The organism is Variovorax endophyticus, from assembly GCF_025376855.1.
Lineage (GTDB): Bacteria > Pseudomonadota > Gammaproteobacteria > Burkholderiales > Burkholderiaceae_C > Variovorax.
This window is the reverse complement of sequence record NZ_JAHUTH010000020.1, coordinates 107,532-155,289: the sequence shown is the minus strand read 5'-3', so window position 1 is coordinate 155,289 and position 47,758 is coordinate 107,532. Positions and strand designations below refer to the sequence as shown.

Genomic DNA, 47,758 nt, shown 5'->3' with positions numbered 1-47,758 from the left:
GGCTACCTGATGAACCAGGGCTCGGAGGTGCAGCGCAGCTACGGCTTCGAGCTGCGCACCAACGAGTGGGGTTCGATCCGCGCCGACAAAGGCCTGCTGTTGACCACCTACACGCAGGACTTCACGCAGAAGATCTCGCGCGACAACCCCGATGGCCACGAGCAGCTCGGCGCCACGCTGGCCCAGAGCCAGGCCCTGATGCAGGAGGCGGGCCAGGCGATGGCCGCCACGAAGTCGCTGGTCGGCGCGCTGGCGCGCGGCAAGAACCAGCAGCTCGTGGGCCTGGTGCAGGGCGTGCAGTCGGCCGGCGGCACCTCGCAGGCGGTGGCGGCGCTCGCGGCCGCGGGATCGCCCGAGGGCGGCGTGTCGGACGATGCGGACCCCTCGATGGACGAGGCGCAGCAGATGCTGGGCCTGTCGCGCAAGATCGACAAGCCGGTGGTGTCGATCGTGAGCCCCGAGGGCCAGACCATGATCAGCCCCAAGCCCATCGTCGTGAGCTCGGGCCGAAGCGTGTCGATCCGCGCGCAGTCGGCCATGACGCTGACCAGCGGCGCGCAGCTCACGCAGCTCGCCAAGACCGGCATGGTGACGCAGGTCAGCACCGGCGGCCAGGTCAACGTGGTGTCGGCCGGCGACATCGTCTCGCGCGCCAGCGAGGGCGCGATGAACCTGCTGTCGAAGAACGATGCCACGCTGGCCTCGACGAGCGAGAACGCGAACCTGTTCGGCAGGAAGTCGGTGATCGTGAATGCGGCCGAGCAGGACGTCTTCGTGCTCGGCAAGACCAGCATCTCGCTGCTCTGCGGCGAATCGTCGATCGTGCTGCTGGCCGACGGGACCATCCGGATCAAGGGCAAGACCGGCGTCTTCGAGTTCTCCGACACGCTGGATCAGACGGGCCGCAACAAGATCCTTCTCAACTGCTGAGGCGCGCCCGCCGGAAAGCCGAATGCACTATCACTTCCAACGCGGCACCGTCGAGGTCCCCGACCACTACAACGACCGCACGATGCACGTGCTGGTGCCCGCGGGCGCCGGCTTCACCTTCATCATCAGCCAGGACGAGCTCGAGCCCGGCGAGTCGCCCGAGGCCTTCGTGCAGCGCCAGCTCGGCAACCTCGCGCGCCAGGTCACGAAGTTCGAGGAGACCGCGCGCGAAGCGATCTTCCTGGGCCCGCCCGAGCAGGGCGTGCAGGGACTGCGCATCGAGTTCAGGTACCGCCAGCGCGGCAGCTTCTCCTACCAGTGCCAGGGCATCTTCCCGTTGTCCGACCGCAAGACGCTGCTGACCTTCACCGCCAGCGCCGCCGCGCCCTTCGACGCACCGCAGCTGCAGCTGTGGCGGCAGATGGTGGCGAGCGTGGCGCTGCGCCGGTAGGCCCCGCAGCGCGAGCCGCGCCATGCCCGAAGCCGCGCGCATCGACGACGCCATCGGCCATGTCTCCGTGTGGGCCCGGCTCGCGCGCGTGGGGTTGCGCGTGGCCGCGGGCATGGCCGAGGCGGTGCTCGTGGGCGCGGCGATCGTGGGCGTGGCCGCGCTCATGTCCACGCCGGTCGGCTGGTGCGGCGCGATCTTCGCGGGCGGGCTGATCGCCGGCTTCGTCGGCGGCGCGACCGGCTGGAGCGATTACAAGGAAAAGAAGATCAAGGAGCTGACCGAGGACATCGGCTCGCCCACGGTCACCGGCGCCATCAGCCGCATGGGCTCGCCCGACGTGCAGGTCAACGGCAAGGCGGCCGCGCGCGCGATCGCGGACTCGGGCGCCTGCTCGAGGCACTCGGGCCCGATCCCGATCGCCGAAGGATCGGACTCGGTGTGGATCAACACCTTCCCGGCCGCGCGCAAGGGCGACAAGCTGCAGTGCTCGGCCGCGATCGTCGAGGGCAGCGCCAACGTGTTCATCGGCGGCGCGAAGACCGCCTACATGGAGATCGCCGACGACAAGGAATGGTGGGAGACCGCGCTGGAGATCGGCATCGGCCTGGCCATGGGCCGCGGCAGCTTCGGCGCGCGCCTCGGCTGCCTGGGCATGGGCATGCTCGCCAACATGGCGGCCGACCGGCTGGGGCGCGGCTTCCGCTCGCTGATCGGCTATCCCGTGCATCCCGCGACGGGCGGCAAGATCCTGACCGGCGAGGCCGACACCGACTTCGTGCTGCCGGGGCCTCTGCCGATCGCCTGGAAGCGGCGCTACAGCAGCCACGACCGCCGCGCCGACGGGCCGTTCGGCACCGGCTGGAGCGTCGCGCCCCATGGGGTGAGCCTGCGCGTGCAGCCCGGCGCGGGGCCGCGCGCGCTGGTCTACACCGACGAGGCGGGCCGCGAGGTCGAGATGCCGGCCCTGCAGCCCGGCCACGGCCTCTTCAACGTGGCCGAGATGTTCTCGATCGGCTGCACGCCCGGCGGCCACTACGAAGTGACCACGCTCGAGGGCCTGCTCTACCAGTTCGGCGCGCCGGCGGCGCCCGAGGTCGCCGAGACGCTGCCGCTTCGGCGCCTGCGCGACCGCAACGGCAACTGGATCGCCTGCCGCCACGACGCGGCGCGGCGCCTCGCCGAGATGGCCGACAGCATCGGCCGGCTGCTGCGCTTCGACTACGCGGGCGACTCGCGGCGCGTGCAGGCCATCCACCTCGCCAAGGGCGCGGAGGACGAGATACCGGGCCTGCTGGTGCGCTACGGCTACGACGCCAACGCGCAGCTGGCGACGGTGATCTCGCGCGAGGACCGGCCGCTGCGGCGCTTCGCCTACACCGACGGCCTGATGACATGGCAGGAATCGGCCGGCGGCTTCTCCTGCGGCTACGAATGGGAACCGGCGGACGCGGCCACCGGGCCCGAGGGCGACCGCCGCGTGCTGCGCCACTGGACCGGGGACGGCGAGCACTGGGACATCGCCTATGCCGAGGCTTCGGGCCCGGACGCGGCGGGCACCACCGTCGCGACCGACCAGCTCGGCCGGCGCTCGAGCTGGTGCTGGGATGCCGGCTACAACCTCACGCGCTACGTCGATCCGCTGGGCCACGCATGGACCCTGCAATGGGACGCGGACCGGAAGCTGCGCAGCGTGCGCAACCCGGGCGGCGGCGAGCTGCGCTTCGCGTACAACGCCCATGGCATGCCGGTGGCCGAGACCGATCCGCTGGGCCGCAGCACGCGCACGCTCTGGGACGACCGCTGGTTCGAGCCGCGCAAGATCACGCTGCCCGACGGCCGCAGCTATCTCTTCGAGTACGACGACCGCGGCAACCACACGGTGCTCATCGATCCCGCGGGGCAGGAAACCCGCTACGCCTACGACCGCTTCGGCCTGCTCGAGGCGGTGACCGATGCCCTCGGCGGCACCAGCCGCCTGCGCTGGAACCGGCGCGCGCAGGTCGTGGCGCGCACCGACTGCTCGGGCAAGACCACCCGCTTCGCCTACGACGCCTGGGGCTTCCCGCAGTCGGTGACCGACGCCGCCGGGCAGTCCACGCGCTTCGTCCACGACGCGATGGGGCGGCTGCTCTCGATGTCGCAGCCCGACGGCTCGCACCATGCCTATCGCTACGACGCGGCCGGCCGCCTGGTCGGCGCCGTCGATCCGCTGAGCCGCGGCACGCAGCTGGTGCTGAACGCGCGCGGCCAGCCCACGCTGCAGCAGGACGCGCAGGGCCGGCGCATCGAGCTGCACTACGACGGCGGCCATCGGCTGCATGCGCTGGTCAACGAGAACGGCATGCACTTCCGTTTCGCGCACGACGAGGCCGACCGCGTGGTGGAGGAGCATCGCGCGGGCGGCACGCGCGTGTGCATCGAGTACGACGTCAATGGCTGGCCGTCGGCGGTCGTGCACTACCCGGGCATCGGCGACGAGGACCTCGCGCTCGACGGGGGCGCGGATGGCGGCACGCGCACGCAGCCGCTGCGCACCGAGTTCGTCCGCGATGCCGCGGGCCGGCTGGTGGAGAAGCGCACCGCGCGCCATCGCTACCGCTACCGCTACGACGCGCTCGACCAGCTGGTGGAGGCCTGCAAGCTCGCGCCCGCGGAGGCCGGCGGCGAGCCGCGCGCGCTGCATCGCGTCGCCTTCGAGTACGACCGCCTCGGCAACCTCGCGGCCGAGACCGCCATCGACGAGACCACCGGCGAGCGCCATGCGCTGCGCCACGAGCACGACGCGCTGGGCAACCGCACGCGCACGCTGCTGCCGGCGCTGGGCGACGGCGGCGTCCAGCGCGCGCTGAACTACCTGCACTACGGCTCGGGCCACCTGCACCAGGTCAACCTTTGGCAGCGGCACGGCGACGCGCCCGCGGAGCACGCCCTGGTCAGCGACATCGAGCGCGACGACCTGCACCGCGAGGTGGCGCGCACGCAGGGCCGGCTGGCCACGCGCTTCGCTTGGGATCCGCTGGGGCGCCGCGTGGCGTCGTGGTGCCGCGCGGCATCGCTGGGCGAGGCCTTCACGCCGCGCGACGCCGGCTGGCGCGAGGCGATGGACAGCGTGGGCACCGCGCGCGCCCGGGTCCTCGACGGGCTGATGAAGGAATACGGCTACGACCTCGCCGGCGAACTGCGCCATGCGCGCCATTCGCTGCAGGGCCGCACGGAACACGGCTACGACGCCACCGGCCGCATCGAGGCCACGCGGCGCGTGCCGCGCGCGGCATCGGGCGCGGCCGCGAACGAGGAACGCTTCGCCTACGACCCCGCCGGCAACCTGCTCGACAGCGCGATGGCCGGCGCCCGGGGCCCGGGCTACGTGCGCGACAACCTCGTGCGCGTGTTCGAGGACAAGCGCTACGACTACGACGGCCACGGCCGCCTCGTGCGCAAGCGCGCGGGCCGCCACACCGAGCAGCGCTTCGAGTGGGACGAGGAGCACCGCCTGCTCGCGGTGCGCACCACGCGCCGGCCCGGCACGCCGCAGGCCGTGACGCAACACACGCGCTTCGACTACGACGCTCTCGGCCGCCGCGTGGCGCGCCACGATGCCTTCGGCAGCACCCGCTTCGTGTGGGAAGGGCTGCGGCTGCTCGAGGAGCGGCGCGGCGGCCACGCGACCAGCTATGTCTACGAGCCCGGCTCCCACGTGCCGCTGGCGCGGCTCGACGCCGGGCAGGACACGGCCGGGCGCGAGGCCGGCGAGCTTCGCTACTTCCACACCGCGCCCTCGGGCCTGCCCGAGGAACTGAGCGACAGCGAGGGCCGGCTGTGCTGGCGCGCCAGCTACCGGACCTGGGGCGCGACGGTCTCGGAGCAATGGGAGACGGTGGCGCTGGACGGGCGGCCCGCCGTGTCCGGCGCGCCGGCGTCCCCGCCGCTCGAGCAGAACCTGCGGCTGCAGGGCCAGTACCTCGACCGCGACACCGGCCTGCACTACAACACCTTCCGCTTCTACGACCCCGACATCGGCCGCTTCATCGGTCCCGACCCGATCGGGCTGAGCGGCGGCATCAACCTCGGCAGCTACGCGCCCAACCCCTACGGCTGGATCGATCCGCCGGGCTGGGCCGGCGGCCTGTGGGGCGGGCCGGGGCAGCCAGCGAGCTTCGACACCTGGTTCGACAACGCCAGCGTGGCCGACGTGCGCGAGGCGATGGCCAACCCCGCCTCGCGCGACGCGATCCACACCGCGCTGCGCAACGGCGGCGGCGCGCACGAGTGGTTCCCGGTGTCGATGGCCGACAAGGCCAAGGAGCTGGGCTTCTCGGCACAGGAACTCAAGAAACTCACCACGCCCACGCGCGAGGTCTGGTTCCAGAACGTGCCCGATCCGCGCAACCCGGGCGAGACCCTCTCGGGCCCGCACTCCACCGGCGCCGCGCTACCCGAGGGCCAGTCGGGCCGCGCCAGTTCGCTCGCGCACAAGATCCTCTTCGCCAAGCTCGCCGGCGCCACCTCCAAGGCCGGCGCGCTGGCGCGCATCCGCAACTTCGCGAACAAGTACACCCGCGGAGGAAAATCCTCCATCGGCAAGTGCTAGCCCGCCACCGCATCGAGGCCACCCCATGATCGACAGCAGAACCCCCGGCATCGTCTCCGTCTGGATGGGCACCACCCGCCAGTCGCTCGAGGACTTCAACCAGTACACCGAAGGCATGGAGACCGCGGGCTCGGGTTGCCCCGCGCATGCGGACTTCGGCTGCGACTTCATCGACTCGGACGTGTTCGTCGCCTATCTCGCCGCGGGCGGCGCGGCGGTGCCGGTCGAGGACCTGGCCGAGGAGGTCGACGTCTCCACCAACGAGGCCGTGGCCGCGATCGCCGCGCGCTGCCACGAGCTCGGCATCGACAGCGCCAACGCGCTGTACTACTGGGTGAACTGCACCTTCACCGAGGAGCAGCCGGGGCGGCTCTACAACGGGCTGCGCTTCATCGGGGCCTTCGACGACCGGAAGAAGCGCAAGCGCTGAACGCCGGCCCCGGGGAAAGCCCCCTGCCCCCAGTCCGTCACGCTTGATACGATTTTTCCGCAAACGCCCATTCCACAGGCGTCGGAGACAAGATGGACCTGGACATCCCCAGCGGCGCCGCCGAGGCGCTGTACCGCACCATGGTGCGCATCCGCGCGTTCGAGAACGCGGCCGAGACGGCCAGCCAGGGCGGCGTGAGCGCCTATGGGCAGCAGGCCGGCGGCGCGGCCAAGGTGCGCGGGCCGCTGCACCTGTCGACCGGGCAGGAGGCGGTGCCGGCCGGCGTCTGCGCGCACCTGCGCGCGAGCGACTACCTCACCTCCACGCATCGCGGTCACGGCCACACGCTGGCCAAGGGCGCCGACCTCGCGCGCATGATGTGCGAGCTGTTCGGCAAGGCCACGGGCTTCAACGGTGGCAAGGGCGGCTCGATGCACATCGCCGATTTCTCGGTCGGCATGCTGGGCGCCAACGGCGTGGTGGCGGCGGGGCTGCCGATCGCGGTGGGCGCGGCGCATGCGCAGAAGGTGCTGGGCCAGGGCGATGCCCTCACGGTCTGCTTCTTCGGCGACGGCGCGATCAACCGCGGCCCCTTCCTCGAGGCGCTGAACTGGGCCCGCGTGTACGAGCTGCCGGTGCTGTTCGTCTGCGAGGACAACCGCTGGAGCGCGACCACCGCGAGCGGCCCGATGACCGCGGGCGACGGCGCCTCGGCGCGCGCCGAAGCGCTGGGCATCGCGGCCACGCAGGTCGACGGCAACGACGTGTTCGCGGTGCACGCGGCCGCGGCGCGGCTGGTGGCCGAGGTGCGCGGCGGCGGCGGACCGCGATTGCTGCATGCGCTGACCTACCGCGTGAAGGGCCACGTGTCGGTCGACCTCGCGGCCTACCGCGATCCGGCCGAGCTGGCGGCGGCGCTCGAGACCGATCCGCTGGCGCGCGCGCGTGGCCGGCTGCTGGAAGCCGGGCTCGAGGCGGCGGCGCTCGATGCGATCGAGAACGCGGCCACGGCCGAGGTCGAGGCCGCCCTCGCCACCGCCGACGCGGCGCCCTGGCCCGAGGCCGGCGCCGCCTTCACCGACGTGCAGACCACGGGAGCCGGGCAATGGCACTGAACGCAGCGAACACCGTGGAAGAACTCGGCTATGCCGAAGCCGCCGTGCGCGCCATCGCGCGCGAGATGGAAGCCGACGCGCGCGTGGTCGTGCTCGGCGAGGACGTGGGCCGCGGCGGCATCTTCGGCCAGTACAAGGGGCTGCAGCAGCGCTTCGGCGAGCGGCGCGTGATCGACACGCCGATCAGCGAGGCCGCGATCATGGGCGCGGGCGTGGGCATGGCGCTCGCGGGCCTGCGGCCGGTGGTCGAGATGCGCGTGGTCGACTTCGCGCTGTGCGGCATGGACGAACTGGTGAACCAGGCCGCCAAGAACCGCTTCATGTTCGGCGGCCAGGGCCGCGTGCCGCTGGTGGCGCGCATGCCGGGCGGCATCTGGGACGCCTCGGCGGCGCAGCATTCGCAGTCGCTCGAGGCCTGGTTCGCGCACCTGCCGGGCGTGGTGGTCGTGAGCCCGTCGACACCGCAGGACAACCATTCGCTGCTGCGCGCGGCGCTGCAGTGCGGCGACCCGGTGGTCTACATCGAGCACAAGACGCTGTGGGGCGCGCGCGGCCCGGTCGACGAGACGCTGGCGGTGCCGCTGGGCAAGGCGGCGCGCATGCGCCAGGGCGATGCGCTCACGCTCGTGAGCTGGAGCCGGCAGGCGCAGGTCTGCGCCGAGGCCTGCGAGCGGCTCGCGGCCGAGGGCATCGCGGTCGACCTGATCGACCTGCGCACGCTGTGGCCCTGGGACCGCGAGACGGTGTTCGAATCGTGCGCGCGCACCGGCCGGCTGCTGGTGGCGCACGAGGCGGTGCAGGCCGCGGGCTTCGGCGCCGAGATCGCGGCCAGCGCGGCCGAGGCCACGGGCTGCCGCATCGCGCGGCTCGGTGCGCCGCGCATTCCGGTCGGCTATGCGCCGGTGCTCGAGGCGCAGTCGCGCGTGGGCGTGGACGCCATCGTCGCGGCGGCGAAGAAGCTGGCGGGCTGACACGCGCCCCGCGCACCCATGGACCCGCTGTTCTTCAAGCTGGTGCGCGTGGTCAACCTCACGGCGCGGCCCTTCCACGAACGCGTGGGCCGCGAGCACCAGCTCACGCTCAACGAGTGGCGCACGATGGCGGTGCTGGGCGCGCAGCCCGGGCTCACCGCCTCGCAGGTGGCCGACCAGACCGGCCTCGACAAGATGGCGGTGAGCCGCGCGCTGGCCGGCCTCAAGCGCCACCGGCGCGTGCAGTGCCGCGAGGATCCGACCGACCAGCGCAGGAGCCGGCTGCACCTCACGGCCGCGGGCAAGGCGTTGCACCAGACGGTGGGCGAACTGGGCCGCGAACGCGAGGCCGCGCTGTTCGCGGGCGTGGGCGCCGACGAGCTCGCGCGGCTGGGCAGCACGCTCGACCGGCTGATCGCCTCGGTGAGCGGCGACGCGGAGACCCAGGCCCAGGCCCAAGCTCATGCGCCGGCCGTCGCGCGCAGCCGCTCGAGCACCGGCAGCAGCTCCGAGGGATCGGGCCGCTGCGTGTAGTCGGGGTTGACCTCGGCATAGGCGATGGTGCCGTCGCGCGCGATCACGTAGCGCGCGGGCATCGGCAGGGTCCAGCTCGGCTCGCCGTTGACCACCGCGAGGTCGTTCCTGAACACGTCGCGGTAGAGGTCCTGCAGGTAGCCCGGAAGCGCGAAGCGCAGGCCGAAGGCGGCGGCCACGGCATTGCCGGTGTCCGACAGGATCGGGAAGGCGAGCTTGTTGTCGCGCGCCGACTTGCGGCTGTTCGAGGGCGTCTGCGGCGACACCGCCACCAGTTGCGCGCCGAGCGCCTGCAGGCCCGGCAGCGCTTCCTGCAGCGCCTGCAGGTCCAGGTTGCAGTAGGGGCACCAGACGCCGCGGTAGAAGGTCAGCACCAGCGGGCCCTGGGCCAGCAGCTCCTGCGACGACCAGGCGCGGCCGTCGGCGTCGTGCAGCGTGAAGACCGGGGCGCGATCGCCGGCGCGCAGCGCGCGGTCGGCGGCGCCCGAGGCGATCAGCTCGTCGGTGGCGCGGTGCATGGGCTCGTGGATGAAGGCGGGCGCGTTCCACGGCGGGCCGCCGGCTTCGAAGTTGGCGCGGAAGGCGGCGAGTTTCTCGGGCAGTGACATGGCGATTTCTCCAGCAGGTTGAAGGCACCGGCGGTGCCGTGCCGTCACTGTCTTTGATTCGCCGTTCAGCCGGTAGCCGGCCGGCACGACTAAGATCCATTCGCCATGCAAATCAATCGCAAGCCATGAGCGACCGGCTGCTCGCCCTGCGCCTGTTCACGCGCGTCGCGCACGCGGGCAGCTTCTCGCGCGCGGGGCGCGAGTTCGGGCTCTCGCAGCCTTCGGCCTCGCGCGTGATCGCGACGCTCGAGAAGGAAGTGGGCGCGGCGCTGCTGACGCGCACCACGCGCGCCGTGACGCTGACCGAGGCCGGTGCCGACTACCTCGCGCGCATCGAACCGATCCTGGCCGCGCTCGAGGAGGCCGACCATGCGGCGCGCGGCACCGGCGAGCTGCGCGGCGTGCTGCGCGTGGCGCTGTCCTCGAGCTTCGCGGTGCGCGAGGCGATCCCCGCGCTGGCGCCCTTCATGGCGCGGCATCCGGCGCTGCGCGTCAAGCTGCTGATGCACGACCAGCTGCAGGACCTGGTGAGCGAGGGCGCGGACCTCGCGTTCCGCTTCGGCACGCTGCCCGATTCCAGCGCCACGGCGCGCAGCCTGGGGCTGTTCCAGACCCTGCTGGTGGCCGCGCCCGGCTACCTGCGCCATGCCGGCACGCCGGCGCTGCCGGCCGAGCTCGCGGCGCACGCGGTGGTGGCCGGGCCGAGCGGCGGCGCGTCCTGGTCCTTCGAGCGCGACGGGCGGAAGGTGTCGGTGCGCATCGCGGGCGCGCTGCTGAGCAGCACGATGAACGAGGGCTCGATCGCCGCGGCCGTGGCGGGCCTGGGCATCACCCACACCAGCGAGCTGGGCTGCGGCGCCGAGCTGGCCAGCGGCGCGCTGGTGCGGGTGCTCGCGGACTGGCGCATGGCGCCGGTGGAGCTGCATGCGGTGTTCCCGGCCGGGCGCGCCGCCAAGCCCTCGGCGCGCGCGCTGGCCGAGCACGTGAGCGCGACGCTGGCGGCGCGGGCGACGCCCGGCCGCTGAGCCGCGCGCTCAGGCCGCGAAGCCGCCGTCGATGTTGAGTCCGGCGCCGGTCACGAACGCGGCCTCGGGGCTCGCGAGGTAGGCCACCATGCCCGCGATCTCGTCGGCGTGACCGTGGCGATCGAGCGCCATGAAGCTGTGCATGGTCGCGGCCATCGGGCCGTTGGCCGGGTTCATGTCGGTGTCGACCGGGCCGGGCTGCACGTTGTTGACCGTGATGCCGCGCGGACCGAGGTCGCGCGCCAGGCCCTGCACCAGGCCCGTGAGCGCCGACTTGCTCATGGCGTAGATGCTGCCGCCCGCGAAGGGCATGCGCTCGGCGTTGGTGCTGCCGATGTTGACGATGCGCCCGCCGCTGCCCATGTGCGCCAGCGCGGCCTGGATGGCGACGAACACGGCGCGCACGTTGACGGCGATGGTGCGGTCGAAGTCGGCCAGCGTGAGCTGGTCGACCGGCCCCAGGTGCAGCACGCCGGCGCTGTTGACCAGGATGTCGATGCGGCCGCCGAAGTGGCGCGCCGCCTGGTCGATGCCGGCCTTGAGCGCCTCGGCATCGGCGCTGTCGATCTTCAGCGCGAGCGCGCGGCCGCCCTCGGCCTCGAGGCTGCGCGCGAGTTCCTCGGCGACGGCCTGCGAGCTGCTGTAGCTGAAGGCCACGGCGGCGCCATCGCGCGCCAGACGGCGCACGATGGCCGCGCCGATGCCGCGCGAGCCGCCGGTGACGAAGGCGACCTTGCCCGCGAGGACGGGGGCCGGGGAAGTGGTGGTGGAGGTCATGGTTTTTTCCTGGGTGAGTGGTGTTGGAAGGCCTCCAGTCTCCGCCTTCGATTGCGTTTGCGGTAGCCATCAATCGGTCCCATCAAATTCAACCCTTGGTTGAAAATAGGACGATGGAACCGCTCAACCATCTCGCCTCCTTCGTGCAGAGCGCCGAGGGCGGCAGCTTCTCGGCCGCCGCGCGCCGCCTCGGGCTCACGCCGGCCGCGGTCAGCAAGAACGTGGCGCGGCTGGAGGCGCGGCTCGGCGTGCGGCTGTTCCAGCGCAGCACGCGCCGGCTCACGCTGACCGAGGGCGGCGAACGCTTCCTGGCGCAGATCGGCGGCGCGCTCGCCACCTTGCAGGAGGCGGTGGCCGGCATCGACAAGGACGACGGCCAGCCCTCGGGCACGCTCAAGGTCAGCATGGGCCAGGCCTTCGGCCGCGCCCACGTGCTGCCGATGATGGGCGACTTCCTCGCGCGCTACCCGGCGATCGTGCCGGACTGGCATTTCGACAACCTGCAGGCCGACCTCGTCGGCGAGGGCTTCGACGCGGCCATCGGTGGCGGCTTCGAGCTGTCGGCCGGGCTGGTGGCGCGCGAGCTGGCGCGCATCCACGTGGTGGCGGTGGCAGCGCCGGCCTACATGGCGCAGCGGCGGATGCCGCGCCATCCCTCGGAGCTGGCGGCGCTCGACGCGCTGGTGCGCCGCTCCTCGCCCACGGGCCGGCTGCGCAGCTGGACCTTGCGGCATGCGCGCGGCGCGGCGAAGGAGGCGGAGGTCACGGTCGAGCTGCCGCGCCCGCGCGCGATCTTCAACGACCCCGAGGCGATCGCGCAGGCCGCGCTGATGGGGCTGGGCGTGGCGATGCTGCCGATGCCCTTCGTGGAACGGGGACTGCGCGACGGCAGCCTGCTGCGGCTGCTGCCCGAGTGGCACCACGACGCGGGCGCGGTCTGGCTCTACTACCCGAGCAAGAAGCTGCTGCCGCCGAAGACGCGGGCCTTCGTCGACTTCGTGCTCGAGCGCTTCCGTGAGGAGCGGTTCGCGCAGCGCATGCAGGTGAGCTGAGCGCCGCGCCGGACCGCCCCAAGCAAGCTCGCACCGCAGTGCGAAGCACGAGGGTGCTTCAATGAGCCACGCCGGGGTTTTCACCCGCGACGACCGCGGCGAGCGCCTGTACAAAGGCGCGCATGACTTCCATCCCCCTCCATTCCTCGTCCCGGCGCGCGCTGCTCGCCGCCTCGATCGCTGCCACCACCTTGCTCGCCGCGCCCGCGTGGGCACAGGGCACCTGGCCCACCAAGCCGGTGCGCATCGTCGTGCCCTTCGCCGCCGGCGGCACCACCGACATCCTCGCGCGCGCGGTCGCGCCCGAGCTCTCGAAGGCCTTCGGCCAGCAGTTCATCGTGGACAACCGCGCGGGCGCCGGCGGCAACGTGGGCGCGGAGATCGTGGCGCGCGCGCCGAACGACGGCTACACGCTGCTGATGGGCACGGTGGGCACGCACGGCATCAACCGCGCGCTCTATCCGAAGCTGCCCTTCGACCCGATCAAGGACTTCGTGCCGATCACCATGGTGGCCGCGGTGCCGAACGTGATGGAGATGAACGCCGAGAAGGCGAAGACGCTCGGCATCCACAACGTGCAGGACTTCATCAAGTACAGCAAGGCCAACCCCGGCAAGTTCAACATGGCCTCGAGCGGCAGCGGCACTTCGATCCATCTCGCGGGCGAGCTGTTCAAGAGCATGACCGGCACCTTCATGGCCCACATCCCCTACAAGGGCTCGGGCCCGGCCCTGCTCGACATGGTGGCCGGCAACGCCGACGTGATGTTCGACAACCTGCCCTCGTCGATGGCGCAGATCAAGGCCGGCAAGCTCACGGCGCTGGCCGTGACCAGCGCCCAGCGCTCGCCCGCGCTGCCCGACGTGCCGACGGTGGAAGAGGCCGGCGGCCCGACGCTCAAGGGCTTCGAGGCCAGTTCGTGGTTCGGGCTGCTGGCGCCCGCGGGCACCTCGCCCGAGATCGTCAACCGCATCCAGCAGGAAGTCGCCAAGTCGCTCGGCACGCCGGCGATCAAGGAGAAGATGCTGGCGCAGGGCGCGATCCCGAGCGGCAGCACGCCGGCCGACTTCACGAAGCTCATCGCGAGCGAGCACGTGAAGTGGGCGAAGGTGGTGAAGGATTCGGGCGCGAAGGTGGACTGAGAGCGTCCCGCCCGAGTAAAGATTCAGCGCCCGTCCGTCGCGGGCTGGCGCCGGCAACCGGCCGCCGCGCGGCCGGTTGTCCGACCCGGACTCAGGTGGTCCAGGTCACGTCCTTGTTTTCGGCCAGCGATTCCTTGAGCATGTGCAGCAGCGGCGTGGCGCGCTGGTGCAGCGCCACATGCTGTTTTTCGGCGTCGTGGGTGTGGTCCTCGACCGCGAATTCATCATGGTTGTGGGTGTTGCTCTTCTCGCGCGCGAGCGCGGCCTCGATGGCCGAGATCGCCCCGGGAATCTGCTCGACCGTGATGATTCCTTGCGCGGAAGGCGACTTGCCGACGATGTCGAACAACTGGCGCGCGTGCGTCTCGAGCATCACGAAATCCGACGAGGCCCTGGACTGGAAACGATAGAGCATGGGGGTGTCCCTTTCACTTGTAGAGATGATCACGCGTGAAAGGGTACACCGATTGCGCACCGCGCAAGGTGCCGTGATCGACCTTGCCGTCGGGCTTGGTCGAGACCATCTGGTACAGGCCGATCCAGCCCTGCTCGAAGCTCATGGCCGAGCCCGCGAGGTAGAGCCGGTAGGCGCGCAGGATGCGCTCGGCGTTGGCGTGCTGGCGCTCGCTGCCGCCGTTGCGCAGCACGGCGCGCGCCGTTTCGAGCTGCGCCTCGAGCGCGTCGGACCAGGCCCACAAGGTGCGCGCGTAGTGCGGCCGCAGGCTCTCGACGTCGACGATCTCCAGGCCGGCCGCCGCGGTCTCGCGCAGCACGTGCGTGACGTGCAGCAGCTCGCCGCCCGGGAAGATGTACTTCTCGATGAAGTCGCCCATGCCGTTGCCGAGCTGGCGGTAGTTGAGCTGGCCCGAGGTGATGCCGTGGTTCATCAGCAGGCCGCCGGGCGCCAGCAACGAATGGATCTTGGCGAAGTAGGTCGGCATGTTGGCCGCGCCCACGTGCTCGAACATGCCCACCGAGGAGATCTTGTCGAAGGGCCGTTCCGCCGACAGCTCGCGGTAGTCGCGCAGCTCGACGCGCACGCGGCCCGTGAGGCCCTTCTCCTCGATCAGGCGCTGCACGTGCGCATGCTGGTTGCGCGACAGCGTGATGCCGGTGGCGTCGACGCCGTAGTGCTCGGCGGCCCACAGCAGCAGGCCGCCCCAGCCCGAACCGACGTCGAGGTAGCGCTCGCCGGGCTTGAGCATCAGCTTGCGGCAGATGTGGTCGAGCTTGGCTTCCTGCGCCTGCGCCAGCGTGAGGTCGGGCGTCGCGTAGTAGGCGCAGGAGTAGACCCGGCGCGGGTCGAGCCACAGTGCGTAGAAGTCGTCGGAGACGTCGTAGTGGAACTCGATCTGGGCGGCGTCCTTGCGCAGCGAATGCGAGCCGCGGGACTTGGCCAGGTGCTGCAGGCGGCTCCACCATCCGGTGTCGGTCTCGGCCGGGTTGCCGGGCAGCAGGCCGACGGCGGCATCGATCAGGTCGCGCATGGCGCCCTCGATCTGCACCTTGCCCTCCACGTAGGCCTCGCCGATCGCGCCCACCTGTCGGGCCGCGAGCTTGGCCAGTGCCGACCACTCCGAAAAAGCCAGCGTGACACGCGAACCGGCTGCGGCAACCCGTCGCCCATCGGGCAGTTCCAGTGCCACGGGCACGGGTAGCGAAGCCAGCTGCGACTCGATCTTGGGTATCAAGCTTTGCATGGGCCGCATGGTATTGATTTTTCGAGCTTCTTGCATGCGGTTGCATCCGGCGGCCCGGATCGTGTCGCGGGGACACCGGCCGGCGCCAGCGCGGACGAGCCCGATGTGCTGCGGGTAAATCCGTTTGACAGCAGATTGTTTATGTCTAAACTATTCAACCATGAACAGCATCGCCCACGCCCCGTCCATGGACCTCCAACGCATCCTGTGCATCGGCGGCGGGCCCGCCGGCCTGTACTTCGCGCTGCTGATGAAGGCGCGCAACCCGGCCCTCCAGATCACGGTGGTGGAGCGCAACCGGCCCTTCGACACCTTCGGCTGGGGCGTGGTGCTCAGCGACCAGACGCTCGCGAACCTGCGCGCGGCCGACCCCGAATCCGCCGCGCTGATCGGCGACGACTTCCACCACTGGGACGACATCCAGGTCTTCTTCAAGGGCCGCCAGGTGCGCTCGGGCGGCCACGGCTTCTGCGGCATCGGCCGCAAGCGGCTGCTCAACATCCTGCAGGAGCGCTGCCTCGCGCTCGGCGTCGAGCTGGTGTTCGAGACCGACGTGACCGACGACCAGGCACTGGCCGCGAAGTACGAGGCCGACCTGGTGATCGCGAGCGACGGCCTCAACAGCCGCATCCGCCAGCGCTATGCCGACGTGTTCCAGCCCGACATCGACCTGCGCCAGTGCCGCTTCGTCTGGCTCGGCACGCACCAGACCTTCGACGCCTTCACCTTCGCCTTCGAACAGACCGAGCACGGCTGGTTCCAGGCCCACGCCTACCAGTTCGACAAGGACACCTCGACCTTCATCGTCGAGACGCCCGAGGCCGTGTGGCAGGCCCATGGCCTCGACCGGATGGAGCAGCCCGAGGCGATCGCCTTCTGCGAGAAGCTGTTCGCCAAGTACCTCGACGGCCACTCGCTGATCAGCAACGCCACGCACCTGCGCGGCTCGGCCAACTGGATCCGCTTCCCGCGCGTGGTGTGCGAGCACTGGACGCACCGCGTCGACGTCGGCGGCCGCTCGGTGCCCGTGGTGCTGATGGGCGATGCCGCGCACACGGCGCACTTCTCGATCGGCTCGGGCACCAAGCTCGCGCTCGAGGACGCGATCGACCTGGCCAACGAATTCGCCGCCGGCGGCAGCACCGACCAGGTGCTCGAGCAGTACGAGGCGCGCCGCAGCGTCGAGGTGCTCAAGATCCAGAACGCCGCGCGCAACTCCACCGAATGGTTCGAGAACGTGCCGCGCTACACCGGCATGGAGATCGAGCAGTTCGCCTATTCGCTGCTCACGCGCTCGCAGCGCATCAGCCACGAGAACCTGCGGCTGCGCGACACCAAGTGGCTCGGCGGCTACGAGCAGTGGCTGGCCGGCGGCAAGGCCGTCGCGCCCATGCTGATGCCGCTCAAGGTGCGCGGGCTCGAGCTCAAGAACCGCATCCTGGTCTCGCCGATGGCGACCTACAGCGCGGTCGACGGCGTGCCGCAGGACTTCCTGCTGGTGCACCTGGGCGCGCGCGCGCTCGGCGGCGCGGCGATGGTGTTCGTCGAGATGACCAGCCCCACGCCCGAAGGCCGCATCACGCCCGGCTGCACCGGCCTCTACAACGACGAGCAGCAGGCCGCGTTCAAGCGCATCGTCGACTTCGTGCACGCGCAGTCGAGCGCGAAGATCGCGATGCAGCTCGGCCACAGCGGCCCCAAGGGCTCGACGCAGGTGGGCTGGGAAGGCACCGACGAGCCGCTGCCCAGCGGCAACTGGCCGCTGCTGGCCGCCAGCGCGCTGCCCTACGGCGAACAGAACCAGCTGCCGGCCGCGATCACGCGCGCCGAGATGGACACGCTGCGCGATCAGTTCGTGGCCTCGACCCGCCGCGCGGCCGAGGCCGGCTTCGACTGGCTCGAGCTGCACTGCGCGCACGGCTACCTGCTGTCGGCCTTCATCAGCCCGCTGACCAACCTGCGCGAGGACGAGTACGGCGGCAGCCTCGAGAACCGCTGCCGCTATCCGCTCGAGGTGTTCCGCGCGATGCGCGCCGCCTGGCCGGCGGACAAGCCGATGAGCGTGCGCATCTCGGCCCACGACTGGGCGCCGGGCGGCAACACCGATGCCGACGCGGTGGCGATCGCGCGCTTCTTCAAGGACGCGGGCGCCGACTTCATCGACGTCTCCTCGGGCCAGACCACGCGCGCCGCCAAGCCGGTCTACGGCCGCATGTACCAGACGCCGTTCGCCGACCGCATCCGCAACGAGGTCGGCATCTCGACCATCGCCGTGGGCGCGATCACCGAGGCCGACCAGGCCAACAGCATCATCGCGGCCGGCCGGGCCGACCTCTGCGCGATCGCGCGGCCCCACTTGGCCGACCCGGCCTGGACGCTGCACGAGGCCGCCAAGCTGCAGAGCCGCGCCGTCGAGTGGCCGAAGCAGTACCTGAGCGGGCGCGACCAGATGTACCGCGAGATCGCGAAGCAGCAGCAGATGGCGGCCGCCGCCAATGCAGCGATGGCCGCGGCGCAAAGCGAAGAGACGCACTGAACGACGGCGGCACCCCATGGACCTCGAAGCCCGCGCCCACGCCGAACACCCCGAAGCGCTGCGGCTGTGGCTGCGCCTGCTGACCTGCACGCAGCTGATCGAGAAGGAAGTGCGCAACGGGCTGCGCGCGCAGTTCGCCACCACGCTGCCGCGCTTCGACCTGATGTCGCAGCTCGAGCGCTCGCCCGAGGGGCTGAAGATGAACGAGCTGTCGCGCCGGATGATGGTGACCGGCGGCAACGTGACGGGCATCACCGACCAGCTCGTGACCGAGGGCCTGGTCGAGCGCGTCGACGTCGAGGGCGACCGCCGCGCCTGGCGCGTGCGGCTCACGCCGCGCGGTCGCAAGCTGTTCCACGAGATGGCGCAGCAGCACGAGGACTGGATCGTCGAGGCCTTCGCGGGCCTCACGGGCAAGGAGATCGCGCAGCTCCACAAGCTGCTCGGCAAGGTCAAGCAACACTCACAGAGCCAGACACTGGCGGAGGCCGAATGAAGCACTACATCGGCGCGAGCAATCCCATGCACGCGCAATTCGAAGCCAAGGCGGCCTATGCCGCGAAGCACTTCGCCTGGCACTACGACAACGGCGTGGGCACCATCACGCTGAACCGTCCCGAGCGCAAGAACCCGCTGACCTTCGACTCGTACGCCGAGCTGCGCGATCTGTTCCGCGCGCTCAACTACGCGAGCGACGTGAAGGTGATCGTGGTCACGGGCGCGGGCGGCAACTTCTGCTCGGGCGGCGACGTGCACGAGATCATCGGTCCGCTGACCGGCATGCGCATGCCCGAGCTGCTCGAATTCACGCGCATGACGGGCGACCTGGTGAAGGCGATCCGCGCCTGCCCGCAGCCGATCGTCGGCGCGATCGACGGCGTGTGCGCCGGCGCCGGCGCGATGATCGCGCTGGCCTGCGACCTGCGCTACGGCTCGCCCGCCACGCGCACCGCCTTCCTGTTCACGCGCGTCGGCCTGGCCGGCGCGGACATGGGCGCTTGCGCGCTGCTGCCGCGCGTGATCGGCCAGGGCCGCGCTTCCGAGCTGCTGTTCACCGGCCGCGCGATGACCGCGCAGGAAGGCCATGCCTGGGGCTTCTTCAACGCGCTGCACGAGAGCGACGCACTGCTCGAGGCCGCGACCAAGATGGCGCGCGAGCTGGCCGAGGGCCCGAGCTTCGCGCACGGCATGACCAAGACCATGCTGGCGCAGGAATGGTCGATGACCATCGACCAGGCGATCGAGGCCGAGGCGCAGGCGCAGGCGATCTGCATGCAGACCGAGGACTTCCGCCGTGCCTACGAGGCCTTCGCGGCCAAGCGCAAGCCGGTGTTCGGCGGGGACTGAGGTCATGGCGAAGATCCCGGCGCCCCCTTCCACCGCGCACCTGGCGCTGCCTTTCTTCGACGAGGCGCACCGCGCCCTCGCGAGCGACCTGCTGCCCTGGTGCGCCGCGCAGGAGGTCGACGAGCGCGACGACCGCGCGGCCTGCCGCGAATGGGTGCGCCGCCTCGGCGACGGCGGCTGGCTGCGCTACGCGGTGCCCGGCAGCGCCGGCGGCGCACTCGAGCGCCTCGATTCGCGCGCACTGGTGCTGCTGCGCGAGACCCTCGGCTACCACTCGCCGCTGGCCGACTTCGCGTTCGCGATGCAGGGCCTGGGCAGCGGCGCGATCACGCTCGCGGGCACGCCCGAGCAGCAGTCGCGCTACCTCGGCGCGGTCGGCAAGGGCGAGAAGATCGCGGCCTTCGCGCTGAGCGAGCCCGAGGCCGGCTCCGACGTGGCCGCGATGGCCATGCGCGCCGAGCCCACGGCCGACGGCTGGCGCCTCCACGGCAGCAAGACCTGGATCAGCAACGGCGGCATCGCCGACTTCTACTGCGTGTTCGCCAAGACCGATCCCGCGGGCGGCACGCGCGGCATCACGGTGTTCATCGTCGATGCGACCACGCCCGGCCTCGACACCTCCGAGCACATCGACGTGATGGCGCCGCATCCGCTGGCCACCCTGCGCTTCGACGACTGCGTGGTGCCGCGCGACGCGCAGCTCGGCGAGCTCAACGGCGGCTTCAAGCTCGCGATGCGCACGCTCGACATCTTCCGCGCCTCCGTGGCCGGCGCCGCGCTCGGCATGGGCCGGCGCGCGCTGGCCGAGGCGATCTCGCATGCGAAGAACCGCCGCATGTTCGGCCAGACGCTGGCCGACTTCCAGCTCACTCAGGCCAGGCTCGGCGAGATGGCGGCGCTGATCGACGGCGCGGCGCTCCTGACCTACCGCGCGGCCTGGATGCGCGACGAGGCCGAGCAGCGCGGCGGCGCGCCGGTGGGCGACGTGTCGGCCGCGGCCGCGATGGCCAAGATGGCCGCGACCGAGAACGCCAGCCGCGTCATCGACATGGCGCTGCAGATGCATGGCGGCCTCGGCGTCAAGGTCGGCACCAAGATCGAGGCCCTCTACCGCGACATCCGTTCGCTGCGCATCTACGAGGGCGCGACGGAAGTGCAGCAACTGATCATCGGCAAATCCGTACTGCGGGGATGAACACCGTGACCGCTCCATCCGCCCAAGTCGACCGCTTCGTGCACGACCGGCTGCCGCCGGCGGCGCAGCTGCCGGTCTTCCGCTACGACCGGCCCGAACTGCAACTGCCCGACCAGCTCAACCTGGTCGAGGAACTGCTCGACAAGGCCCCCGCCAAGGGCTTCGGCGACCGGCCGCTGCTGCGCTCGCCGCAAGGCACGCTCAGCTATTCGCAGGCCGCCATCCAGGTCAACCGCATCGCGCAGGTGCTGACCGAGGACCTGGGCCTGGTGCCCGGCAACCGCGTGCTGCTGCGCGGCGGCAACTCGGTGGCGATGGCGCTGGCCTGGCTCGCGGTGGTGAAGGCCGGACTGATCGCCGTCGCGACCATGCCGCTGCTGCGCGCCAAGGAGCTCGGCGACATCATCGAAAAGTCGCAGCCGGTGGCCGCGCTGTGCGACGGCCGGCTGCTCGACGAGCTGGTGGCCGCGCAGCAGGCGCACCCGGTGCTCGCCGACATCATCGCCTTCAACCGGCCCGACGCGCCCGATTCGCTGTCCGCGCGCGCGGCCGCCAAGAGCGGCATCTTCGAGGCCTGCCCCACGGCGGCCGACGACATCGCGCTGCTGGCCTTCACCTCGGGCACCACGGGCAAGCCGAAGGCGCCCGTGACCACGCACCGCGACGTGCTCGCGATGTGCGAGACCTGGCCGCGCCACGTGCTGCGGGCGCGCCCCGAGGACGTGGTGGTGGGCTCGCCGCCGCTGGCCTTCACCTTCGGGCTCGGCGGGCTGCTGGTGTTCCCGATGTACGCGGGTGCCTCGATCTACTTCCCCGACGCGCCCTTCACGCCCGAAGGCCTGGTGAAGCTGATCAACGAGGTCGGCGCGACCATCTGCTACACCGCCCCGACCTTCTACCGCCAGATGGCGCCGTTCGTGAAGCAGCACGGCGCGCCCACGCTGCGCATCAGCGTGAGCGCGGGCGAAGCCCTGCCCGATGCCACGCGCCAGCTCTGGAAGGAGGCCACCGGCCTCGAGATGCTCGACGGCATCGGCGGCACCGAGGTGTTCCACATCTACATCTCGGCCGCGGGCGACGAGGTGCGCCGCGGCGCCGTCGGCAAGGCCGTGCCGGGCTTCATCGCCAAGGTGGTCGATGCCGAGGGCAACGAGGTGCCGCGCGGCACGGTCGGCAAGCTGGCGCTGCAGGGACCGGTGGGCTGCCGCTACCTCGACGACGCGCGGCAGGCCGACTACGTGAAGAACGGCTGGAACTATCCGGGCGATTCCTTCGTCCAGGACGACGACGGCTATTTCTTCTACCAGGCGCGCGCCGACGACATGATCATCACCGCCGGCTACAACGTCGGCGGCCCCGAGGTCGAGGATGCGCTGCTCAAGCATCCGGCCGTGGCCGAATGCGGCGTGATCGGCAAGCCCGATGCCGACCGCGGCATGATCGTCAAGGCCTTCTGCGTGCTGAAGCCCGGGCAGACCGGCGATGCCGGCCTCGTGAAGGCGCTGCAGGACCACGTGAAGGCCACGATCGCGCCGTTCAAGTACCCGCGCGAGATCGAGTTCGTGTCCATGCTGCCACGCACCGAAACGGGCAAGCTGCAACGCTTCAAACTGAGACAAACCGAAGACAACAGGTCCACCACATCATGATCAAACTCTTGCAGCCTCCAGGCTGGTTGCCCCCCAAGGGCTATGCGAATGGCGTCGCGGCGCGCGGCACCATGGTGTTCGTCGGCGGACAGATCGGCTGGAATGCCCAGCAGCAGTTCGAGTCGGACGACTTCATCGACCAATGCGGCCTGGCGCTGCGCAACATCGTCGAGGTGCTGCGCGAGGCCGGTGCCGGTCCCGAGCACATGGTGCGCATGACCTGGTACGTGGTCGACCGCGACGAGTACAGCAGTCGGCTCGCCGAGCTCGGCCCGGTGTACCGCGATGCGATGGGCCGCAACTTCCCGGCGATGACCTGCGTGCAGGTCGCGGCGCTGGTGGAGCCGCGCGCGAAGATCGAGATCGAGGTCACGGCGGTGGTACCGGACTGACGAAGGCACTTCGCCCCATCAACGACAAAGCCCTCTCGCGAGGGCTTTTCTTTTGGGCGTGCGCTTTGCGTTGTTGCAACGCGATTGCGAATCCGCAGCGGGAAAAGAAAAAGGGTCTTTCGTTTCCGAAAGACCCTTCTCAATGTGGTTGCGCGAGGGGGATTTGGACAGGAGAGACTCGTTCAGATCGTCAACACAGGTTCCCGACGCTGACCCTGCGCGAGGTCAACCCCAAAGGAGAGGGGCAAGCGTGGAATAGATCGTAGCCAGGCTAGCTGCGCCGCCCAGAATTTCTGCGAGCTTGGAACCGCGCAACACCTCTTTGCGCTCTTCAACAGGACGGTCCTTCACGCTGATCAAGAGAGCCAGCGCCTCGTGCAGCACCTCTGGTGGCGTATCTAGCGGCAGACCTTCCCGATCAAAGAACAATGTCACATCTCGGAAATCGAACATGGTGCCGACGTTGCCAAAGTCGGTGCCCACAGCTCGAACCGCCATTTCTCCGATATTCGCAGGCGCTGACACGACCGTGCTTACGCTGTTCATCTTGCAGTCTTCGATGTCAATCTTGATCATCCATGCTCCAACTTGTAAGAGAGTCATACCGTAGCACGGCGGCACGTCGCCAGGGTCAGATCCAGCACAAAACACCGTAATTTCGCATAACGAAAACGGCACGAGGATCAGGCGTGCTTCCCAGGGAGCGCATGCTTAAAAAAGACCCTCATGCGACTCGTAAAAATCGCTACCCGAAGCGCGCGGGCTCGGTGGGGGCTAGACCGCGCGCCAGCGGGCAGGGGCGGCCCGCTGGGCGGCCGGGCACCCTGGGGCCCACAGCAGCCCCGCCGATGGCCCTGGCGGGCCCGTGGAGGCGCCGGGATGCCAGAGGCAGGGCGCGGAGACCACCGGGACGAAAAAAAGGGCGCCACGGGCGCCCTTGGGGATGGAGGATGAGGCGTCAGGCCGGTTTGGTCGGCCTGGCCGGCACGTTGAACCGCACCAACTCTTCGCCAGCCCAGTCATTCAGCTCGCGAAAGCGCTGCATCAGCGGCACGATCTCGTTGTCGACGAACACCGCCAGAGCGTCAGGCGCGTTGCCGAAGCCGCCGGCATTGGTTGGCACGATGCCCAGCAGGCCAGGCGGCACGCGGTGCGCGGCCAGCACGTCGTCTTTGCTCACGTTCTTGATGGCGGCGAAATCGTCCTTGGCCGCGACCTCGGAGACCGGAATCAGCTTCAAGCCCTCGGCCTTGCCGCCTGGGGCGTGCAGGAACAGGTTGCGGAAGTTGCCCGGCCCCTTGGCCCCCTTCAGCGCCTCGCGCAGCGCATCCGCGTCGGCCGTGCTGACCTGGGCGTCCGACAGGTAGAGGATGAAGCCGGCGTGCGACCCGTTGGCGTAGTACTTCCGCCGGAACATCGTGGCCGCCTCGTTGAGCCAGGCCGACTGCAGCGCGCTGATGTACTCGGGCAAACCGTAGATCTCTTGATTGACGTCGTCCTCGCGGAGGTGGAACAGCGAGCCGGCCGGGAACTCGTGCTCCTGCAGCCAGCCGCGCACGAAGAAATACCGGCCCGGCTCCTGCCCGCGGCGCGTGTACTTGGCCAGCGCGTGCTGCAGCTCCAGCGGGCGCCCCGTGAATGCGCGCGGCTGCTCGACGTAGGCATTGCCGAAGACGAGGAAGTCCAGCGCCATGGCCCCAAACGTCGCGCTCGACAGCCGCGGATGGGGGACGAACATCGCCTTGAGCAGATTGCGCTTCAGGAAGATCGCGGAGCCATGGTGCGGCGACGCGCGGAACGCGCTCGCCAATCCATCCCACGGCAGCGGCGGCTCATACCATCGACCGTTGAACATGCTTTCGACGTAGTCCAGCAGCTGGATACGGCTGACGGGCTCCGGGTCGCCGAAGCTGAAGGCTTCGACGACACCGCCGCCACTGGCTTTCGGCAACACCTCGACGGCCGCAGTCGCGGTCGTTCTGAGGCTCAGATCGCGGCCGGTGCCGCCCTTTCGTTTGCTCATCCAAAAATCTCCATGCGTGAGCTGCCGCCGACCACGTCGCCGGCGAGTGATTCGTTGTCGAGCGCGTGCATCGTTGCCCACGCAAGATCCGCGTGCCCCGTGGCTTCGGAGCGGCCCGAGTCGTAGGTCATGTTTCGGCCGCTGGCGGTGAGCACGCGCTTAATGGCCATGAAGGCCCCGGCGATGTCGGTCCATCCGGCTTCGAACTCCAGTCGCCCCTTGTGGATGACCTGTTGCGCCTTCAGCACCAGGCGCTGCTTCACCTCGATGCTGTACTGGTAGCCCTTCACTTGGGGAAAGAACTTCTCGACGATCTGGAACACGCCAGCGCCCAGCCCGGTCTTGTCGATCCCGATATGCACGACGTTGTATTTCTGCGTGATGCGGCGGATGGCCTCGGCCTGGGCCTCGAAATCAGAGCCCTTGAACTGCTCGCGGTGCAGGATGCGGAACTTGCCGCCCGGCACGCGCGGAGGCGCGACCACCACCAGCGCAGCTGCGTCGCCCTTGTCCGACGGGTCGTATCCGACCCAAACAGGATGGTGCGCATAGGGCCGTTCCCAAAACGGCTTAACGTCGCTCCACGTCTCCCAGCTGTCGACCATGCAGGCCTGCATCTGCGCCAGCGTGAACAGCGACATACTGTCGTCGATGAACTGGCACATGAACAGGTTCGCGAACTCGTCGAGGCTGTATTCCTCGCGCAGCTCGGCGATGTCGAACAGGTCGAAGCCCATCGCGACGGCGTCTTCCACCGTGACGATGTCGCGCCATTTGCGATCGAGGCCCAGCGCTCCGCCGCGCAGCGCCTTGTGGCTCGTGTCAATGCGGACGTGGTCTTTCTTCGCGCGGCCCTTGTTCCGGTCGTCGCCGGTCCAGAACCCGAAGGCCTCGTGCGACATCGCCGAGGGCGTCGAGAAATAGGTCTTGCGCCAGTGCTTGTGCGAGGCCATCGCGCTAGCCAGCTTGTTGATCTGCCTGAAGCGCGGGACCCAAAAAAACTCGTCGAAGTAGAAGTCGCCGTGATAGCTCTGGGCCGTCATGGCGTTGGTGCCCAGGAAGATCAGCTCGGCGCCGTTCCACAGCTTGATGTTCTCCCCCTTCAGGTCGACGTCGACCTCCTTCGCGAAGTCGACGATGTAGCTGCGGAACTGATGGGCCTGCGCCTTCGACGCCGACAGGAAAAGCTTGTTGCGCCCCTCCTTCGCGGCCGAGAGCAGCGCCTCGCGCGAAAAGTAGTAGGTCGCCCCGATCTGCCGCGCCTTCAGGATGGCGCGCAGGCGCTGGTACTGTTGATCGAACCAGTTCTGATGGAAAGGGAAGTTCGACTCGCGCAGCTTGGTTTCCAGCAGCGCGATCTGGTCCTCGCTGAATTCGTTGCGCTTGGGCTTGCGCTTCGGCGCGGCATTGCGCGCCGCGATGTTCGGATTCAAGTCCCCTTCGCGCCCGGTCTGCTGGTACTTCTCGACGCGCGCCGTGCGCTCCAGCTGCCGCCCAAATAGGTCGATCAGCTTGATATCGCCGCCGGTCGGGTTCGGCTTCATGATGAGCTGTATCAGCCTCACCTCAAGGGCGCCGTTGACGCGATCGAGCGGCTGCGCGTCATCCCATTTCCCGGCGTCCTTCCATCCGTAGACTGTCGAGGCTGGCACGCCGAGGTGTTCGGCGATCTGCTTCACCTTCCAGCCGCTCCAGTAGAGGAATCGCGCCGCGGTGCGGGGTTGCGCCTGCGGCGTCAACGTGGCAATCTGGCTCGACTCTTCGCCGGGGACGCTGCCAGCAACGGCAGCAGGCGCCGCAACCTTGGCGGCGCTCGACGCACGACCACGCTTGTGCGACGCGGACTTAGCAGCGGCAGAAACGGTCCGGCGAGCGCGCCCGGGCGCGGCTGATTTCAGGGGCATGCCGCCGAGGTTGCCCGCGCGCGCGAAGCATCGCCACCACGTCCATCAGTCCTCGCCACTGCCACACGCGCGGCGGCTTGAGAGCGGACGGGCGCGCGGACACCATTGGCTGGCCACATCGCGAACCCTCGCGATCACCCTCAACCAGCAGCGAGCCAACCAATGTCCACTCCCGCAGCAAAGAAGCCGGTCTCCAAGTTCTTCCGCGTCGCCCTCGAAGGCGCGACCAGCGACGGGCGCGTCATCGATCGCGCGATGCTGGAACAGATCGCGGCCTCCTACAACCCGACCATCTACGGCGCTCGCGTGAACATGGAGCACATCCGCGGCTACAGCCCGAGCAGCGAATTCGGCGCCTATGGCGACGTGTTGGCCGTCAAGACCGAAGAGGTCGAGATCGGCGGTGCCAAGAAGCTCGCCCTGTATGCGCAGATCTCGCCCACCGACGAACTGATCGCCATCAACAAGAAGCGCCAGAAGATCTACAGCTCGCTCGAGGTGCGGCCGAAGTTCGCCGACACCGACAAGGCCTATCTGATCGGCCTGGCCGTCACCGACAACCCCGCCAGCCTCGGCACCGAAATGCTGCAGTTCGCTGCCAGCAACCCGAACGCGAACCCGTTCGCTGCGCGCAAGGAACAGCCCGACGACCTCTTCACCGTGGCGGAGGGGTTCTCCCTCGAAATCGAGGACGCGCCCGACAACGGCGTGGTCGACAAGTTCCGCAACGCAATCGCCGGCGCGTTGGCCAAGTTCGGCGTCAAGTCCAGCACCGACGACGCGCGCTTCGCCGCCGTCGCCGAAGGCTTCGAGCAGCTGGGCGAAGCCTTCGAGGCGCACGTCAGCGCCACCACCGCCAAGCTGTCCGCCAAGGACCAGACGATCAGCGATCTCAAGTCCAAGGTCGAGCAGCTCGAGACCAAATTCGCGGCACTCGACAACACGCCGAACGGCACCAAGCGCCCGCTCGCGAACGGCGGCAACGGCCTGGCAAAGACCGACTGCTGATCGTCGACGCCCACCCCACGCAATCCCTTCCGCAACACACCACAGGCAGCACACACCATGCGCAAAGAACTCCGCCTCGCCATCGACGCCTATTTCGCCCAGCTGGCCAGCCTCAACGACGTCGCCAGCGTCACCCAGCGTTTCAACGTCGTGCCGCGCGTGCAGCAGACCCTGGAACAGAAGATGCAGGAATCGAGTTCGTTCCTGAGTCGCATCAACGTCATCGGCGTGACCGAGCAGATGGGCGCCAAGGTCGGCGTCGGCGTCACCGGCCCGGTGGCCAGCCGCACCGACACGACCGGCAACGGCACGCGCAAGCCGCGCAACGTCGCGAACCTCGACGACAACCAATATCGCTGCGTTCAAACGAACTTCGACACGGCCCTGCGCTACGCGCAGCTCGATGCATGGGCCGGCTTCCCGGAATTCCAGACCATGGTGCGTGACGCGATCATGCGGCGCCAGGCCCTGGACCGCATCTGCATCGGCTTCAACGGCGTCAGCATCGCCGCGACCACCGACCTCGCCGCGAACCCGCTGCTGCAGGACGTCAACAAGGGATGGCTGCAGCAGATGCGCGAGCACGCGGCTGCCAACGTGGTCACGCAGGGCAGCAAGCAGGCCAACAAGGTCATCGTCGGCCCGGACAAGGCCACGAGCGACTACGCGAACCTCGATGCCGTCGTGTTCGACGCGATCACCCTGCTGGACGCCTGGCATCAGGAGTCGCCCGACCTCGTGGCCGTGCTCGGCCGCGGCCTCATGCACGACAAGTATTTCCCGCTGGTCAACAAGGATCAGGCGCCGTCCGAAATGCTCTCGGCGGACATCGTCATCAGCCAGAAGCGCGTGGGTGGCCTGCAGGCCGTCGCGGCTCCGTTCTTCCCGGCCGGCAAGGTGATGGTCACCACGCTGAAGAACCTGTCGCTGTACTGGCAGCGCGATGCGCGCCGCCGCAACATCAAGGACGTCCCCGAGCGCGACCAGATCGAGAACTACGAGAGCAGCAACGATGCCTATGTCGTCGAAGACTACGGCCTTGCCGCGCTCGTGGAAAACATCGAGTTGGTCGACTAAGGCCGGGCCAATAGGCAGACATACGTCTGACAAAGGCCGTCGCGCGGGCCACACCCCGGCCCGCGCTCTTCTATCACCAGACCACCACACCACCATGCGCCCACTCAGCCCCGCTCAGCGCCACCGCGCGCGCATCCTGCAAGAACAGGCCCAAGCCGCCAGCCCCTACGGCGTCGAGCTGCAAGGCGACGCCTATGGCCTCATGCGCGTCAAGCTCTCGCAGGACAAAGGCCGCCTGTCGCAGATCCAATCGCACGAGCGCCGTGCGGAAATGAAGGCGCGACTGCTGCCCGAATACTTCGACTGGATCGGCACGTCGCTGGCCACCGGAAACGGCGCGCAGGATCAGGTGCTGACGACGGTCATGGTGTGGGCCTTCGACGCCGGCGCCTACGCCCTCGGCCTGGAGATCGCGGGCTACGTCATCCGGCATCGCATGCCCATGGCCGACGACTACAAGCGCAGCCCGGCCGCGATCGTCATCGACGAACTGGCCAATGCCTACCTGAAAGGCCAGTGGTCGCCGCTGATCGTGCAGATCGGCGACAACGGCGCTCGCCAGCTCGGAGCCGCCGCGGCTGGCGACGCGCCCGGCCAGGCACGCGCGCAGGCCGCGGCCCTGCTGATCGAGGCCGAAGCCCTCACCGCCGAACAGGACGCGCCCGATCAAGCGCGCGCGAAGCTGCACAAGGCCATCGCCTATGCAGCGCTCGGCAAGGTGCAGACCGCCGAAGATCCCGACCTCGCGGCGATCGAGCCCGAGGCGCTGCAGGTCGCTGCAGCGCGCCTGCAGCGCGCGCTGGAGCTTGACAGCAATTCCGGCGTCAAGAAAGACATCGAACGCATCGAGCGCGCGCTCGCGAAGGCGGACAAGGCCTCAACGGCCGAGATCGCCCCAGCTGCTGCCGCGCCCGCCGCCCGCGACACCGAACAACCCGCTACCCCGCCACCGGGCGCCGCTCGCAAGGGCACGCCAGCGGCGAAGAAGGCCTCGGCGGCGCGCAAGCGCGCGTCGGGCAAGTAGCGCAACCGAGCACCCCCGCGTGCCGGGCGGCCCGTGGCGCAGCGTGAAAGGCTCTGCCCTTCACCACGAAGCGCCACGGCCACCGCCCACCTACACCCCACGTTGAGCCAACCATGACCCTCATCGCCGCAGCTCCGCCCCTCGTGCGCACCACGCCGCCCAATGACCCGGCGCCGCTCGGCACCGTGTCGGCGGGCGCGTGGTGGCCCACGATCGACCTGGCGGCGCTGCGCGACGCCATGCGGCTCGACGGTGCGATCACGCCGCAGCGCTTGCTGCCGTCGGTGCAAGAAGCCGTCGCCACCACGGTCGGGCTTCTCGCGGCCTGGGCGCTGACCAGGCAGGACGAAGGCCGGGCCTCGCTGGCCGCGGTGCCGGCGCTGCAGGTCGACGGCGAGTCGATCCACGTCCAGCGCTTCCGCCGCGCGGTCTACTGCCACGCCAAAGCAAACCTGATCGAGCGTTACAGCGACTACGACACGACGGGCCGCGCGCGCAAAGACGATCAGGAGGAAACGCGCGAGACCCAAGCCGAGCAATACCGGCGCGATGCGACCTGGGCAGTGCGCGACATCCTCGGCACCACCCGCGTCAGCGTGGAGCTGATCTAGCCATGCCGCGCATCGTCATCGCCAGCCAGGGCGACACCGTCGACATGCTCTGCCTGCGGCACCTCGGCATTACGGCAGGCGTCACCGAAGCCGTCTATGAGCTCAACCCGGGCCTAGCCGATGCCGGGCCCGTCCTCGCACTCGGGCAGAGCATCACCCTGCCCGATCGGCCGACCACGTCGCCCCTTGTCGCGACCGTCCAGCTCTGGGACTGACCAATGACCGACACCACATCGAAGACCAAGCTGCTGGATCTCAAAGTGCCCATCACCTACCTCATCGGCTTGGTCATCGCGGGCGTCACGTTCGTGGCCGGCTGGGCGTTGAAAGTCGATTCCGGCGTGAGCCGCCACGAGGAACGCATCCGCACGCTCGAAACCCGAACCATGGGCGCGAGCGAGCAGGCCTACGAGCTGCGCAACATCGCCAGCCAGCTGGCCGAGGTCAACAAGAAGCTCGCCGACCTCAATCAGATCCAGTCGCAGATGACGGTGATGGAGTTCCGCATGGGCAACGCCGAGTACGCGCTCGGCATCAACCCTGGCCGCAAACCGGGATCGAACAAATGAGCATCAAACCAATCCCCGAATGGCGCCAGGCGCTGGAACTGGCCAGCGTGCGGGTGTGCCTTTTCATCGGCGCTTTCCCCGACATCTACAACACAGTCGCCGCAATGGGTTGGCTCGACGAACTGCCCGCCGCGGCGAAGTGGTGCATTCGGCTGCTGGCGGTCATCTGCATCGCCGCGCGCCTCATCAAGCAGGAATCCATCAACAGGACACCGACGCCATGAACCTCGCTTTGCCCCAGCTCATCGCGGCCGGCATCAACCCTACGGTCGCCCGAGCCATCCTTCCGCATCTGGTCGCTGCCTTCGCGCGCTTCGAGATCAACACGCCGCGGCGCGTGGCGGCCTTCATCGGCCAGTACAGCCACGAGACCAGCGGTTTCACCCGCCTGGAAGAAAACCTCTACTACACCGATCCCACGCGCATCGCGAAGATGTTCTCAGCGCTGCGCCAAGTCGAACAGGCCCGCGCGTTCGTGCGACTGCCGAAGGCCCTGGCCAACAAGGTGTACGCCAACCGCAACGGCAACGGGGACGAAGCGTCCGGCGATGGCTGGATCTACCGCGGGCGAGGCCTGCCGCAGCTCACCGGCCGCGGCAAATACCGGCGCGCCGGCGAAAAGCTCGGGCTCCCGCTGGAACAGCAGCCCGACCGCGTCGCGGATCTCGACGTGGCCACGCTGGCCGGCGCGTGGTACTGGCATGCCAACGGCCTCAACGCCCGCGCCGACCTCTGGCAGCTCGACACGATCACGCGCGCCATCAACGGCGCAGCGATGGCCGGGCGCACCGATCGCGCCGAGCGGTGCAACCGCGCGCTCGAGGCGCTGCTCTCTACGCCGGCGCTGCCATGAGAGCGGCCCTGATCGCCCTGGCCGCCGCGGTGCTCGTGGCCGCTGGTGCCGCCCTGCCTGCGTACTGGATCGGGGATGGCCACGGCGCCGCGCGGGTACAGCAGGAATGGGATCGCGACATCGCCACCCGAGCGATCGAGGCCGCCGGCAAGACCGAAGAAGCACGCACCGAGGAAAGAAGCCATGCGAACGACATCACCCAAGCAACCGACAAATTCAACGCTGCGCGGGCTCCAGCTGCTGCTGACAGCGCTACTCGCATCGCTGATGCTGAGCGCCTGCAGCGCGCCGCCGAAAGCCGCGCCGCCGGCTACCGTGCAATGTCCGAGGCCGGCGAAGCTGAGCGACACCGTCTTGCAGGCCATGCGGCCCGACTCGACGAAGATCTTGCAGCGGGTCGACTCGTGGCTGAATCACTCCGCGCGGAGCTTGTCGACCGCGACCAGCGAATCGAACTCCTGGCCGACGTCATCCGCGCCGACGGCGCCTTACTCGGCCGCGCCAGCGACGACGGGGCCGGCCAGCGCTGAGCGATGAAGAAGCCGCAACTGCTGCGCGATCACCTGGCGCGCGCGTGCCCGGATCTGGCCACCAACCCGGAAAAGCTGACGGTGTTTATCGAGCGCGGGAACATCCTGCACACCGGTACGCCGGCGCTGTCGTTCGAATACCGGTACACGGTCAACATCGTCATCACCGACTGGGCGGACAGCACCGACGTGCTGATCGTGCCGCTGGTCGCGTGGCTCAAGCAGCACCAGCCCGACCTGTTCGACAACCCCGAACGGCGCACGAAGGGCTTTCGCTTCGAGTCGGAGATCATCGACCACAAGACCGCCGACATCGGCATCGAGATCGATCTCAGCGAGAGCGTGGCCGTGATGGGCGAGACCGTCGACGGCGTCAATCGCCTGACCACGCGGCACATCGGCGAGCCGCTGCTCGCGACGCCCGGCCAAGTCGAGACAGCCGTCGACCTCGCGGCCGAGTGGCGCATCGTGCCGATCGACGGGGCCTAATCGTGGGGGACGATCTCTCTCGCCTCGCCCATTGGGCCGCGCCTCTGATGGCCGGGCTTTCGGTGCCGCGCCGGCGCGCGGCCATGGTGCAGATCGCCACCTACATGCGCCGCAGCAATGCGCAGCGCATCGCCGAGCAGCGCAACCCCGACGGCTCGGCCTACGAGCCCAGAAAGCCGCGCCTGCGCGCGAAAAAGGGCAAGATCCGCCGGACCATGTTCGAGAAGCTGCGCCAGGCGAAGCACCTCAAGAAGTCCGCCACGGCGGCGAGCGCGGTCCTGACGATCGCGGGCCGTAGCGCCCGCATCGCGCGCGTGCACCAGCTGGGGCTGCGCGACAAGGTGGATTGGCGCCGGCCAAACAGCCCGAGCGTCACTTACCCGCGGCGCGAGCTGCTGGGGTTCACCGAGGCCGACGTCGACGCCATCACCGACATCCTGCTGCAGCACATCAACGCCGGCGCGTGAAGCCGGCCGGCCGCGGCCCGGACCATGGACCGACAGTCCCCGCCGCGCGCACATGCGGCCCTGCTCGCACACGCGCGAGGCGTCCGGCACAGTGAACGCATGCCCGGACCTGTCGACCCGAATCAACTGCTCGCCGACCTGCAGCGCCAGATTGCGAACATCGTGCGCGTGGGCTCCATCGCCGAAGTCGACCACGGCGCGACGCCGCCGCTGGTGCGCGTGCAGCTGACCGACAGCGTCCGCACGGACTGGCGGCCCTACATCGAACAGCGCGCCGGGGACACCGGCACATGGAATCCGCCGACCGTGGGCGAGTGCGTGGTGTTGTTCTCGCCCGGCGGGCGGACCGAGGGCGGCATCGTGCTGGCGGGCCTCCCGACGGCGACGCATCCCGCGCCCAGCTCCGATCCCAACAAGACCGTCACGAAGTACCCCGACGGGGCCATCGTCGAATACGACCACGCCGCCCATGCGCTGCGCGTCGATCTGCCCGAGGGCGCCACGGCCGACATCACGGTGCCCGACTCCATCACCGTGCGCTGCAAGACCGCAGACGTGACCGCCAGCGAGAGCGCGACGGTCCACTCGCAGCAGATCACCCTGGACGCACCGCAGACCACCACCACCGGAAACATGACGGTCCTGGGCCTGCTGACCTTCATGGGTGGCCTGGCCGGCTTCGGGACCGGCGGCGTGCCAGGATCGACGGGCGAGGCGCGGCTCAATCTGCCGATCTACTCCACGCGCGAGATCGAGACCACCAGCACCATGCACGCCGAGGAAGACGTCACGGCCGGCGAGATCAGCCTCAAGACGCACCGCACCAGCGGCGTCGAGGCGGGCGAGAACATCAGCGGGGTCCCCGTCGTATGACCGGCATGTCCCGCGCCACGGGCCGCTCGATCGCGCTGCGCGACCACATTTCGCAGTCCATCGGCGACATCCTCACCACGTCGATAGGCGATCGGCTGATGCGCCGCACCTATGGCAGCTATCTGCCGCAACTGGTCGACCACCCTGCGACCGAGGCGAACCGGCTGCGGCTCATCGCGGCCACGGCGCAGGCCATCATGAAATGGGAGCCGCGCACTCGCGTGCAACGCATCACCACGAGTTTCAACGCGCAGGGCCGCTGCGTCATCGCCATCGCGCGCCGCGATCTGCACAGCGGCGCCGCGGTCAACTCCACTGTCACCATCTAGAGCCGCGCATGATCGACCTCTCGCAGATCCCTGCGCCCAATATCATCGAGCCGCTGGATTTCGAGGCGCTGCTCACGGTCCGCAAGCAGGAGCTGGTCGACGCGCTGCCGGAAGACCAGCGCGCGTCTATCCAGACGGTGCTGTCGCTGGAATCCGAACCGCTGAATAAGCTGCTGCAGGTCAGCACCTATCGCGAGCTGCTGCTTCGTCAGCGGGTCAACGACGCGGCGCGCGCCGTGATGCTCGCCCATGCTGTCGGCACCGACCTTGACAACCTCGGCGCCAACTGGGGCGTCGTGCGACTCGTGGTCACGCCGGCTGACGACAACGCCCTGCCGCCGGTCGCGGCCGTCATGGAATCGAACGCGGAATTCAGGCGACGCATCCTGCTCCGCCTGGAGGCCTTCACCACGGCCGGGAGCGATGCCGCGTACCAGTATCACGCGCTGTCGGCCAGCGGCCAGGTACGGGATGTGTCCGTCGACAGCCCGACGCCAGGGTCCGTCGTGGTCTACGTCCTCTCGCGTGAGGGCGATGGCACGGCCAGCGAAGAAGTGCTCGGACTGGTGCGCTCCGCCTTGTCCAGGCAGACGGTTCGGCCGCTGACTGACAACGTCAGCGTACTGTCGGCCAGCGTGGTGCACTACACCGTAAGCGCCGAGCTGATCGTCGACCGCGGCAGCGACGCCGCTGTGGTCCACCAAGCGGCCTTGGACGCGACGCAAGCCTATGCAGACAGCGTGCACCGGCTCGATGCGGACCCGAGCATCAGCGGAAACTACCGCGCGTTGCATCAGCCCGGTGTGCTCCGCGCCGTGCTCCTGACGCCGGCCAGCGACATCATGATGAGCATTGGACAAGCGGCGTACTGCACCGACATCGACATCACGACGGCGGTCGAGTCATGACCGGCACCGTCACGCTGCTTCCCAGCAATGCCTCGGCGCTTGAGCGTGCGGTCGCCGCAGCTGACGCGCGGATCTCCACCACGCCAACGCCCCTGCGCGACGTATGGAACCCCATCACCTGTCCAGCAAACCTTCTGCCGTGGCTCGCATTTGCCTACGCCGTCGATGAGTGGGATGAAACGTGGACCACCGAAACCAAACGACAGGTGATTTCCCAGGCGCTGGAGGTCAAACGCACGAAGGGCACGCCGGGCGGCGTACAGAGCGCCCTCGCGGCGGTCGGATTGCCTGCCCGCGTGCAGGAGTGGTTCCAGCAGGCTCCCTTCGGTGCTCCTTACACATTTCGCGTCCACGTGGAAGCCGAGCAAGTCGGATTCAGCGCTGCTCAGATTGCGCAGCTGCGGCGCGTCGTTCATCAATACAAGAACACGCGCTCGCACCTCGATGGTGTTGACATCACGGTTCGAACCACCGGCGGACCGCGTCCGGCGTCGGTCGCGCTCGCAGGAGTGGAAGCCAGAGTCAGCGATGGAACGCCGACCTACGAGGACGGATTGAGCGCCCTCGATTTTCTCGTCGACGGTGCAGTCAACGGATACGCCACGACGGCAGATGCGGCTGATCAGATGCAGACCATCCTGCGCGAGATGCCCGCCAAACTCACCATTCCATCTGACCTATGACATCCCCCCTCGACGGCAAAGTTGTGCCCTTCGGACAAGCCGTGGACAAATTCCACGCGTTCTTGAATGCACCTGTTGGAGATATCGAAACTGAAGCCGGTTCGATGCCGAACCTGCGCAAGCTCTCCGACGAACTGAGGGTCATTGCGGCCGTCACGGCTGACGAAACGGCCGCCGGAACAGTCACCGCGATCGACGACCGCATCTATCCGGGCGTGTACAACACACCCCCGACAAACAAACCGCGTAGCGGCGCGCCAAGTGCCGACGGGGATCGTTGCGTCATTCTGGTGAATGGCGTGCCAACGGAGCACGTCCGCTTGGGCGGGGGATGGATGATCCCGAATTTCGATGCGCAGCAACTCGCGCAAGCTGCCACCTTGCCAATGATGGCTTTCACCGCAGCCGAAGCGCAGAGCATCTTCGACAACGCCCTGCCGCTGCAGAGCTACACGGCGCTGCGCGCCTACGGCGGTCGCGCGGCCGGAGTCCGCATAACGACGCCGGGGGTGGCGGGCACCTTTTGGCGAGATCAGAGCGATATGACCAGCGCCGACAACGGCGGAACGATCATCGTCGATGCGAATGGGCGCCGCTGGAAGCGCCAGTACAGCGGCGCGCTTGATATCTCGTGGTTCGGAGCCGACGTGACAGGTGTCAACGACAGCTCCGCAGCTCTACAGGCGGCCCACAACGCGGCCGACGTGAATCAGGCAATCGCGATCAACGGGAAGATCCGTTGCCTGTCCAAGCTCACGCTTTCCAAGGTGTGCACCTTGATCGGCTTCGACGCTCGGAATGCCAACTCCCCGGCATTTGAGGGGCGATCCACTCTCCTTTTCTCGAACGTCGCCAATGCCGGGATTGTTGGGTCGTACAACCTTCGCTTGCAGAACCTCTGCTTTCTCTCGTACGGGATCGGCACACAGGCCTACGGCATCAATTTGACCGACGCCTCGCTATTCACAGAGGGCGTGTTGATCCAGGCGGGCGTGAAGATCACCCGCGGCTACTACAACAAGTGGGTGAACACACGGATTGAGTACCCGGCTGCTCTCGGTGTCTATCTTGACAACTGCTACAACGTGTTCACGGCCGGTCTCTCGATTCGGAAGGCGCCCGTAGGGTGTCTTTACCTGGCCAACGGCTCGACCATGAGCATGATGGGAGGCTCTATCGAAGGATTCTCGTCCGGCTATGGATGCGCGGTGCGGGGCGGGTCCAAGATCGGTTTCTTCGGCACCTACTTTGAGGGTGAAGTCGTTGGCGGAGTCGGCAATCGCTGCGTGTCGATGGCGGCCAACAGCTCGGTTACGGCAATTTCGTGCCACGTGTATCTGAGCACAATGAGCCACTGGATCACGACCGAAGATGAGACAGCCCTGGGTTGCCGCGTCTTCTCGCGAACGAACAAACTGGTTCTTCCTGTGGACACCTTTTCCACGGTCGCTTACAACATGTTGTCAACCGACGCCACGGGTGCATGCGACGTTGCCGGCGACAACTGGGGTTCTCACGGCGGCAATGCCTTGTACGTAGGCCCCAACATGACAGCAGGGGCTGGCCCGGTCCAGCTCACTGGTAGCTATTACATCGAGTACCCCGGGTCGCATCCCCTCTATGGGAAGAACATTGACACACGCCCGTGGGTTGCAAGCGTATCCAGAACGACGCCCGCAAGCCCTTCAACGGGGATGGTCGTGAACTTCGCCAACAACGGGTTTGGCGGCGATGACCCGCTCAACATCCACGGCGGCGCGTGGGGCTACAACTCTTATCAGGCGGTTTATCAAAAAGGTCAATGGGAGAAGGTCGGCCTTCGCCTCACAAACCAGACCGACAGCACGGCGACAGATGTCGCGACGCTAAAGGCAGACTTCAACTCACTGCTCGCCAAACTGCGAGGGGCCGGAGTGATGATCTGATGGAACCGCGAGTTCGTTGGCTACTGCTTCTTGGGCTCCTGAGCATCGTCGGGGCCGCTACCTGGGTCGCGATTGCGCTCTTCGCGCTTCAACGGCCGTTGCACGCGCTGGTTGGAATAGCGCTCGCGCATCTGGCGCTGCAACTTTTCCATCGACTTCGGGAAGCGTGGCGCGCCTACTTCGCCGTCCCTTGGGGCGGGCGGTGAAGGCGCCGCCGAGGGTGATGGGTCAACGATGCCTGCTTTGGCAGCAGCGTCAGCGCGTTGCTTCAGCGCCTGCTCAAGAGCGTCTTTCACGATCGCCTGCAGCTCGGCGGGCTTCATCTCAGGAGGCTTGACAAGCGGGTCCACCCATTTGTCCGCAAACTTACCGCCGAGATAGGCCAGAGCTGTCAGTGCGATCCAAGCAACCGTCGACCGCGCTTTTCCTTTGAGTTTGGAGAGCGCTGGTATCGCGACGGCCGCACGTTCAATCGTGCGTTCAGGGGATTCGCCGGCTGCCTGGGAACTGCGAACGATCTCAGCAGCCGCACGCAGAGCATCGAAAGTAACGCCCGGTCCCGAAAGGTACTCGAGGACATCGTTCTCAAGGGAGTAGTCGCCATCCTGGATGTCGGCTTGAAGACCACATCGGGGGCACGTCGTCGTGGATCCCTTTATCGTCACTCCGGAGCCCGATCCTCCGATGAAATTCGGGGCGTGGAATGAAAGGCCGCAGTGGGGGCAAGAAGCGGGTACGAGAGCCATGAATTGCCTCAAAGTTCTTTCGACGCATCATAGGTCGGACCCGTTGCCTACTCCGATTCGAGCGTCACTCTCGCGCGGACAGGTGAGTGTTCTGAGCCGTCGATTGAACGACCTCCAGGATCTAAGGCCAACCGCCTGATCTAAGCTCCGGCCGTCCCCGTCACCTCCACGGCTTGCCGTGCTCGCGCACGCGAGGGATCGCCGGCACAGTGGATGCATGGCGTTCACCAGCATCCACACCACGCACGGACTGCGCGAAACAGCGCGTGCCATTGCGACCGGATCGCAGATCGAACTGATGGCCTTGGTCATCGGCGACGGCGGCGGCAACCCAATGACGCCGGACGTGGAAATGACAGCGCTGGTGCGCGAGCGTTGGCGCGGCGACATCAACCGGGTCTACAAAGACCCCGGCGACGCTACTCTCTACATCGCAGAAGCCATCGTGCCAGCCGCCGTTGGCGGGTGGACTATTCGCGAGGGCGGGTTGATCGACAGCACCGGCGCGCTGTTCACCGTCTGCAACCTCCCCGACAGCTACAAGCCTCTTCCCAGCGAAGGTACGGCCAGCGACTTCACCATCCGCATTGCCTTCCAGCCTGGCAACGCCGATACCGTCGTGCTGCAGCTTGATCCGAACGTAACCATCGCCACCCAGAGCTGGGTCTTCAACTACGTCAACGGTGGGAACGTGTTCCCTGGCGGAACCACCGGCCAGGTGCTGACGAAGGTCAGCAACGCCGATGGCGACGCGCACTGGGAAGACATCGACGCCATCAACGTCACCGTCGACACGGTCGAGGAAACGCAGACCCTTGCCACGGATCAGACGGTCGTCGACCTCACAGTGACCACCACGCGCGGGCTGGCCCTGTACATCGACGGCGTGCGCCTGCGCGCGGATGAGTGGACCAAGCACCCGACGATTGCCAGTCGTCTGACGCTCGCCACTAGCTACCCCGCCGGCACCAAGCTGATTGCCGCGCAGAACGAGCCCACCGGCAACGCGCCCGATCCGTTGCTGCGCAGCAAGAACCTTTCGGACATCGAGAACGCCGCAACAGCGCGCAGCAATCTTGGCGTCTACAGCAAAGAAGAGTCCGACCGCGCCGGGCCTATCGGCATGCCTGCGCACTGGCCATCGGCCAATCTGCCCACCGGATGGCTCATTCGCAACGGTGCCGCCATCAGCCGCACGGCCTACCCAGTGCTGTTCGCTGTGCTGGGCACTCTGTACGGCGCTGGGGACGGCTTCACCACCTTCAACCTCCCCGATGACCGTGGCCACTTCGACGGCGGCGCGGACATGGGACGCGGGCTCGACCCCGCCATGGCGCTGGGCATCAGGATCGACAGCCAGAACAAGACGCACTGGCACAGCGTGACGATGGAGAACGCCGGATCGCACGACCACCCGGTCACGGTAAGAGCGGGCGGCAGGCACTCGCACCAGCTCAACACGTCGAGCGTCTTCTACAACGCGACGGGCGGGCCGCTCCCGTTCCCCGCCACCCTCGGCGCCGGCGCCGGCATCGTCAGTTCGGGAACCACCGAAGCGGGCGATCACGGACACGAAGCCACCGCATCCCCGAATGGCCTGCACAAGCACACGGCCACGGCCAACCCGTCCGGCGAAGCCCACGCGCGTCCCAACACCCGCGCCTACGTGCCCATCATCCGCGCCCTCTGACTATGCCCGACACCTTCGACCCCGCCGACCGCGTACCCGCGTTCCAGCTCAACGGCGCGGGCTTGTTCATCGACGTCGTGCCCGCGCTCGAATCCATCGCCGAGCGCGGCCAGGGCATCTATCACGTCCCGAGCGGGGCGGTCATCGATCCCATGCCGGAAGAGTGGATGACCGTCACCCGTAACGACAGTGGCTTCTTTACCTGCGTTGTGAGATGGCCGGCGGATAAATGGCCGCGCCACGACGGCCACACGTGGGAACTCGTCGCGCGTCCTGCCGCCACGATCACGGCCGCGCCGACCGCTGCCGAAAAGCTCGCCGCATTCATCGCCGCCAATCCCGACGTCGCGGCCCTCATCAACGCCACCACTTCCCCACAGGAGTAGCTTTCCCATGTCTACCGAATACCACCACGGTGTACGCGTCTTCGAGGTCAACGAAGGCGGCGCGACGATCCGCGTCGTGTCCACGGCCATCATCGGCATCGTCGCCACCGCGCCGGCGGCCGATGCCGAGGCCTTCCCCCTCAACACGCCCGTGCTGCTGACCAACCCGGGCGGCAGCGTGGGCAAGGCCGGCGCCACGGGCACGCTGGCACAGGCGCTCAAGGCGATCAGCCAGCAGGCCCAGGCCCTCACCATCGTCGTGCGGGTCGAGCCCGGCGCCGACGCCGCGGCCACGACCACCAACGTCATCGGCACGACCACCGCCGGCGGCCAGAAGACGGGCCTGCAGGCGCTACTGGCCGCGCAGGGCCAGCTGGGCGTCAAACCGCGCATCATCGGCGCGCCCGGGCTCGACACCGAGGCCGTCGCAGTCGAGATCGGCGTCGTCGCCGAGCAGCTGCGCGGCTTCGGCTACGTGGCCGCGCGCAAGGCCGACGGCATGGCCTACGCCACCTCGAAGGAAGAAGCCACGACCTACCGCGCGAAGTTTGGCAAGCGTGAGCTGATGGTCATCTGGCCCAACTTCCTCGCGTGGAACATCGAGACGAACGAGCCCGACGCGGTGCCGGCCACGGCCTATGCGCTCGGCCTGCGCGCGAAGATCGACCAGCAGATCGGCTGGCACAAGACCCTGTCCAACATCGTCGTCAACGGACCGCAGGGCATCACCGCCGACGTCTTCTTCGACCTGCAGAGCCCGAGCAGCGACACCACCTACCTGAACGCGCTCGAGGTCACCACGATCGTCAACCGCAGCGGCTATCGCTTCTGGGGCAACCGCACGACCGAAGCCCAGGGCGGCAAGTTCTTTTTCGAGAACTACACCCGCACGGCCCAGGTGCTGGCCGACACGATGGCGGAAGCGCATTTCACGTTCGTGGACAAGCCGATGCATCCGAGCCTGGTCAAGGACATGCTGGCCAACATCAACGCCAAGGGCCGCGACCTGGTCACCGGCGGCTACCTGATCGGCTTCGAAGCGTTCCTCAATCCGGACCTCAACCCGAAGGAGGAGCTGGCCCAGGGCCGGCTGCGCATCAGCTACCGCTACACGCCGGTCCCGCCGCTGGAAGACCTGGGGTTCAACCAGACCATCACCGACGACTTTCTCGCCAACTTCGCCGCGGCCGTGCAGGCCGCCTGATCGACCGCACCGCACTTCGCATAGGAGCACACCATGGGCATGCCCAAGAAACTCAAGAATTTCGCCCTGTTCGGCGACGGCGAGTCGTGGGTCGGGGAGATCCCGAGCGTCACGCTGCCGACCATCACGAAGAAGATGGAGGAATACCGCGCCGGTGGCATGCATGGCCCCGTCGAGGTCGATCTCGGCCATGAAAAGATGGAGCTGGGCATCAAGGCCGGTGGCCTGAAACCGCAGCTCATCACGATGCTCGGAAGCCAGACGGTCGGCGGCAACGTCTTCCGCTTCGCCGGCGCGTATCAGGAAGACGCCACCGGCGTCGTCAGCGCCGTCGAGGTCATCGCCCGCGGCCGGATGACCGAATGGAACCCCAACGAAGCCAAAGCCGGCGACGACAACGACCACGACTTCAAGGTCGCGCTGAGCTACTACAAGCTCACCGTCGACGGCGCCGAGCTGCTGGAAATCGACGTGCCCGGCATGGTGTTCAAGACCGGCGGCGTCGACGTCTACGCCGCCATCCGCCTGGCCATCGGCCTCGGCGTCTCGCTCTGACGCGGAGCACCGCCGCTCCCCGCCCATCGCCCCCATCCTTTCACTGAGGCTTTGCCATGAACCACGATCACGCCCACTCCGTCGCTGCCGCCGGCGCCCACACCCACCCCATCCACCTGGACAACGGCGAGGGAGCGCACTCGCACACGGCGGCCGCGGCCGCCCCGGCGTCCGTGGCCAGCGTGCCCAACACGATCACGCTCGACGTGCCCATCCAGCGCGGCAACACCGTCATCGCCGAGATCACTCTGCGCAAGCCCAACGCCGGCGAGCTGCGCGGCCTGTCGCTGCAGCGCCTGCATCAGGCCGACGCCGACGAGATCCTCAAGCTGCTGCCGCGCATCACGTCGCCGAGCCTCACGCCGCCCGAGTGCGCGCAGCTCGACCCGGCCGACCTCTCCGAGGCTGGGGGCGTCGTCATCAGTTTTTTGCTCAAGAGGTCCGTCCGGGACGCGGTCTTGTCGACCACGTAGAAGACGCCATGGATGACCTGTCGTTCGTCTTCCACTGGCGGCCGGTCGACATGGACAGCATGAGCCTGTCCGAGCTGATGGAGCGGCGCGAGGGCGCGCGCCGACGCTACGCCCCCAGCAAGCACGACGACTGAACCACACCGCACTATCGCCATGGCGTCCCCCCTTACCCTCAAGCTGATCTTGGCCGGGGCCGCCAAGGCCGCGGCAGACCTCAAGCCGCTCGACAAGCAGAGCCGCGCCGCGGCCGCAGGCCTGAAGCAATCGCGCGACGCGCTCAAGCTGCTCAACGGGCAGCTCTCGCAAATCGACGGCATCCGCAAGTACCAGGGAGAGCTGGCCAAGCAGAGCACCGGCCTGAAGGTGCTGCAGACTAACCTGGCCAGCGTCACACGCACCTATGGCGCCAACAGCGACCAGGCGCGCGCGCTTCAAGGCCAGGTCGCGAAGGCAACCGCGGCCTACGACAAGCAGCGCACCGCGCTGCTGCAGCTGCGCTCGGCCGCCAGCGCCAGCGGCATCCGAAACCTCACCGCCGACCAGACCCGCCTGCGCAGCGAGATCGCGTCGACCAACACGACCATCGCGCAGCAGAAAGCCCGCCTCGAAGCGCTGGCCAACGTCACCGGCAGGAAGGCGCAGATGCGCGAGACCTTCGGCAAGACGCGCGCGGTCGCGGGCAATCTGGCCATGGCGGGCGCCGCGGGCCTCGGCACCGCCTATGGCATCCGCCGCGCCGTCACCGAGCCGCTGCACCAGGTGCGCCAGTACGACACCACGACCACGCGCATCGCGGCGCTCGGGCTCAAGCCCGAGGACACCGAGCGCGCGATCGAGTACGCGAAGCGCATGAAGACTTTCGGCACCAGCATGAATGACAACATGGGGTTGATGCTGGACGCCACCACGGCATTCGCCGACGTGCACCATGCCGAAATGGTGATGCCCACGCTGGCAAAGATGAAGTTCGCCAACACCGCCGTCTTTGGCGCCGAGAACGGGCAGGAGAACGAAGCCAAGTTCATGGACATGCTGAAGGTCATCGAGGCGCGCAACGGCCTGAACAGCGAGGCCGACTTCATCAAGCAAGCCGACATGGTCCAACGCGTCATCACGGCCACCGGTGGGCGCGTCGACTCCACGCAGTGGCTCGACTTTCTCAAGACCGGCGGCCTGGCCGCGCGGGGGCTGCGCGACGATGCGATGTACTACCAGCTTGAGCCGCTTGTGCAGGCCATGGGCGGCAACCGCGTCGGTACGGCGACGATGTCGGCCTACCAGAACGTCTACCAGGGCAAGACGACGAAGCGCGCGGCCAACCTCATGGAATCGCTCGGGCTGATCGCCGACCCGTCGAAGGTCACGCACGACAAGGCAGGACAGATCGCCCAGCTGGGCGTCGGCGCGATCAAGGGCGCCGAGCTGTTCCAAAAGAGTCAGTTCGAATGGATGGAAAAGGTGCTGCTGCCGACCCTCGCGGCCAAGGGCATCACCGGAGAGAAAGAAGTCCTCGACGCCATCGGCGGCATCTTCAGCAACCGGACGGCCTCGGGCTTGTTCGGGATGATGTTTCAGATGCGCGAGCAGATCCACAAGAACGCCAAGCTCAACGCTGGCGCGTTCGGCATCGATCAGCTCGACGCGAGGGCGCGACCAACGGTCAGCGGTCGCGAGGTCGAAACAATGGCTCGCTTCCACGATGCCATGCAGGAGGCTGGGCGCGCGATTCTTCCGACATACCTGAGCCTGATCGAGACCGTGACCAGCGCCATGCAGGGCATCACCAACTTCGCACGCGAGAACCCGATCCTTGCCTCCTACATGGGCAAGGCCGTGCTGTGGCTGGGTCTGCTGGCCGCGGGGTTCGGCGCGGTCAGCCTGGGCGCCGCGGCGCTTCTCGGGCCCTTCGCCGTCATCCGCTATGGCCTGGGCCTGTTCGGCATCAAGGCTGCGCCGTTGGCGCCGCTGCTCACGCTGCTCGGGCGCGCTCTCGGCTTCGTGGCCACCGGCGTCCTGTGGGTCGGTCGCGCGCTGCTCATGAACCCGATCGGCCTGGCCGTTACCGGCATCGCCACCGCGGCATTCTTGATCTACAAATATTGGGGCCCGATCAGCGGCTTTTTCGTCGGCCTGTGGGACCGCGCGAAGATCGCGTTCGCGAACTTCTGGCAGTACCTCGGCAGGTCGATGCCGGCGGCACTGTCGACCATCGGCGCCGCGATCCTCAACTGGTCGCCGCTCGGCCTGTTCTATCGCGCCTTCGCCGAGGTGATGCGGTGGTTCGGCATCGAGCTGCCGGACAAGTTCACGACGTTCGGCGCACAGGTAATGCAGGGGCTGGTAAACGGCATCACCGGCGCGCTCGGCGCAGTGCGCGACGCGATCAGCGGCGCCGCGGAATCCACGCTCGGATGGTTCAAGGAAAAGCTTGGCATCCGCAGCCCCTCGCGCGTCTTCATGGAAGCCGGCGGCAACATCGTCGAGGGGGCGGCCATCGGCATCGATCGATCCCTGCCGATGCTCCGCGCCGCGGCGCTGGGCCTCGCTGGAGCCACGACCATCGGGATGCCTGCGATGGCCGGCGCGTTCCCGCTCGAGGTTGGCGGCTTTGACAATCGCCCGCCCCTGGCAGCAGCAGCCGGCGGCCGTTCCGGCGCAAGCATCGTGGTGCAGGGCGACACCATCACGATTCACATCAATGCCGTGCCAGGTGCCGACGCGCAAGGCCTGGCCCGCGCCATCCGCGCCGAGCTGGACAAGCGCGACGCCGACAAGCGCGCCCGCATGCGGGGCGCCTTCATCGACTACGACAACTGATCGCCGCCATGCTCTGTTTGGGACTCTTCGTCTTCTCGCTCGACACGCTCAGCTATCAGGAGCTGCAGCGCCGCAGCAGCTGGAAGCACGCGTCGCAGGCGCTCGTGGGTGCGCGCAATGCAACGCAGTACCTCGGGCCCGGCGACGACGTCATCACGCTCAATGGCGTCGTGCTGCCCGAGTTCGCAGGCATCCCGGCCAGCCTGTCCGTGCTGCGCCTCATGGCGGACCAGGGCGCGGCCTGGGTGCTGGTCGAGGGGACCGGCACCATCTATGGCGCGTTCGTCATCACCGAGCTGCAGGAGACGAAAACGCTTTTCTACCCCAACGGCGAAGCGCGGCGCATCGAGTTCACGGTCACCCTGCAGCGCGTCGACCAAGACGCCGAGGAAACCGCGCAGCAGATGATCTCGGACGCCATGGGTGACCTGGGGGCCATCCTGCAGGACGCGGCCGGCACGCTGGGCCAGTCGCTGGGCGTGAGCGGCGGCTGAGGCCATGTCCGACGTCGACACCATCGCCGGCACTCTGCTTTCGGTCGCCGCCAGCGGCAACAGCGGCGCGCGCCCCGCGGCGCACCTCACGCCTATCTGGCGGATCTCGGTCAACGGCGCGAACGTGTCCGACCGCATCAGGCCGCGATTCGTCAGCCTGCACATCACCGATGACCGGGCCAACGATGCCGACGAGATCGAACTCGTCGTCAGCGACCATGACGGCGCCGTGCAGCTGCCCGACACCGGCGACACCGTCGAAGTCGCGATCGGCTGGCGCGCTGAGCCGGCCGCGGCGCCCTACCGCCAGCTCTCTACCGATGAACTGGGCTTCCCTATCGGTCTCGTCGACAAGGGGCGATACACCGTGCAGGCCGTCGAATACACCGGCACGCCGGACACGATCACCATCCGCGCCCGCGCAGCGAACCTGCTGGACACGTTGCGCGGCCTGCGCGATCAGTCCTGGCATGACACCACCGTCGGCGCGATCGTCACGAGCGTGGCCAAGCGCAACGGCATCGAGGCATCGATCGACAAGGCGGTCGCGGCCCGCAAGGTCAAGCATGCCGACCAGCTCAGCGAGTCCGATGCGTCGTTCCTGCGCCGTCTCGCGCAGACCTACGATTGCATCTGCACCGTGAAGAGCGGAAAGCTGCTCTTCAGCCAGGCGCGCGCCGCGCGCACGCCGAGCGGCAAGCAGCTGCCGCCGGTCACCATCGTCCGCGTCGACGGCGACCAACACCGATGGAGCCGCGCCGATCGCGATTCGTACAGCGGCGTGCGCGCCATGTACACCAACATCAAGACGGGAAACCGCAGCGCGGTCGTGGCCGGCATCAGCGGGCGCGCCAAGGAACTGCGCACGACGTTCGCGAGCCGCGAGGATGCGCTCGCCGCAGCGCGTGCCGAATGGCTGCGCATTCAGCGCGGCATCTTCGCTTTCGAGATCACGCTCGCCTATGGCCGGGCGGATCTCACGCCGCAGCGGCCCGTGCGGGTAGCCGGCTACAAGCCGCAGATCGACGCAACGCCGTGGATCATCACCTGCATGCGACACACGCTCGACGGCGGCGGCTATGCAAGCCAGATCACGCTGGAGACCGAGCAGGCCGAAGGGGTCGAAGGCCAGGAAGGTGCTGGGGAAGAATGAAAAGTAAAACTTTTTTCAAGCCAAGGTCAATCGGACCATCAGAGTTGTGGCTCACAGCGCACGGCCAGAAGCGTAATGAGGTGCGAAATCCGCCCGGCAATGAGGTCGCACTCTGCGGCTCTCCTCCGTCGGCGTAGTGTTCCCATGCCGATAAGCATGGGCGCAAAATTAGAGGCTGCTATAGCCGAAATGATAATCCATAAGTCCATCCCAAGTCTGCTTCCCGCGAAAAGGAGTGATTTGAGCGAGGGGCTGCACTTCTTTTAAATACAGTTTGGATTGCTCAAGAAAATGTTCGGGGACAGAATATTCAGAAAGATTCTTAAAGACATCATCATGCCCGAACACTTTTTCCAGATAGACGCGGGCACGCTGAAGCTTTCGATACCACGCTGCAACAGCATCATCCTTAACATCGTCAGGCACTGCTTCTGTAGGATGAAGGAGAGCCCCGCCGTGCGCAAGAACGTTACGCAATACAAATAGCACTTCAACTGCTTCTCTCGGTGCCGGCGAGATTTG

General features: G+C 68.1%; 50 protein-coding genes (1 of these 50 running past the window's edge). 41 read left to right on the top strand and 9 right to left on the bottom strand.

Annotated features, from left to right (window positions below):
• The 7 genes from KV106_RS24925 to KV106_RS24895 all read left to right on the top strand — a co-directional run.
• The coding region (locus KV106_RS24925) for a type VI secretion system tip protein VgrG (RefSeq protein WP_261213087.1) at positions 1–930 on the top strand (930 nt) is incomplete at its 5' end.
• Between the two features lie 22 nt (positions 931–952).
• Positions 953–1,381, top strand: coding sequence for a DcrB-related protein (locus KV106_RS24920; protein WP_057593172.1), 429 nt, complete (start codon positions 953–955; stop codon positions 1,379–1,381).
• A 22-nt stretch (positions 1,382–1,403) separates the two neighbouring features.
• The gene (locus KV106_RS24915; RefSeq protein ID WP_261213085.1) at positions 1,404–5,972 is read left to right on the top strand and encodes an RHS repeat-associated core domain-containing protein; all 4,569 of its coding nucleotides are present in this window, start codon (positions 1,404–1,406) and stop codon (positions 5,970–5,972) included.
• Positions 5,973–5,997: 25 nt separating this feature from the next.
• Entirely contained in the window at positions 5,998–6,402 is a 405-nt protein-coding gene (locus tag KV106_RS24910; RefSeq protein WP_261213083.1) for an immunity 22 family protein, read from the top strand.
• Positions 6,403–6,494: 92 nt separating this feature from the next.
• On the top strand, positions 6,495–7,517 hold the full coding sequence (locus tag KV106_RS24905) for a thiamine pyrophosphate-dependent dehydrogenase E1 component subunit alpha (RefSeq protein WP_261213080.1): 1,023 nt from the start codon (positions 6,495–6,497) through the stop codon (positions 7,515–7,517).
• Positions 7,508–8,488 carry an alpha-ketoacid dehydrogenase subunit beta gene (locus tag KV106_RS24900; RefSeq protein ID WP_057593168.1) on the top strand — a complete coding sequence of 327 codons (981 nt, stop codon included), beginning with the start codon at positions 7,508–7,510 and terminating at the stop codon, positions 8,486–8,488. The genes KV106_RS24905 and KV106_RS24900 overlap by 10 nt, the downstream gene beginning before the upstream one ends.
• A gap of 18 nt (positions 8,489–8,506) precedes the next feature.
• The gene (locus KV106_RS24895; RefSeq protein WP_261213076.1) at positions 8,507–9,022 is read left to right on the top strand and encodes a MarR family winged helix-turn-helix transcriptional regulator; all 516 of its coding nucleotides are present in this window, start codon (positions 8,507–8,509) and stop codon (positions 9,020–9,022) included.
• Here KV106_RS24895 and KV106_RS24890 read toward each other — a convergent pair.
• Positions 8,950–9,630, bottom strand: a complete 681-nt coding sequence (locus tag KV106_RS24890; protein WP_057593167.1) for a peroxiredoxin-like family protein — start codon at positions 9,628–9,630, stop codon at positions 8,950–8,952. The genes KV106_RS24895 and KV106_RS24890 overlap by 73 nt on opposite strands.
• Before the next feature lie 125 nt (positions 9,631–9,755).
• Here KV106_RS24890 and KV106_RS24885 point away from each other — a divergent pair, with 125 nt between their 5' ends.
• Positions 9,756–10,655, top strand: a complete 900-nt coding sequence (locus KV106_RS24885; RefSeq protein ID WP_261213073.1) for a LysR family transcriptional regulator — start codon at positions 9,756–9,758, stop codon at positions 10,653–10,655.
• A 9-nt stretch (positions 10,656–10,664) separates the two neighbouring features.
• On the opposite strand, the gene KV106_RS24880 is transcribed toward KV106_RS24885, so the two are convergent.
• Positions 10,665–11,432, bottom strand: coding sequence for an SDR family oxidoreductase (locus KV106_RS24880; RefSeq protein WP_261213071.1), 768 nt, complete (start codon positions 11,430–11,432; stop codon positions 10,665–10,667).
• Positions 11,433–11,545: 113 nt separating this feature from the next.
• Between KV106_RS24880 and KV106_RS24875 the strand changes: the two genes are divergently transcribed.
• On the top strand, positions 11,546–12,484 hold the full coding sequence (locus KV106_RS24875; RefSeq protein WP_261213069.1) for a LysR family transcriptional regulator: 939 nt from the start codon (positions 11,546–11,548) through the stop codon (positions 12,482–12,484).
• A 122-nt stretch (positions 12,485–12,606) separates the two neighbouring features.
• Positions 12,607–13,626 carry a Bug family tripartite tricarboxylate transporter substrate binding protein gene (locus tag KV106_RS24870; protein ID WP_261213067.1) on the top strand — a complete coding sequence of 340 codons (1,020 nt, stop codon included), beginning with the start codon at positions 12,607–12,609 and terminating at the stop codon, positions 13,624–13,626.
• A 91-nt stretch (positions 13,627–13,717) separates the two neighbouring features.
• Here the strand turns inward: KV106_RS24870 and KV106_RS24865 are convergent, their stop codons facing one another.
• Positions 13,718–14,041, bottom strand: a complete 324-nt coding sequence (locus tag KV106_RS24865) for a DUF1840 domain-containing protein (protein ID WP_057593162.1) — start codon at positions 14,039–14,041, stop codon at positions 13,718–13,720.
• Between the two features lie 13 nt (positions 14,042–14,054).
• Positions 14,055–15,326, bottom strand: coding sequence for an SAM-dependent methyltransferase (locus KV106_RS24860; RefSeq protein ID WP_057593161.1), 1,272 nt, complete (start codon positions 15,324–15,326; stop codon positions 14,055–14,057).
• 187 nt (positions 15,327–15,513) lie between these two features.
• On the opposite strand from KV106_RS24860, the gene KV106_RS24855 reads away from it, so the two are divergent.
• The 6 genes from KV106_RS24855 to KV106_RS24830 are packed head-to-tail and all read left to right on the top strand — an operon-like array spanning position 15,514 to position 22,445.
• Positions 15,514–17,862, top strand: coding sequence for a bifunctional salicylyl-CoA 5-hydroxylase/oxidoreductase (locus KV106_RS24855; RefSeq protein WP_261213066.1), 2,349 nt, complete (start codon positions 15,514–15,516; stop codon positions 17,860–17,862).
• 16 nt (positions 17,863–17,878) lie between these two features.
• Entirely contained in the window at positions 17,879–18,358 is a 480-nt protein-coding gene (locus KV106_RS24850; RefSeq protein ID WP_057593159.1) for a MarR family winged helix-turn-helix transcriptional regulator, read from the top strand.
• A complete protein-coding gene (locus tag KV106_RS24845) occupies positions 18,355–19,209 on the top strand; it encodes an enoyl-CoA hydratase family protein (RefSeq protein ID WP_261213047.1) in 855 nt (284 codons plus the stop codon). Before KV106_RS24850 ends, KV106_RS24845 begins: the two co-directional genes overlap by 4 nt.
• 4 nt (positions 19,210–19,213) lie before the next feature.
• Complete coding sequence (locus KV106_RS24840; RefSeq protein WP_261213045.1) at positions 19,214–20,404, top strand: acyl-CoA dehydrogenase family protein; 1,191 nt, start codon at positions 19,214–19,216, stop codon at positions 20,402–20,404.
• Entirely contained in the window at positions 20,401–22,053 is a 1,653-nt protein-coding gene (locus KV106_RS24835) for an AMP-binding protein (RefSeq protein ID WP_261213043.1), read from the top strand. Before KV106_RS24840 ends, KV106_RS24835 begins: the two co-directional genes overlap by 4 nt.
• Entirely contained in the window at positions 22,047–22,445 is a 399-nt protein-coding gene (locus tag KV106_RS24830) for a RidA family protein (protein ID WP_057593191.1), read from the top strand. Before KV106_RS24835 ends, KV106_RS24830 begins: the two co-directional genes overlap by 7 nt.
• Positions 22,446–22,670: 225 nt before the next feature.
• Here the strand turns inward: KV106_RS24830 and KV106_RS24825 are convergent, their stop codons facing one another.
• The 3 genes from KV106_RS24825 to KV106_RS24815 all read right to left on the bottom strand — a co-directional run bounded on the left by KV106_RS24825 (position 22,671) and on the right by KV106_RS24815 (position 26,372).
• A complete protein-coding gene (locus KV106_RS24825) occupies positions 22,671–23,021 on the bottom strand; it encodes a hypothetical protein (protein ID WP_261213042.1) in 351 nt (116 codons plus the stop codon).
• Positions 23,022–23,403: 382 nt separating this feature from the next.
• The gene (locus KV106_RS24820; RefSeq protein ID WP_261213041.1) at positions 23,404–24,468 is read right to left on the bottom strand and encodes a phage portal protein; all 1,065 of its coding nucleotides are present in this window, start codon (positions 24,466–24,468) and stop codon (positions 23,404–23,406) included.
• Positions 24,465–26,372 (bottom strand): terminase large subunit domain-containing protein, encoded by a 1,908-nt coding sequence (locus KV106_RS24815; RefSeq protein ID WP_261213039.1) that lies wholly within the window; start codon positions 26,370–26,372, stop codon positions 24,465–24,467. Before KV106_RS24815 ends, KV106_RS24820 begins: the two co-directional genes overlap by 4 nt.
• A 162-nt stretch (positions 26,373–26,534) precedes the next feature.
• Here KV106_RS24815 and KV106_RS24810 point away from each other — a divergent pair, with 162 nt between their 5' ends.
• The 16 genes from KV106_RS24810 to KV106_RS24735 all read left to right on the top strand — a co-directional run bounded on the left by KV106_RS24810 (position 26,535) and on the right by KV106_RS24735 (position 37,718).
• Positions 26,535–27,380, top strand: coding sequence for a GPO family capsid scaffolding protein (locus KV106_RS24810; protein WP_261213037.1), 846 nt, complete (start codon positions 26,535–26,537; stop codon positions 27,378–27,380).
• A 57-nt stretch (positions 27,381–27,437) separates the two neighbouring features.
• On the top strand, positions 27,438–28,457 hold the full coding sequence (locus KV106_RS24805; protein WP_261213036.1) for a phage major capsid protein, P2 family: 1,020 nt from the start codon (positions 27,438–27,440) through the stop codon (positions 28,455–28,457).
• A 94-nt stretch (positions 28,458–28,551) separates the two neighbouring features.
• Positions 28,552–29,481 (top strand): phage terminase small subunit, encoded by a 930-nt coding sequence (gpM, locus tag KV106_RS24800; RefSeq protein ID WP_261213035.1) that lies wholly within the window; start codon positions 28,552–28,554, stop codon positions 29,479–29,481.
• 113 nt (positions 29,482–29,594) lie between these two features.
• On the top strand, positions 29,595–30,092 hold the full coding sequence (locus KV106_RS24795; RefSeq protein ID WP_261213033.1) for a head completion/stabilization protein: 498 nt from the start codon (positions 29,595–29,597) through the stop codon (positions 30,090–30,092).
• A 2-nt stretch (positions 30,093–30,094) separates the two neighbouring features.
• Positions 30,095–30,307 carry a tail protein X gene (locus KV106_RS24790; RefSeq protein WP_261213031.1) on the top strand — a complete coding sequence of 71 codons (213 nt, stop codon included), beginning with the start codon at positions 30,095–30,097 and terminating at the stop codon, positions 30,305–30,307.
• A gap of 3 nt (positions 30,308–30,310) precedes the next feature.
• Positions 30,311–30,661, top strand: coding sequence for a hypothetical protein (locus KV106_RS24785; RefSeq protein WP_261213029.1), 351 nt, complete (start codon positions 30,311–30,313; stop codon positions 30,659–30,661).
• Complete coding sequence (locus KV106_RS24780) at positions 30,658–30,885, top strand: DUF7940 domain-containing protein (protein ID WP_261213028.1); 228 nt, start codon at positions 30,658–30,660, stop codon at positions 30,883–30,885. Before KV106_RS24785 ends, KV106_RS24780 begins: the two co-directional genes overlap by 4 nt.
• Positions 30,882–31,514, top strand: coding sequence for a glycoside hydrolase family 19 protein (locus KV106_RS24775; RefSeq protein ID WP_261213026.1), 633 nt, complete (start codon positions 30,882–30,884; stop codon positions 31,512–31,514). Before KV106_RS24780 ends, KV106_RS24775 begins: the two co-directional genes overlap by 4 nt.
• Positions 31,511–32,044, top strand: coding sequence for a hypothetical protein (locus tag KV106_RS24770; protein ID WP_261213024.1), 534 nt, complete (start codon positions 31,511–31,513; stop codon positions 32,042–32,044). The genes KV106_RS24775 and KV106_RS24770 overlap by 4 nt, the downstream gene beginning before the upstream one ends.
• 3 nt (positions 32,045–32,047) lie before the next feature.
• A complete protein-coding gene (locus KV106_RS24765) occupies positions 32,048–32,533 on the top strand; it encodes a phage tail protein (RefSeq protein ID WP_261213022.1) in 486 nt (161 codons plus the stop codon).
• Positions 32,503–33,000, top strand: a complete 498-nt coding sequence (locus KV106_RS24760; protein ID WP_314733651.1) for a phage virion morphogenesis protein — start codon at positions 32,503–32,505, stop codon at positions 32,998–33,000. Before KV106_RS24765 ends, KV106_RS24760 begins: the two co-directional genes overlap by 31 nt.
• A gap of 99 nt (positions 33,001–33,099) precedes the next feature.
• Entirely contained in the window at positions 33,100–33,873 is a 774-nt protein-coding gene (locus KV106_RS24755; RefSeq protein WP_261213019.1) for a phage baseplate assembly protein V, read from the top strand.
• 5 nt (positions 33,874–33,878) lie between these two features.
• Positions 33,879–34,202 carry a GPW/gp25 family protein gene (locus KV106_RS24750; RefSeq protein WP_261213017.1) on the top strand — a complete coding sequence of 108 codons (324 nt, stop codon included), beginning with the start codon at positions 33,879–33,881 and terminating at the stop codon, positions 34,200–34,202.
• Between the two features lie 8 nt (positions 34,203–34,210).
• Entirely contained in the window at positions 34,211–35,110 is a 900-nt protein-coding gene (locus tag KV106_RS24745; RefSeq protein WP_261213015.1) for a baseplate assembly protein, read from the top strand.
• Positions 35,107–35,793 (top strand): phage tail protein I, encoded by a 687-nt coding sequence (locus tag KV106_RS24740; RefSeq protein WP_261213013.1) that lies wholly within the window; start codon positions 35,107–35,109, stop codon positions 35,791–35,793. Before KV106_RS24745 ends, KV106_RS24740 begins: the two co-directional genes overlap by 4 nt.
• Positions 35,790–37,718 (top strand): hypothetical protein, encoded by a 1,929-nt coding sequence (locus KV106_RS24735; protein ID WP_261213012.1) that lies wholly within the window; start codon positions 35,790–35,792, stop codon positions 37,716–37,718. The genes KV106_RS24740 and KV106_RS24735 overlap by 4 nt, the downstream gene beginning before the upstream one ends.
• Before the next feature lie 20 nt (positions 37,719–37,738).
• Here KV106_RS24735 and KV106_RS24730 read toward each other — a convergent pair whose 3' ends face one another.
• Positions 37,739–38,383, bottom strand: a complete 645-nt coding sequence (locus tag KV106_RS24730; protein WP_261213011.1) for a hypothetical protein — start codon at positions 38,381–38,383, stop codon at positions 37,739–37,741.
• A gap of 298 nt (positions 38,384–38,681) precedes the next feature.
• Here KV106_RS24730 and KV106_RS24725 point away from each other — a divergent pair, with 298 nt between their 5' ends.
• From KV106_RS24725 to KV106_RS24685, 9 genes are read left to right on the top strand one after another with little or no spacing between them, the layout of a single operon-like run.
• Entirely contained in the window at positions 38,682–40,154 is a 1,473-nt protein-coding gene (locus KV106_RS24725) for a phage tail-collar fiber domain-containing protein (protein WP_261213010.1), read from the top strand.
• A gap of 2 nt (positions 40,155–40,156) precedes the next feature.
• A complete protein-coding gene (locus tag KV106_RS24720) occupies positions 40,157–40,540 on the top strand; it encodes a phage tail protein (RefSeq protein ID WP_261213008.1) in 384 nt (127 codons plus the stop codon).
• A gap of 7 nt (positions 40,541–40,547) precedes the next feature.
• Positions 40,548–41,744, top strand: coding sequence for a phage tail sheath subtilisin-like domain-containing protein (locus KV106_RS24715; RefSeq protein ID WP_261213007.1), 1,197 nt, complete (start codon positions 40,548–40,550; stop codon positions 41,742–41,744).
• Between the two features lie 33 nt (positions 41,745–41,777).
• A complete protein-coding gene (locus tag KV106_RS24710) occupies positions 41,778–42,299 on the top strand; it encodes a phage major tail tube protein (protein WP_261213006.1) in 522 nt (173 codons plus the stop codon).
• A gap of 56 nt (positions 42,300–42,355) precedes the next feature.
• Positions 42,356–42,772: a phage tail assembly protein gene (locus tag KV106_RS24705; RefSeq protein WP_261213004.1), complete on the top strand. Its 417-nt coding sequence runs from the start codon at positions 42,356–42,358 to the stop codon at positions 42,770–42,772.
• 8 nt (positions 42,773–42,780) lie between these two features.
• Positions 42,781–42,906: a GpE family phage tail protein gene (locus KV106_RS24700; RefSeq protein ID WP_261213003.1), complete on the top strand. Its 126-nt coding sequence runs from the start codon at positions 42,781–42,783 to the stop codon at positions 42,904–42,906.
• 19 nt (positions 42,907–42,925) lie between these two features.
• The gene (locus tag KV106_RS24695; RefSeq protein ID WP_261213000.1) at positions 42,926–45,589 is read left to right on the top strand and encodes a phage tail tape measure protein; all 2,664 of its coding nucleotides are present in this window, start codon (positions 42,926–42,928) and stop codon (positions 45,587–45,589) included.
• An 8-nt stretch (positions 45,590–45,597) separates the two neighbouring features.
• A complete protein-coding gene (locus KV106_RS24690; protein ID WP_261212998.1) occupies positions 45,598–46,083 on the top strand; it encodes a phage tail protein in 486 nt (161 codons plus the stop codon).
• A 4-nt stretch (positions 46,084–46,087) separates the two neighbouring features.
• Complete coding sequence (locus KV106_RS24685; protein ID WP_261212996.1) at positions 46,088–47,236, top strand: contractile injection system protein, VgrG/Pvc8 family; 1,149 nt, start codon at positions 46,088–46,090, stop codon at positions 47,234–47,236.
• A 168-nt stretch (positions 47,237–47,404) separates the two neighbouring features.
• Here KV106_RS24685 and KV106_RS24680 read toward each other — a convergent pair whose 3' ends face one another.
• A protein-coding gene (locus KV106_RS24680) for a hypothetical protein (RefSeq protein ID WP_261212994.1) crosses the window boundary here: on the bottom strand, positions 47,405–47,758 show its 3' end. The gene runs 390 nt beyond the window's last position; 354 of the gene's 744 nt are visible here — the last part of the coding sequence; its start codon lies beyond the right edge, outside the window — the gene reads right to left on this strand; the stop codon is at positions 47,405–47,407.

Excerpts from the sequence above, each read along its gene's own strand:
- KV106_RS24920 (WP_057593172.1), top strand. The coding sequence starts at position 953 with ATGCACTATCACTTCCAACGCGGCACCGTCGAGGTCCCCGACCACTAC.
- KV106_RS24915 (WP_261213085.1), top strand. The coding sequence starts at position 1,404 with ATGCCCGAAGCCGCGCGCATCGACGACGCCATCGGCCATGTCTCCGTG.
- KV106_RS24910 (WP_261213083.1), top strand. The coding sequence starts at position 5,998 with ATGATCGACAGCAGAACCCCCGGCATCGTCTCCGTCTGGATGGGCACC.
- KV106_RS24905 (WP_261213080.1), top strand. The coding sequence starts at position 6,495 with ATGGACCTGGACATCCCCAGCGGCGCCGCCGAGGCGCTGTACCGCACC.
- KV106_RS24900 (WP_057593168.1), top strand. The coding sequence starts at position 7,508 with ATGGCACTGAACGCAGCGAACACCGTGGAAGAACTCGGCTATGCCGAA.
- KV106_RS24895 (WP_261213076.1), top strand. The coding sequence starts at position 8,507 with ATGGACCCGCTGTTCTTCAAGCTGGTGCGCGTGGTCAACCTCACGGCG.
- KV106_RS24890 (WP_057593167.1), bottom strand. The coding sequence starts at position 9,630 with ATGTCACTGCCCGAGAAACTCGCCGCCTTCCGCGCCAACTTCGAAGCC.
- KV106_RS24885 (WP_261213073.1), top strand. The coding sequence starts at position 9,756 with ATGAGCGACCGGCTGCTCGCCCTGCGCCTGTTCACGCGCGTCGCGCAC.
- KV106_RS24880 (WP_261213071.1), bottom strand. The coding sequence starts at position 11,432 with ATGACCTCCACCACCACTTCCCCGGCCCCCGTCCTCGCGGGCAAGGTC.
- KV106_RS24875 (WP_261213069.1), top strand. The coding sequence starts at position 11,546 with ATGGAACCGCTCAACCATCTCGCCTCCTTCGTGCAGAGCGCCGAGGGC.
- KV106_RS24870 (WP_261213067.1), top strand. The coding sequence starts at position 12,607 with ATGACTTCCATCCCCCTCCATTCCTCGTCCCGGCGCGCGCTGCTCGCC.
- KV106_RS24865 (WP_057593162.1), bottom strand. The coding sequence starts at position 14,041 with ATGCTCTATCGTTTCCAGTCCAGGGCCTCGTCGGATTTCGTGATGCTC.
- KV106_RS24860 (WP_057593161.1), bottom strand. The coding sequence starts at position 15,326 with ATGCAAAGCTTGATACCCAAGATCGAGTCGCAGCTGGCTTCGCTACCC.
- KV106_RS24855 (WP_261213066.1), top strand. The coding sequence starts at position 15,514 with ATGGACCTCCAACGCATCCTGTGCATCGGCGGCGGGCCCGCCGGCCTG.
- KV106_RS24850 (WP_057593159.1), top strand. The coding sequence starts at position 17,879 with ATGGACCTCGAAGCCCGCGCCCACGCCGAACACCCCGAAGCGCTGCGG.
- KV106_RS24845 (WP_261213047.1), top strand. The coding sequence starts at position 18,355 with ATGAAGCACTACATCGGCGCGAGCAATCCCATGCACGCGCAATTCGAA.
- KV106_RS24840 (WP_261213045.1), top strand. The coding sequence starts at position 19,214 with ATGGCGAAGATCCCGGCGCCCCCTTCCACCGCGCACCTGGCGCTGCCT.
- KV106_RS24835 (WP_261213043.1), top strand. The coding sequence starts at position 20,401 with ATGAACACCGTGACCGCTCCATCCGCCCAAGTCGACCGCTTCGTGCAC.
- KV106_RS24825 (WP_261213042.1), bottom strand. The coding sequence starts at position 23,021 with ATGATCAAGATTGACATCGAAGACTGCAAGATGAACAGCGTAAGCACG.
- KV106_RS24820 (WP_261213041.1), bottom strand. The coding sequence starts at position 24,468 with ATGAGCAAACGAAAGGGCGGCACCGGCCGCGATCTGAGCCTCAGAACG.
- KV106_RS24815 (WP_261213039.1), bottom strand. The coding sequence starts at position 26,372 with ATGCCCCTGAAATCAGCCGCGCCCGGGCGCGCTCGCCGGACCGTTTCT.
- KV106_RS24810 (WP_261213037.1), top strand. The coding sequence starts at position 26,535 with ATGTCCACTCCCGCAGCAAAGAAGCCGGTCTCCAAGTTCTTCCGCGTC.
- KV106_RS24805 (WP_261213036.1), top strand. The coding sequence starts at position 27,438 with ATGCGCAAAGAACTCCGCCTCGCCATCGACGCCTATTTCGCCCAGCTG.
- gpM (WP_261213035.1), top strand. The coding sequence starts at position 28,552 with ATGCGCCCACTCAGCCCCGCTCAGCGCCACCGCGCGCGCATCCTGCAA.
- KV106_RS24795 (WP_261213033.1), top strand. The coding sequence starts at position 29,595 with ATGACCCTCATCGCCGCAGCTCCGCCCCTCGTGCGCACCACGCCGCCC.
- KV106_RS24790 (WP_261213031.1), top strand. The coding sequence starts at position 30,095 with ATGCCGCGCATCGTCATCGCCAGCCAGGGCGACACCGTCGACATGCTC.
- KV106_RS24785 (WP_261213029.1), top strand. The coding sequence starts at position 30,311 with ATGACCGACACCACATCGAAGACCAAGCTGCTGGATCTCAAAGTGCCC.
- KV106_RS24780 (WP_261213028.1), top strand. The coding sequence starts at position 30,658 with ATGAGCATCAAACCAATCCCCGAATGGCGCCAGGCGCTGGAACTGGCC.
- KV106_RS24775 (WP_261213026.1), top strand. The coding sequence starts at position 30,882 with ATGAACCTCGCTTTGCCCCAGCTCATCGCGGCCGGCATCAACCCTACG.
- KV106_RS24770 (WP_261213024.1), top strand. The coding sequence starts at position 31,511 with ATGAGAGCGGCCCTGATCGCCCTGGCCGCCGCGGTGCTCGTGGCCGCT.
- KV106_RS24765 (WP_261213022.1), top strand. The coding sequence starts at position 32,048 with ATGAAGAAGCCGCAACTGCTGCGCGATCACCTGGCGCGCGCGTGCCCG.
- KV106_RS24755 (WP_261213019.1), top strand. The coding sequence starts at position 33,100 with ATGCCCGGACCTGTCGACCCGAATCAACTGCTCGCCGACCTGCAGCGC.
- KV106_RS24750 (WP_261213017.1), top strand. The coding sequence starts at position 33,879 with ATGTCCCGCGCCACGGGCCGCTCGATCGCGCTGCGCGACCACATTTCG.
- KV106_RS24745 (WP_261213015.1), top strand. The coding sequence starts at position 34,211 with ATGATCGACCTCTCGCAGATCCCTGCGCCCAATATCATCGAGCCGCTG.
- KV106_RS24740 (WP_261213013.1), top strand. The coding sequence starts at position 35,107 with ATGACCGGCACCGTCACGCTGCTTCCCAGCAATGCCTCGGCGCTTGAG.
- KV106_RS24735 (WP_261213012.1), top strand. The coding sequence starts at position 35,790 with ATGACATCCCCCCTCGACGGCAAAGTTGTGCCCTTCGGACAAGCCGTG.
- KV106_RS24725 (WP_261213010.1), top strand. The coding sequence starts at position 38,682 with ATGGCGTTCACCAGCATCCACACCACGCACGGACTGCGCGAAACAGCG.
- KV106_RS24720 (WP_261213008.1), top strand. The coding sequence starts at position 40,157 with ATGCCCGACACCTTCGACCCCGCCGACCGCGTACCCGCGTTCCAGCTC.
- KV106_RS24715 (WP_261213007.1), top strand. The coding sequence starts at position 40,548 with ATGTCTACCGAATACCACCACGGTGTACGCGTCTTCGAGGTCAACGAA.
- KV106_RS24710 (WP_261213006.1), top strand. The coding sequence starts at position 41,778 with ATGGGCATGCCCAAGAAACTCAAGAATTTCGCCCTGTTCGGCGACGGC.
- KV106_RS24705 (WP_261213004.1), top strand. The coding sequence starts at position 42,356 with ATGAACCACGATCACGCCCACTCCGTCGCTGCCGCCGGCGCCCACACC.
- KV106_RS24700 (WP_261213003.1), top strand. The coding sequence starts at position 42,781 with ATGGATGACCTGTCGTTCGTCTTCCACTGGCGGCCGGTCGACATGGAC.
- KV106_RS24695 (WP_261213000.1), top strand. The coding sequence starts at position 42,926 with ATGGCGTCCCCCCTTACCCTCAAGCTGATCTTGGCCGGGGCCGCCAAG.
- KV106_RS24690 (WP_261212998.1), top strand. The coding sequence starts at position 45,598 with ATGCTCTGTTTGGGACTCTTCGTCTTCTCGCTCGACACGCTCAGCTAT.
- KV106_RS24685 (WP_261212996.1), top strand. The coding sequence starts at position 46,088 with ATGTCCGACGTCGACACCATCGCCGGCACTCTGCTTTCGGTCGCCGCC.